Genomic DNA, 57317 nt, shown 5'->3' with positions numbered 1-57317 from the left:
TCAATGCTGAAGTCGGTGAAGCCGCTTCCGCCTCAGCCCAAGGAAGACTCTAAGGGCGCTGATCCTCATAGTGGCGATCGCTATTGCTAAATGGCAAAACTTTCAGCGCTAGGGCTAGATGTTGGTCGCAAACGAATTGGTGTCTCCGGCTGTGATGGAACCGGGCTGATTGCGACCGGATTGTTTACCATCGAGCGCAAATCGTTTGGGCAGGTAGTAGAGATTCTCCAGCAAACGATTCTCGAACGAGACGTTCAGCTTCTCGTTGTGGGTCTGCCCTATTCCATGAATGGCACGATCGGATCTCAGGCCAAAGAAGTCCAGAAGTTTGCCAAATCGCTGTCTAAGGCGCTGAATCTGCCCGTCGAGTACATGGATGAGCGCCTCACGAGCTATCAGGCAGAACAAATGATGCACGCCCAGCGAATCGCTCCATCGCGCAACAAAGGACTCATCGATCGCAAAGCCGCCGCCATCATTTTGCAACAATGGCTCGACCAGCGCCGCCAAGACTTGAAAAAGCACGAAACCGAGATATTAGAGAACTCAGGAAACAGCGGGATTCAAGTCTAATGCCTTATTTCTTCAATTAGAGATTACGAACTACAAATTCCAAAGTCATTCCGTGTCCATTTCACGAGATACTACTTTTTGGAAGACGAACCGCAACTTCGTTAGGAAACTCCAGAACTGCCAATGAATCGAGATAGAGAAAGTCCAATGGAAGACGACAGCTTAGATATGGATACCCCCACCGTCACCCTAACTGATGAAGCCGGACTCCAGTTGACCTGCTACATCGAGCATTCCTTGGACGTGGATGAACAGGAGTACGTCTTGCTACTGCCCGTTGACTCCCCCATCGAAATCTTTGCATGGGAAGAAAACGGTGACGAAGACGAAGCCGTCTTAGTCGAAGACCAGGAAACGCTGGATCAAGTCTTTGCGATCGCAAAAGCGGTTTTAGAAGAACAAAATCTAGCGCTCAAACGAACGGCTGTGGTTCTCACCGTAGAAGGCGACTTGCCCGATCTAGATGAAGACGAAGAGTGGGCAGGAGTCGAATCTGACTCAGATGACGAACAAGAAGAATTACAGTTGCTCGCCAGCTTTTGGCACGAAGAGCAAGAATTCGCCATTTATACTCCCCTTGACCCCTATTTCATCTTGGCAAGATTGGATGGTGACGGACAGCCCCAGCTCCTGTCTCAAGAAGAGTTAAAGAAAATTGAGCCGATGCTGCCAATGCTCGAAGATCAACTGTTTGACGAGATGGAATAGGCAATACAGCCCAAATTCAATGGGAGAAAAATCGCCAATCTGGGTCTTTTCTCCCTTTTTTGCTTATTAAAAGCTCTAATAAATGTTGACTAATAGGCAAAGACGATTAATATTTGTTTCTTGGCAAAGGCAATAGCTGATCCCCGAATTACAACATCGCTATGAAACTAGCCCAGCGCTTTGCATCGTTCTCTATTTTTCTCGTCTTGGTGTGCTCTGCCCTTGGTTTCTCGGCATGGCGAGCACAGGCATGGTGGAATCAGGCAAGTGCGCCGATTACGCCTGCGTCAGCGCCCGCTCAAAGCAAGCGGGTCATTATTCAAATTCCTCAAGGCACGACGGCTCAAGGCATTGGTCAAGAACTGGAAGCAGCAGGCTTAATCCGGTCGGCTAAGGCATGGGAACTGTGGTCGCGCTGGCTGGCGTGGAAGTATCCCGATGGGGGCTTTCAAGCTGGAAATTATGAGCTTTCGACCACCGAACCACTGCAATCGATCGCCGAAAAAATTTGGTCAGGTCAGGTTGCGCAACGCAGCTTCACCATTCCTGAAGGCTGGTCGGTCAAGCAGATGGCAAGTTATTTTGAGCAACAAGGATTCTTTCGAGGAGACGATTTTCGGGCCGCGGCGCGGCAAATTCCGGTAGACCGCTTTCCGTGGTTGCCCAAAGATGCGCCTCACTTAGAAGGATTCTTGTACCCCGATACTTATCAAATCGCCGCAGGAGATGTCATTACGCCTCAGCAGGTGATTGACCAAATGCTCAGCCGGTTTGAGCAGATTGCTCTGCCGATCTATAACCAAAATCGGGGTAACATGGCGTTATCTCTGGCTCAATGGGTGACGCTCTCTAGCATTGTAGAAAAGGAAGCCGTGATTCCGGGCGAGCGCCCTTTGATTGCTGGAGTGTTCTCCAATCGCCTGAAGCAAAACATGCCGTTAGGCTCTGATCCAACGGTGGAATACGCGCTAGGCGTCACACAAACACCTGAAAATCCGCTGACGTTGAGTCAAGTCGAGACCCAATCGCCGTACAACACATACATCAATGCAGGATTACCGCCGACCGCGATCGCGAGTCCTGGACTTGCCAGCCTCAAAGCAACTCTCAACCCAGAAGCAACCGATTATCTCTACTTTGTCGCTCGCTATGACGGCACTCACGTGTTTAGCAAAACCTTAGCAGAACACGAATCGGCTCAAGGCTCGATTCGAGATTCGGTCGATGCAAAGGTAAACCAAGCTCAAGAGAAGAGTCAAGAGCAGCCGTCTAGCCGCAAAAACTGAGGTGTCTGTGATCGTTAAGGTTTGGATTTGAGACAAATCCCTTTAAACTGGTAAGGAAGTAACCTGAAGTTGGATTGTTCGTAGCGTTCTTTATTGCGGACGATACTCTAGTTGCTTGTATTACTGAGTAGGATCTTTTGGACTGCCACTGGTTTTTGAGGTCTTGATCCAGTGCTTCCTTTTGTCCGAATCATCTTATCCTTTTGGCTGCATACCGACTATGTCTTGGGGCAAACTTCTTCAACCCGACTTATTCCTAGAAACCACAATTCTAGGACTGACTCCTGAACTGATTCAACGGAACCACTTGAAGGGTCTAGTTCTAGACGTTGATGAAACGCTTGTCCCAATTACTAGCGCAAAAGCTTCGGAAGAGTTGTTGCCTTGGGCAGAGCAAGTCAGACAAGTCACCCAACTTTGGTTGGTGAGCAACAACATTAAGGAGAACCGCATCAGCCGGATTGCTAAGGCATTAAATGTGCCCTACATTACCGGGGCCCGAAAACCCTCACGCCGCAAGCTCAGACGGGCTGTGGACGGAATGGGGCTGCGACCAGAGCAAGTCGGGATGGTAGGCGATCGCTTGTTTACCGATGTGTTAGCGGGGAACCGTTTAGGCATGTATACCATTCTGGTGAAACCGATGGTCGATCCCACGATCGAGACAGCGAGACGCTATCCAGTTCATACGTTTGAGTTTTGGCTATCTCAAGCCCTAGGAGCTACGCTAACGCCGCACAAGCCCTAAATCTTAAAAAATTATTAGAACTAATGAGTTCTTCACAAATTTCTGGCATCCTTGGTAAAGATAAATTTGAGCCAGCAAAAATAAAGGCTCGACTGATAAATCACTATGAATACTAGGCAAAGCGTCAACCTTGAAAAAGATTGGCGCTTTGTCCGTTGAGGAGCACATAGGAATTACCTCTCATCGAATCTGTTGCAGTTTGTCAGACAGAACTTGAGCATAGTTTTGACTTCCAAACTGACGGGCAAGTTCGACTGCTTTCTTGAGATCAGATCGAGCCGCTTCACGATCGCCGACCTCCTCGTAAGCGCGGGCACGGTATTCGTAGGACTTAACCGACTGAGGATTGAACCGAATCGAGGTCGAGAAGTCTTGAATTGCAGAGCGGTAGTTGCGTAGCCAGAAATAAGCGACACCGCGATCGAGATAAGGACGACCTTCGCCCTCAGGAGCTACTTTAGTCGCTTGAGTAAACGTTTCCACGGCCCCGAAATAGTCTTTGGCAGCAATCTTCTGATATCCTTTCTCGATCAGTTGCCAAACGGTTTCCCGCGTTCCCTGTAGTCCTTGGATTTGATTCAGCTCCAACAAATTCAATTCGCCTTGATAGATTTGCCGAGCCGTTTGGAGAACTTGCAGGGATGTACTTTTCTGAGCATCGGTCAGCGACTGCTGAAAATCGCCCAATCGCTGACGCACTAGCGCTAGCCCTGAATAAGCACTGGCAGAATTTGGATCAACGCGAAGAATTTGGTTATAGGTGGCGATCGCATTTTGCAAATCTCCTAACTGAATGTAAGCAAATCCTTTGCCACTATAGGCTTCCTTAAATTTTGGATCGATGCTAATGGCACGATTAAATTCGTCGATCGCACCCTTATAGAATTTAGCTCTAAGCTTTTGTAATCCCCGCTCAAAAAATACATGGCTGCTCTGAGTTTGCTCTTGAATTAAAACTGGTAAACTGGCTTGAGCCGCAGAGGGAAGCGATAGACCAAGCAGCAGCATGGCAACACTATGGCAAGCGACATGCCAAGCCAAACGAGATGCAGGAATTCCTTTCCTGCACAATAAAGAGGTTTTCATAAGTTCAATCTGAGTTTAGACGGCGACTATCGATTGAAAGCGCACCCCCTTCTCGCTATTTGCAACTCAATTAATGCGTTTAGACGCTCGCTAGAAATTACAAATAGAGAAGTTATGTAGTAGTGCCCAGTCAGCCGTCAAACGATCGCAGTAAAATCCACAGTATTTGTTGAGCAGTTATGTCCGTATGGACTTAGGCTTCGTCAAACTAGGGAAACCTTCGACCTGCTTCGCAAGGAGGGATGAAGAATGAGCGATGAAAAAACAATCAAGATTAGTTTTTGCATCATTGTCAAAAATGAAGAGGAACGGTTGCCACGCTGCTTGGAGAGCGTACGCAGCGCAGTAGACGAAATGATCGTGGTCGATACAGGATCGGGCGATCGCACCATCGATATTGCCAAAACATATGGTGCATCAGTCTATTCCTTCGAATGGTGCGACGACGTTTCGGCAGCTCGAAATGAGTCACTTCGACACGCTCAAGGGGATTGGATTCTAGTATTGGATGCAGATGAAGTCTTAGTTCCTGATATCATTCCTGCTCTAAAACAAGGAGTTCAGAGCGAGCACCATTTGGTGATTAATCTGTTGCGCCATGAGATAGGGACTGTCCAATCTCCTTACTCACTGCTGTCTCGGTTGTTTCGACGGCATCCTGACATCGAGTTCACCCGTCCCTACCACGCCATAATCGACGATCGCGTCAGCGAACTCCTACTCCGCGAACCTCATTGGCAAATTGGACATTTACCAAAAGTGGCAGTTTTACATGAAGGATATTGGTCTGATGGAATTGCAAGGCGAGATAAATTTAATCGAGCGCGTCACACGGTGGAGGGATTTCTAGCAACGCATCCGAATGATCCATATGCATGTAGTAAGCTAGGCGCGCTCTACGTCCAGATAGGAGAACGAGAAACAGGATTGGAGTTGCTGAGAAGAGGACTGCGATCGATTCATAGCGATGCCAAGGAAAATGCTCTCCACAACGCTTCAACGCTTTATGAGCTTCACTATCATTTAGGAAGCGCTTACGCTGAAGCACAGCACTTCAATCAAGCAGAGCAACACTACCAAGCCGCAATTCAGCAACCCATTCCTGCCAAACTGAAGCTAGGAGCAATCAACAATCTAGGAAATCTTCTCAAAGATAAAGGAGACTTGCATAACGCGGCAGCACTCTATCAGCAAGCGTTACGGGTCGATCCAACTTTTTCAGTCGGTTATCACAATTTAGGCGTGGCGCTCAAATCAATGGGGCAATTGGCTCCTGCGATCGCGCAATATCAACACGCGATCGCCCTGAATCAGGATTACGCAGAAGCTCATCAAAACCTCGGTGTCGCTCTGATGAAAGTAGGACAAGTGACAGAGAGCCTAGAGGCATTCCGACAGGCGATCACGCTCTATCAGCAGCAAGAGTCGTCGGAGGCTGAGCGGCTGAGGCAAGGTCTACATGCTATGGGCTTCCAGGTTTAACTCTTATCAAGAAACTATGCCGTCAGTTGAGCGTTCTGCTCTTCGGCTGAGTCGCTCTCGCTTTGGGCTTGAGCCGCCGCGATCGCGAGCTTTTCTTCCTGAACTTCCTTTTCCTGGAACAGCAGACCGATGAGATGCACGATCGCAAGCCCAGTGGCACCAACCGAAATTAGGTAGCTATGCAGGGTATAAAGATGTTCAACCGTAATGGTACTAACGGCCCCTCCAGTCAGGGCATCTCGCAATTGCGGACCAATCAAAGGCAAAGCTTCGATTGTGCCAAGCTCGATCCTAAAGCGCCAGAACCCAAGCTGATCCCAACTTAAAATCATCGCTGTCCAGCTTAGACCGATGGCTGACAAGGTCAGAAAAATTCCACTAATCCACGCAACAAGCCAACTGCGACGGAATCGCTCTCCAAGAAACATGACGACAATTTGAACCAAGGCAAGCACAATTAGAAGGTTGCCCGAAATGTTGTGCATCGTGTGAACAAGCCAACCGTAGGGAATGGTTTGGTCGATATCTTTCAAGGAGCTATAAGCCCCGCCTGCACTGGGCTGATAGTAGAATGCCAGTAAAATTCCAGATGTCACGCCGATTAGGGTCAGCGTCAAAATCGTAACCGCAAGAATTGTCGATAGCCGTCTGAGAAAAAATGCAGTGTTGCTCATAAGTCGTACACGATTTGTAAGGACTATGTGTACCTTCGTTAAGTTTTATCTTAACGTAATGTAAAGGTTTGTGAACTTCCTTGATTATTTCTTTACCTATCAGAGCGTGTCGTTCGGCAAGTAACCTCAGTAAGCCTGAATGATTACGAACCCTTCTTGACTCGCTGACCTCAATGTTATGTAACCTCAATGTTATGTAACAATGTATGAACTTTTAGGCTGGCTCAACTCCTCCTAAACGTAGACTTCGCTCCTTAATCCGCCTCAGAATTGCGAAGAAGGCTGGCCCATTGATGAACTACTTTAGGCGTTCCGTACCAGTCTCCAGGAGAGCGCGGTGAGTGCCAAACGTTTTCCAAGGTAATATTTTCTGCCCCGTCCAAATGAGCCGCCGCGATCGGGGTAATGCCATCACCCCAACAGTCGCCTCTGCCACCTGTCATTTGATAGCTGCTATACGCTAACCAACTTCCTGGGCGGCGCGCTCCAAACACCGCTTTCCCTGCCACACACAGGTAATGCACAGTTGGGTAGAATGCGCCTGGATAAGTGAGATTCACAAAGTTCAAATTTTTCAGCGTCCAGCGTTCGTAGCTCGTTTGGGGCGTGCCTAGTGTGACGAGATTCGCAACGTAGCGATGTGCGCTCCAGGCATAGATGCGCTCGTCCACCATGCCATGCACGTCATAGAGCTTTTCTCCCAAATAGATCCGGGCAATCCAACCGCCCGCTGAATGTCCAATTAAATTAATGCGTTCGACGCCGTACTGCTGCCTCACTTGCTGCACCGTTTGGTCTAATCGCTCCAGAATCGGCAGAATGGAGCGTCCTCCTAGCGTGGGGAACCAATCCCGCTTTCTGAGCGGCACGGTCACAGTGGGAAGCCCCATTTCAACCAGGGTTTGCTGCATTTGTTGGTAATCGATCGCGCCTGCAAGATAGCCCGGAAGAATAACACTCGGCAATGGCATAAAACTAAACGATGAAGATGCTTATAGAATCTTAAAGCACTGTTTCTGGATTTCTGATGGCGAATCAAGTAGGGACGTTATACGGCGTTGGTATTGGCACAGGCGATCCAGAATTAATTACGCTGAAAGGATTGCGAATTCTGCAGAGATCGCCGGTGGTGACGTTTCCAGCAGGCGTTGGGAATCAGCAAGGCACAGCAGAAGCGATCGTCGCGTCTTATCTCCGGGCAGAACAGATTCGAGTGTCGATCACGTTTCCCTACACTCAAGATGAAGCCGTTCTCTCGGAAGCATGGCAGGCGGGAGCCGCGCAGGTCTGGCACTACCTCAGTCAAGGACAAGACGTTGTGTTTGTCTCAGAAGGTGATGTGAGTTTCTACAGCACCTTCACCTATTTAGCTCAAACGCTGCAACGTCAGCATTCAGAGGTTAAGGTAGAAACAATTCCAGGGATCTGCTCTCCACTAGCGGCGGCGGCGGCGCTTGGCATTCCGCTGACCATTCGCCATCAAAAACTCGCCATTCTGCCTGCCCTCTACACCGTATCAGAATTAGAAACAGCGCTTCGGTGGGCGGAGGTTGTTGTTCTAATGAAAGTAAGCTCTGTTTATCCACAAGTGTGGAAAATTCTGGAGCAGCATCAGTTATTAGGGCGGAGTTATGTTGTTGAACGCGCGACGTCCCAACACCAAAAAATTCATTCGGACTTGATCAACTGTCCTACGTTAGAATTGCCTTACTTTTCCATCCTGATTATCCACGTCGAAGCATAACGTTGTCCTCCGACTCCGAATTACGCCTTACTCATTGCTATGTCTTCTGCTCTCTCTGCCTTCTTCCGTAATCTGCCAGAGAATATTCAGCAACCCTCGTCGATCGCACTTTTAGGATCGATCTCGGCTCATGCGTTCTTTTTCGCTTCCCTGCCTGCCTTCACCTCTTCTCAGGAAAATCAGACCGACCCCTTGCGGCGTGTAGATGTGGTTGAATTATCGCCAGAGCAACAAAGCCGCCTGCCAAAAATGGGCTCTTCGCTGGGTCTATCTCCTCTACAGCAACCGCCAAGTACCAAGCTGCAACCGCCTCAAAGTCAGACAACTCCTGTACCCAATAATCCGCTACTCTACGACATTCCTGGACTCAGCACGCCCGTCTTGCCCGATCCGCAAGCTCAATCCTCGGACTCAAACGCACTGCTGAGAAAATATATCGCTGAACAAAATGCAGCGATCGCGCGCCGACGCGAACAGTTAAAAGATCTCACGCCTAGCCAGACGCAACCAAAATCGGATACGCCTCAAACCCCCGATCCGCAATCGGAAGCGATCGCAAATGCGATTAACAATGCGCCAAATGCTCAAATTCCCTTTGTGAATCCTGACGATCCAAATGCAAACTTCAGGGTTAACGGACAGCCGCAACCTGAACAATCGTCTAGCCCAGCCCCATCCGGCCCGACTCCCGTCTCTCCGAGTGAAACCACGCCCCCATCTCCAACCGCCTCGACGCCTGCAACTCCTGCTCCTTCACCGACAGCAACGCCTTATGCCGCGAGACTTTTAGAAGAACAGCGCCAGCTATACGCCTACAACCAATCGGATACAGATGCTGATCCACGGTTTGCAAAATCTGGAGTCAAAGCACCCGATCAAAACTGGGTCACTTGGAAAACCGAGAATATTCAAGAAAAGCTCGATCGCAAGGAACTGGCCTTAGTCGAGCATCCGACTAAAGAGGAAGAGTTAGAAAAAGGCATTCCAGTGCTGCCTTACCCAATTTTTTTCGCAATTCCTCGGTTTCAGCAAAATACGATTGTGATTGCTGCCACCGTTGGAACCGATAAAAATTTAATAGGAGAGCCAGTCTTGCTTGGCAAGTCAGGATACGGCGCGTTAGATCGAGAAGCGATTCGCTACGTGAAAGAGCAAGTCAAAACCTATCCCGCTCCTGAGAAACCGACGGTTCACCGATTTGTGTTCAAATATGCGCCGCCAAAGAGTCAAGCAGTCAGCTAAGCAGGGGTTTGGCAAATCAGGAACTGCGCGTAGGGAACCCTCTGAGAGCCTAGCAGAGCGATCGCTCATTCGCGTTACACTAAAACCTAATGGTAGAGCGTAGAGTAATTATGCAGGTTCGAGCCTTGGTTGTGGTAGTAGTTTCGGCGCTGATGTGGATGCTGACGGGGCTGTTTCCCCCAGATGCGCTGGCGCTAACGCAGATTAAACTATCCGACTTGTCTTATCACGAGTGTTCGGCAGAGGTTGGAGCCGGAACTGTAACCAGCGGCACATCACAGGCGGCAAGCTGCTACATTGTGACCGGAACGGCAACCAACCCGACCGATAAACTGATTGTGAATGCAGATATCTTTGGGCGCATCTTCGATGCCAACAACGACTCTGTGATGCAAAACCGCACCCGTCTCGGATCGATTGAAGAAGTTCCGCCTGGTAAAAGTACGTTTGAGTTGAGAATCAGCGTCCCAGCAAATCAGCCTACTCCGCTTCAGCTCAAGCAATTTAAAGCGGCAGGATTTACGGGAACCGTAAGACGATAATCTGTTGCCCTCACCCTAGCTCTCTTCTATGGGAGAGAGCTAGGGTGAGGGCAAATTCTGATCGCAAGCTGCAAATTCATTCTTCTAAACCGAATCACGAACGGCATAATAGGTACGGTTCTGTCGCCCCGGAAATTATGAGTTTAGAAAAGCGTCGTTGGTTTCAAGTGGCAGTGCAACTTGAAGGATCGATTGTGCCTGACGTGTTGCCGCGATCGCTGTTCTGTGGGTTTTTCGGTTTGCTCATTACCGTGTTGTATTTTTATGGGCTTCCCGTTTCGCTTCCCTTTCTCGCGAGTTTAATTCCGAACATTGTCTTAGGTTTGCTTCTCGTGTTTCGCACCAACACTGCCTATGAGCGCTATTGGGAAGGGCGGAAATGTTGGGGAATGGTGGTGGTCAGCGTTAGAAATTTGGCGCGGCAGGTTTGGGTTGCGATCGCAGAACAAGGGGAGCAAGATCGAGCGGATAAATTAACAGCCCTGAATCTCCTCGTTGCGTTTGCAATTGCGACCAAATTTCATCTCAGACAAGAACCAATTGGTGCAGAATTAAAGAATTTTTTATCGGCTGAGCAATACACCAAACTGCAAAGTATGAACCATCCGCCGCTTGAAGTGGCGTTTTGGATCGGAGACTATTTGCAGTTGCAATATCAACGCGATCGCCTCAGCATTCATCAACTCACGGCGATGCACAAACTTGTAGATAGTTTGGTTGAAGCGTTGAGCGGCTGTGAGCGAATTCTCAAAACACCGATGCCATTAGCGTATGCGATTCATCTCAAGCAGTTACTGTTGCTGTATTGCCTCTCGCTGCCGTTTCAAATGGTGAAAGATCTAGTGTGGTGGACGGCTCCAGTTGTGGTTTTGATTAGTTTTACGCTGTTTGGTATTGAAGCGATCGGGATTGAAATTGAAAACCCGTTTGGGCGAGATAAAAATGATTTGCCATTAGATACGATTTGCGAAACCATGAGCCGGAACATTCAAGATCTTGTAAGTTTGCGACCCAGTATTTCAACGACGCGATCGATGGAATCCTAATGCGATCGCGCTTCCAATTAGCAACGTAGGCGTGAGCCAATCTCCATATCGGACATAGAGCGTTTGGGTTTGGCGTGGGTAAATGACGCCTGCATGAAGTTGGTATTGATGGGGCTGCGATCGCCACACAATCCGCCCGTGAGGATCAACAATGCCAGAGTAGCCTGTATTGGTGGCGCGAACCGTCCAGCGATCGGTTTCAATCGATCGCATTACATCATGGGCTTGATGCTGCTCCATTAAAACAGTGCTGTACGGATCTAAATTTGAGGCTGTAATTAAAAATCTCGCTCCGGTTGCCACTTGCGATCGAAACAACTGAGGAAAGGCGGATTCATAGCAAATCCCAACCGCAGCACGACCGAAGGAGGTCTCGAAGTGTTGGTCAATTCGCCCCGGCAGCATCGAAGATTTTACCGGAGATAGCCGACCGATCAGTTTGCCGATCGTCGATTCAAACGGAATGTATTCTCCGAGTGGAACCAGCTTCACTTTGTTAAATCGCCCAATCGTTTCGCCATCTGGTGCGACGGCAATCAAGCTTTGAGTGTAGTGACTTCCCTCGCTTACAAACGTCCCAATCCAAGCTGGAACGCGCTCCTCTAAAATGGCTTGGTAGACTGCATTTTGTTGATTGATGCCTTGCCAGAGAAACGGCAGCGATCCTTCAGGGGTGAGAACAACATCAACATTTTGAGCAACCAGATTTCGATATCCCGTAGAATAGCCGTCTAACGCTTTCTTCAATCCATCTTTGAATAATTTAATGCGAGTGGGTACATTGCCTTGAATAATGCCAACTTTAATCGCAGATGATTCATTAAGAGCATGGCTATACATCACAAATCCGACGACATGCAATCCTAGAAACAACGCGATCGCACTCGCAAATAGCAACCTGGGTTTTCCCCCAGTTCTTCCAATCCAAGCTTCTGTCAGCAATCCATTCACCGCTACGATCGCGGCACTCACCGTCATTGCTCCTGAAATCTGCCCTAAATGAAGAATCGCCAAATTATGAGGACTTTGCGTAAACGAGAGCGCTGTCCAGTCAAGCGGCGTCCATTGCCGAATCGTTTCTAACGCGCACCAAAGGGCTGTACCAACTAAAACTCGCAGACCCGATGGAATGCCCAATCGCCCCATCCATCGCATCCCCCACGTCCACAGGCAAACACACGCCGTTCCCCACAGGGTAATAAAACTCCACGCAAAGGCAACGATTGCTACACTCGCAACCCAAGGAATGCCCAACCACATCAGCGGATGCAAGCCCGTCAGCCAAAACAAAGTCGAGCCATGGTAAGCAATCCCCCACACGAGCGGAAGAACAAACGGGTGCACAGCGGACGGCAGCGGACGCAGCTTAACTTCTGTACCGCGTACCGACATCACCCACAACGGAATGAGAGCAACCCACGCGAATCCCCAGAGACCAAACGGAGCGGCGGCAAAACTCATTAACACGCCACTAAGGAGCGCGACGATTAGAGGAAACGCAATGCGCCAACGATGATCTTTCAAGATTTCCAATTGACTCTCTTAAATCGGCATACTGACCACTCTACCGAAATTGCGATCGCACGTGCGATTTGAAATTCTGCCAAGTTCAGAGCGGGACGCAAACCATTCTAATAGTCCACAAACTGACTGTGTACTCAAACCTAACCGTGTACTATGGAAAAACGGCTGAATCTACAACTATGAACCGTTCTTACACTGATTCTGAAACACTTCGTACACGCCTAATCGAGACGTATCAGAATGCATCAACGCTAGAAAAGCAGATGCTTCACCTGTTCTCGGTGATCTACGAACCTGTCAACAGAACAGCATTTCTAGAATGCTTTAACCGCACAGGGACAGTCGATGAGCAGGGTAAGCTACTCGGAGCCAGCACGCTGAGAACTCGGATCGAACGGTTGTTGAAAGCCAATCTACTGATTCAAGAACCGGGGCAAGGTCCGCAATGCCATCCGCTTATTGTTGAAATCGTCACCCGCGACGCGATCGCAGCAGGCACGTTTGAAACGTTAGTCGAATTGGTACAGCGGAGTTTTCCGGTTCGCGCCAGTTGGAAAGGCGGACCCCGCTCGTTTAGTAGCGAAGGTCAGTTTGTGCGAGAAGTGCGAATCGGCATCTATCGCGGCGATGTTGCCTACATTGAAAAGCAGGTTGAGGACTATCAAAAGTACAGCTACCGCTCGGACAGAATTTCGATGGACGAAATTTTTCAAGAGGTGTGCAACAATCCGTTTGATGCTGAGTGGGTTCGGACACTGCCTCAGCAGTTGTATGAAAGCGGATTGGCTAGCATTTTGGCGGTATCAGCACTTTACTGTGTTGAAGCAGATGAGCCGTTTGCTTTACTTCAGAGAGAATGTACAACTGACGGTGGACAAGGTTCGGACTTCTTTCGGCTCCTGCTAACCGAGCAGTTTTTGTTGCGGAATCGCCTCTCAGATGCTCAGCAAATGCTGGAGCAGATCCCAGACGATTACAGCGAAACCGCCAGTGTATTTTTGGGATGGCTCAGCTTTTTGCAGGGAGATAATGAGGGCGCGATCGCGCATTACACCTTTGCGCTCAAGTCGCTGAGAAAAGCCACTCGCAAGCGTCAGACGTTTTTCAACTCGATTGGGGGATTGTTCTTTGTCCTAGCGCTGCTAAAAGAAGGTTCCCCAGAACGGCTGCGCGAAGCGGAAGGCTATGCTCACCTGATCAGTCGCCATCAGCACTGGCTCGGAGCGACGTACGATCGCTTACATAGCGTGCTGAGACTTCAGCAGGGCGACCTGTCTCAAAAAGAATTTCTGAATCCGTCTGTGCCATTCCACACCGATGAGCATAGCCTAGAAACCTTGTTCAGCGCTCTATGCGTGTATTGGATGGATGCTGCGATCGCGAAGAAGCGCTTGCCAAACGTTTTAGAGCCACTCTATCAAGCTGCCAGAACTTCCGGCTACCACTGGATCGCTCTAGAAACGGCAGAACTGCTATCCCGGCTCAAACCTCGCAGCATTGATCAGACCGAGATAGCGGCATGGCGTCAAACCAACGAGACGCCGCTTGTGGATTTGGTGCGATCGCAAGAACCCTGGGAATTGTGCCTCAACGCGCTCACCAGTTTGCACAAAGAACCGTCAGCATCTAATCATGGTGCGGCGGGAAACCAGCGCTTGGTCTGGTTTATCACCTTCTATCCAAGCGGCTGTCTCATTCAACCCCGCGAACAAAAACAAAACGCCAATGGAACCTGGGGCAAAGGTCGCCCGATCGCGCTCAAACGGCTCAGCGTTAAACCGAGCGACTTTGAGTATCTTACTCCCCAAGATCTGCGCGTGTGCGCTCAAATCGAGTCCTACTACTCGGCAGGATACTACGGCAAAACCGACTATAAGTTTGGCGATCGCGCCATCGTCGAGTTAATTGGGCATCCCCTCGTGTTTTGGGAAGAGACGCCGACGATTCGGGTAGACATTGTCAAAGGCGAACCGGAACTGTTAGTCCGCAAAGGCAAGCAAGATCGGCTGATTCTGGAATTTTCTCCTCCAATTAAAGGCGATCGCGACATTTTGCTGATCAAAGAGACGCCGACCCGGATTAAAGTCATCGAAATTGAACCCGAACATCGCCGTATTGCCGATATTATTGGCAAGCAAAATCGGCTGGAAGTGCCCACGGCAGCAAAAGAGCGCGTCTTGGCGGCTATCAATGCCGTGTCTGGCATCGTCACCGTACAGTCTGACATCGGCGGCGGCGTAGCGAATGCCGAAGAAGTGCCAGCAGATTCTCAGCCGCACATTCATCTTTTACCTGCAGGTCAAGGGCTAAAAGTAGCGGTGCTGTCCCGTCCGTTTGCGGTGGGAGGCTCTTACTACCAACCGGGAGCAGGCGGCGCGATGGTGGTGGCCGAAATTGATGGCAAGCGCCTGCAAACGACTCGCAACTTAAAAGAAGAAAAAGAGCGAGCAGAAGCCGCGATCGCGGCGTGTCCGATTCTGCGCGATCAGCCCGAAGAAGATGGCGAATGGCTCATTGAAGAGCCGGAAGAGTGTTTAGAGTTGCTCGTTGACCTGCAAGAAATCGCCGACACGGTTGAGATCGAATGGCCTGAAGGCGAAAAGCTGCGGGTGGCTCATCAAGCCGGACTGGGTGATTTTCATTTAGCGATTCAGCGTCAAAACGATTGGTTTTCAGCCAGTGGTGAACTGAAACTGAACCATGATTTGGTGCTGAACATGCAGCAGTTAATGGAACTCCTCAACCAGAGCAATAGCCGCTTTGTGCCGCTTGGAGACGGTCAATTTCTAGCGCTGACGCAATCGTTTCGCAAACGCTTAGATGAATTGCGAACTTACGCCGAAAAACACGGTAAGGGAATGCGATTTCATCCACTTGCGTCAATGGCACTAGAAGAATTTGTCGATGAAGTGGGCGATCTAAAAGCAGATAAACATTGGAAAGAGCATGTTAAGCGCCTGAAGGAGATGGAAACCCTACAGCCGAAAGTGCCCTCCACGCTTCAGACTGAGCTACGCGACTATCAAGTTGATGGATTTAACTGGCTATCCCGGTTAGCTCATTGGGGCGTAGGGGCATGCCTGGCCGACGATATGGGATTGGGCAAAACCTTACAGGCGTTGGCTTTGATTCTGACGCGTGCGCCCAACGGAGCCACTCTGATTCTCGCGCCCACGTCGGTTTGTCTGAATTGGATCAGCGAAGCCCAACGCTTTGCCCCCACACTCAACATTCTGCAATTGGGGAGCGGCAACCGCCAAGCGCTGCTTGACCAGCTTCAGCCCTTCGATATGGTGATTTGTAGCTATGGCTTGCTTCAGCAGGACGACGTAGCAGAAATGCTAGCTAAGGTGCAGTGGCAGACGATTGTATTAGATGAAGCACAAGCAATTAAAAATAGTGCAACCAAGCGATCGCAAGCCGCGATGAACCTGCAAGGCAACTTTAAGCTGATCACGACTGGAACCCCGATCGAGAATCATTTGGGAGAACTATGGAATCTGTTTCGCTTCATTAATCCCGGTTTACTGGGTTCTATGGAGCGGTTTAACGAACGATTTGCGATTCCGATCGAGCGATATCAAGACAAGCAAGCTAGCGCTCAACTCAGAAAACTGATTCAACCCTTTCTCTTGCGCCGTACCAAAACTCAAGTGCTGGCAGAACTGCCCTCGCGCACCGAAATTCCGCTCTACGTGGATCTGAGCCAAGAAGAACGAGCGATGTACGAAGCCTTGAGGCGAGACGCGATCGCGAAACTCTCGAACAGTGACGCGACCGCAGGCGCTAAGCATCTGCAAGTCCTGGCTGAGATCATGAAACTGCGTCGCCTGTGCTGTAATCCCAGTTTGGTGATGCCCGGTGTCCCGCTCAATAGCTCAAAACTCGCGCTCTTTGGCGGAGTCCTAGACGAATTATTAGAAAATCATCACAAAACGCTGGTGTTTAGTCAGTTTGTCGATCACCTGCACATCATTCGAGACTACTTAGATGAGCGAGGAATTGCTTACCAATATCTCGACGGCAGCACCCCGGCTAAGGATCGCAAAAAACGAGTCGATGCCTTCCAAGCGGGAGACGGGGATGTGTTTCTGATTAGCCTTAAGGCAGGCGGAACCGGACTCAATCTCACCGCCGCAGATTATGTAATTCATATGGATCCGTGGTGGAATCCAGCTGTGGAAGATCAAGCCAGCGATCGCGCCCATCGCATCGGTCAACAGCGCCCCGTGACCATCTATCGCCTCATCACCAAAGATACGATCGAAGAAAAAATTGTGGAGTTGCATCAGCACAAGCGGGACTTAGCGGATAGTCTGCTGGAAGGGACAGAGGCAAGCGGCAAGATTTCCACTGATGAACTCCTAAAATTAATCCAGATGAGTTAGTCCCCTCAACTCCCCTAGCGAGCTAAGATAAAAATTGGTTTGTTGAGCTAAAAGGGATGCCGAGCGTGCTGAAAGCCCTGATTGCTGATTTCAAGATCATTTTTGAGCGTGACCCTGCCGCCCGCAACTGGCTAGAGGTCTTATTCTGCTATCCAGGACTGCAAGCATTGATGTTTCATCGGTTTGCCCATTGGCTACGAGCCTTGGGGCTGCCCTTTGTGCCTCGGTTTGTTTCCCATCTTGCCCGGTTCTTCACCGGAATTGAGATTCACCCAGGGGCAACGATCGGGGAAGGCGTGTTTATCGATCACGGCATGGGTGTTGTGATCGGAGAAACCGCGATCGTCGGGGATTACGCGCTGATCTATCAAGGCGTTACCCTCGGCGGAACGGGTAAAGAATGCGGCAAACGCCACCCGACCTTAGGCGAAAATGTTGTCGTCGGGGCAGGGGCAAAGGTGTTAGGAAACCTTCAAATCGGTAACAATGTCCGAATTGGTGCGGGTTCTGTAGTGCTACGCGATGTGCCATCCGATTGTACCGTAGTCGGCATTCCAGGACGAATTGTGTATCGCGCCGGAGAACGAGTTGATCCCCTAGAGCATGGACGGCTGCCAGATTCTGAAGCGCAAGTGATTCGGGCACTCGTCGATCGGATCGAATCGTTAGAGCAGCAGCTTGAGATGGTGCAATCTCGTCAATTGTTAGCGGCAAGTTATGCGATGGCGGCGGTCGATCCAGAAGCTTTTTCTGAGAAGTTGCGCTCTGCGCTAATCGCACAAGCCATCACCGAATCTTGCAATGCGAAAAAAGCAGAGCTAGATTCGTTGTCTAACCGTCACTCGTCCGACAGTTGCCGAATCAGCGACCATATTATTGACGAATTCCTAGATGGTGCAGGCATCTAATGGGATTTCTGCATTGTGATGGGCTGCGTTAATTCTGCCCTCACTTGCAATAGGGAGACGGTAGGTTTAGTGTCTCCCTATTGCAATTTTTATTTAGGCTATGGGTTAACTGCCTCGACGTTCCACTCTCCATCATCACTACGATGATAGATAGATCGATTCTGTGGATCGCCTCGCAATTCCAGATGATCAACCCGGATTGGTTCTAGTAGCAACAAACAGAAATTAGACAACGGCTCAACTTCATTGGGAGACGGAGGAGAAAATGCTGTTGCGTCTGCTCTTGGCTTGCCTGAATCGGCCCACGCAAACTGGATTCTTGACTGATCCGATAAATCTTGCCACATTCGTTGACGGACGTTCCGAAGGCTTTCATCGGGTTCTGTGTCTCGAATCAAGTCTAGCGTTCCGGTGAGCCGAAATTGCTCGCGAGTTGTAGGAAAATACCAGCACAATTCTGCCCACTGAAACTGCACAATTTGCTCCAATTTTTCGCTGCGAGCATCGGTGATGAATTTTAATTGGTCGGTATCCTCTAAAAATCCGCGAAACACGATCGTTCGATTGGCAGGTTTCCCATCAAGGCGAACAGTTGCGAGTTGAGCATAGCGAGCGTAGGGCAAAGAGTGATTGCGATGTAATGCGTGAGCAAGGTGCGATCGCCAAGGAGCTAAAGACATAGTGAAAGCAGAAGACGGGTGAAGGCAAGTAAACAGAGCGAAGCTGATTTGATTAGCTAATTTGATTAGAAGTCTATCGGTCTACAGTGTCGCACGTCTCATTCTATTCACCACTTGAATCGCGGGCGTTGACCTTTGGATTGCGGATAGCTATGCGATCGCTCTCACCTTCTTCAGGGCTACCATGCGATTCTGCTGAGCGACCGGATCATCGGGCTTGAGCGCCAGCCCTCGATCATAGCTTTCTACTGCTTCCGCAAATCGTCCTAGACTCACCAAAGCTCCGCCCCGATTGTTCCAGGCACGAAAATCGCTCGGTCGCAGTTCTAGCGCTCGGTCATAACTCGCGATCGCGCCTTCTAGCTGTCCCGCCAGTTTGAGTGCTACGCCCCGGTTATACCAGGCTTCGTAGTAATTGGGCTGAAGCTGAACGGCTCGGTCAAAACTCGCGATCGCTCGGTCTAACTCACCCGATTTTAAGTAAGACGCGCCCTGGTGATACCATCCACCCGGATGAGTTGGGCTGAATTCGAGCGTTTTTTGAAAGGAGAGAAGCGCCGCTTCATGACGGTTCAGTTGCTTTAAGGCAAGCCCGCGATAGAGCCAAATCTCAGCCGCCTGCGGATCGAGTTCCAACACGTTGTCATAACTCGCGATCGCGGCTTCATAGTCACCGACGCACAGCAGCGCATGTCCGCGACCAATCAGCGCCTCTGAATAATCCGTCCGGAGTGCGATCGCTTGATTGAAATGGGTGATTGCGCCCTCAAACCGTCGAGTCACGTAGAGCGATATGCCCTGCATATACCAGGCATCCGCAAATTCAGGCGTCTCTTCTAGCGCTTTACCAAAGTAGGGAATCGCATCTTCGTAACAGTGAACCTTATAGAGCGTGAGTCCTTGGCTGTACTGAGCGTTTGGATAACTCGGCTGAAGCTCAATGACTTTGTTAAATCCTCGCAGCGCCAAGTCGTGATGTCCGGCGACAAAGGCCACCCATGCCCAACTGTAGTGAAAATAAGTCGATGCCGGAAACTGCGCGATCGCGCTCTCAAAACAAGCGATCGCAGCTTCATGCTGTCTTAGGCTCACCAGCGCATTTCCCTTTTCGCTGAGGGCATCAAAATGATTGGGCTGGAGTGCCAGCGCTTGATCAAAATACGCGATCGCGGTGGCATAGTCCCCAACTTTACTAAACTCCAACCCTTTTTGAAACAAGCTGTTAGCCGTGCCACTTTCAGTCTGAGCCATAGGTGTGATGTGATTGTAGTTAAGGGAAGGGACGCCTTTGGCAACGCTTTGCACGGGAAAACCATATCCCCCACTGGAGTTGATGGGGCGAACTACTAGGTAAAGTGCCCAAATTCTGGCGACTGACTACTATCTCTGCATTGCTGACTAATTAATGGTGTACTGAATCGAATTCAGCCTCTCTGGCGCTACGAATGGCAGAGTTTAGCCGACGCAGATAACCGATAAGCTCCTCTCTCGTTCAGCTCTAATGCTGTGTTGGGCTGCTTGACTACCCTTCCGATTCTGCTGTTACAAAATCTTTTCCATGAATATAGTGCATGGACTATCGTTGTATCGTTCAATAAAGTAAAAACCAAGTTTTCTATAGAGTTTGAGTGCTTCTGATTGCCGCTCATTGTTAACCAAATCAAGTCTGATTTTCCTATACTTTTCTTGCCGTGCAAAATTGAAGAGCATTTGAGCCATCTTCCAGCCAAGTCCCAGTCCTCGATACTCTTTTAGAAACCACATTCGCTTGAGTTCAGAGACTTCATCATTGAGTCGTCGAATTGCCCCAGTACCTACAACTTGTTCATTATCGACCAAGACCAAAAACGTACCATAATTGTCGAAATAGTGCGATCGCACATTCTCAATATCAGACATCGAATCATAGCGCCTCAAATCCTCCTCAGTCAGTACGCCTTGCCAGATCTCTAGGCAAACTGCCGTAACAATTTGCTTGGCTTGTTCGATCTGATGCTGCTGAATTGGTCTAATCTCAACCACTGGCTTTGCTGTACATCAAAGTTTTGAAGAAGTTATTCCAGTACGGAATTATCCTCTTGATTTGACAGAAACCTGAAGAACTTGGTTTAATTTGCCGCTCTGATATCCTTCTAAATCCAGCGTTACATATAGAAATCCGTAAGCTTTGAAGGTATCTATCAGCGTTGGTAAGTCAGTTTGCAGCACAAACTCTTTCACCTGGTCAGGCAGTACTTCAATTCGAGCGGTGTCTCCTTCCGATCGCACGCGAATATTCTTCCAACCCAGCCTTCTTAAATACACCTCGGCTCGACCAACGCGCTGAAGCTTGGGGATCGTAATCTCCTCGCCATACGGAAACCGGGAGCTAAGACACGGCTGAGCAGGCTTGTCCCAGTAGGGTAGTCCCAAATATTTAGCCATCTCCCGGACTTCAGCTTTCGTCACGCCCACTTCGGCCAAGGGCGATCGTGCGCCTCGCTCTTTTGCGGCTTGAATGCCCGGTCGATAATCATGCAAATCATCCGCATTGACCCCATCGACGACATAAGGATAGCCCCACTCCAACGCTAGAGGTTTTAGCGTGTCATGCAATTCGCTTTTACAGAAATAGCAGCGATTGACCGGATTTGAGGCGTAATTCGGATTTTCTAATTCATAAGTTTGAACAATCTTATGAGTGATGCCGATCTGAGCCGCCTGAGTGATAGCCTCTTCAAGATCTTCAGGCAGAAGCGAGGGAGATTCGGCCGTGAGCGCGATCGCGCCGTCTCCCAACACGTCATGGGCGATCTTCGCAACTAACGCACTGTCAATGCCGCCAGAATAGGCAATTAGCGCTTTGTCCAGATCAGCAAATAACGCTTTCAGTTGGTCGAGTTTTTGCAGCATGAGGGTCAGCATAGACAGCAACGATATCTAAGGTAGCGCAGAAAAAAGCCGCGATCGCTCTGTAAGGTTCAGAGCCTCGCGGCGGAAGAAATTCCAAATTTAGTAATTTGGCAGTTGAGCCTTATTCGTCGTAAATGCGGCACTCAGCCGCATCGGGATTGTCATCGCAGTATTGCTCCAAAGAGTTTTTGGGCTTAACTTGGCGCTTGTGAGATGCTTCAGCCTGGAGTTCTTCCACAGCATCCCAAGCCGCCGCACACTCACCTGATGATGCGCCGCTTAGGTCGCATACCGAACGCGCATTATCACGCTCTTCTTCAATTTTCTTTTCGATATCGTTAATCGTCATAGGTCCTCATCCTTTGTTGAAGGGAAGCTAGCTTGAATCCTAAAAGAATTCGAGAGAGTAGGTCATCGTGACCTCAACGGCTACCCACCTAAAATCACTATTTCTGTGATACACGAGGTTGACTATACTTCTCCAAAACCAACCCTAAACTCTTAAGATTCGAGGATCTGTAAGTCAGGCAACCGTCTTGCTGATTAAGATTTGAATCACGATTGTTACTCTATATTAACCTGATTCACCATCAACCTGATTTACCTACCTTCATTGACAGTAGATTGACAGTAGCCTTCAATCCCTTCATCAATAAGAGACGTAAATTAGTAAATTAAGAGACCTACCAATTAGTCTGTACTCCTGCCCTTCTTGCCCATTCATAACTAACGTGGTTTAGTACACTAGATCATGACGAGCGCAACCTCCTCACAGCCTCTCGTCCACCGTTAGCGGAAATAAAGATCATGTCATCAAGCTCCGACTCCATGAAGTGGGCAAGCGCCTTGTCAACTCGTCCTTTTCTAGAGGCAGCCGTTGAAGAGGTTACAGTGCAAGCCCAAGCAACCTTACAGGCAGAGGCGAATTTAGGATTTATTTTTATTTCCTCCGCGTTTGCCAGTGAGTATTCCCGGCTGCTGCCGTTGCTGCAAGAGAAGCTTCCGGGGGTGCCTCTAGTGGGATGTAGTGGTGGCGGCGTAATTGGGGTGACCTCGCGAGATAAAGTGCTAGAAGTTGAGGGGGAGCCTGCGTTGGGGCTGACATTGGCGTACTTGCCGGATGTGCAGGTGAAGCCCTTTCACATTATTGGCGATGAACTGCCTGATCTCGATGGTTCGCCTCAGGCATGGGCAGAGTTAATTGGGGTGGCGATTGCAGATCAGCCGCAGCTTGTTTTATTTGCTGATCCGTTTTCGGCTCGAATCAATGACCTGCTTCAAGGGTTAGATTACGCTTACCCCGCAGCGGCCAAGATTGGGGGCTTGGCGAGTTCTGGGATGATGGGTGGGTCGTCTGGCCTATTTTGTGACAATCGGTTTTACCGGGAAGGTACAGTCGGCGTTGCCTTGAGCGGAAATATTGCGATCGATACGATCGTGGCGCAGGGATGTCGCCCTATTGGTCAGCCCTACTGGGTGACCGAAGGAGAACGGCATATCATTTTGGCGCTCAAGGAAGATGATGGGTCAGGGGATGTCACCGTGTCTTGCCCTGTGAGCCGATCCCCATTAGAACTCTTGCAGGGCTTGATTCAGAGCTTAGACGAAGACGATCGCCAGTTAGCTACACAAGAAAATCGGATTTTTGTCGGGATCGCTCAGAATGAGTTTAAGCAAACGCTCGATCAGGGAGATTTTCTAATTCGGACGCTCATGGGCGTTGATCCTCGGCTAGGCGCGATCGCGATTGGCGATCGCATTCGTCCGGGACAACGGATTCAGTTTCACCTGCGCGATTCGGAAACGTCGGCAGACGATTTAGAAATGCTGCTAGAGCGCTATCAGCAAACGGTGCCATCCAATCCATCCCCTGCGGCAGCGCTGATGTTTGCCTGTTTAGGACGGGGGGAAGCTCTCTACGGAGAACCGAATTTCGACTCGCAACTGTTTCATGAGTATGTGAACAGCGTGCCAGTCAGTGGATTTTTCTGCAATGGCGAAATTGGGCCTGTTGGAAGCAGCACCTTTCTGCACGGCTACACCTCGGTGTTTGGCATTTGTCGAGCAAAAGAGTGAACCGACAGATAGAATTTAGATCTTTCACTGACATTATCTATGGCGCTTGTCCGAGTTCGTGAGCATGTTAATCCCCTCAGCCGAAAGTACCAAAATCCAGTCGCTATGCCCGACTGGGGTCAAGTGTATGGAAATGCAAGCCAGCCGTTGCACTTAGATATTGGATGTGCGCGAGGAAAATTTGTGCTAGAAATGGCGCAACGTGAACCAAACTGGAATTTTTTAGGGTTAGAAATTCGAGAGCCGTTGGTACATCAAGCGCTTGCAAGTCGCGATGCACTAGGGTTACAAAATCTACATTATTTGTTCTGCAACATTAATACGTCGATTTGTCCGCTCTTGGCATCGCTGGAGCCTAGAACCTTAAGCCGTATCAGCATCCAGTTTCCTGATCCGTGGTTTAAGCGCAAGCATCAGAAACGCCGAGTCGTGCAGCCAGAAATCGTCGATCAACTCTCGAAGTATTTAATTTCAGGTGGCACAGTCTTCGTACAATCTGATGTGCTAGATGTGGCACAAGAAATGGTTGATCGGTTTTCTGAGCATCCTGCCTTTTCACGTCAACACTCAGATTGGTTGCCAAACAATCCGTTTGAAGTTCCAACCGAGCGGGAGGTAGGAGTTTTGTCTCTTAACAATCCGGTTTATCGGGCTGTCTTTCAGAAGCACGGGGGTAACGTCTAGCTGTAATGCCCAATCTTTAAATCCACGATCGCAGCCACATTCGCATCTGATATTCCTGTGCAGATAGTGGCAATCCCAAAAAAATCGGCATCCAGAAGATAAACGCGGCTACTACAAGGATGACAATCCACATTGCTGCAAATCTAAGGTGATAGATTCTAAGCCAGCGATCGACAAACCAAGCTAACGCCATCGTCGCGAACACGGATGACCCCATGTAATGGTACAAAAACACACACCGCGATACGGGCATCCACGGCAACAGATTCGCCATGTAATTGACAAATAAAAATACGCCTACCCACAGGTCGCGCGCGGGAAGCAGACCAACTCTTGGGACATTGGGAGTCGCTAGACTCGGAAGCGCTTTCCAATTTTCGATTAGCACCCAGATCAGAAGTACGATCGCGCCCGACGAAAACCACCACAAAAATGGGTTGCCCATGGCGTGAACGTCGTAAACAACTCGTCCTGGAGCCAGTGCCAACGTCGAACCACTGGTAGGCAGCGGAGCACCGCTATCGGTAACTTGGTAGAAATACGCAAGCGGACGCAGCATGAGAATCCAGCTATACCAAGTTGAGCAGTAAGGATGAATGTTAGAACCGCTACCTACGCGCTGATGATAGGCAAAAATTTGTCGTTGAACTTCTACAAAATTGAACTCAGGATTGAGATGAATGTGAGGAATCCAGATGAGGTAATAAAACAGGGCTGGAATAGCGCCAAAACACAGCAATAGGTAGAGCGGATTAATTTGAGTCAGACGATAAAGCGGAGAAAATGGAGGGGATAATTCCGTTAAGATTGCGCCCTGCGCTGATCGAGCATCCTCCAAAGGTGCGCTTTGCACGGATGAAAAGGGTCTTGATACTGAAGAATTAGTGTGTTGAATAGAACTCAAAAATCGCAGAATCCATGCGAGGATCCACAGCAAAAAAACGACGAATAGAAACCAAAGTCCGTTCCATTTGATCGATGCTGAAGCTGCAAAAAATACACCCGATCCACAGAGCCAAAGCAGTTGTTTTTGGCGTGATAAAGCGTGCAGTGCCAACAAGAAAAGTAGCAGTCCCAACAGACCAAAGATAACTAGATAAACATTATTTAAGGCGTAGCGAGACTCAACCAAAAACAAGCCATCCAGTGCCGCAAACAATCCAGCAATCAAGGCAAATCGGCGGCGGAAGCTAAGCTGATAGGCAATTCCAGCTACAACAAGTGGAATGAATGAACCCGTCAAGGCATTGAGCCAGCGGTAGCTCCAAGTGCTTAAAGGTGAGCCAGTCAGCGAGTTTATCGTGTCTTTACCAAAGGGGAGAGCCTGAGCAACCCAAATGCCGATCGCAATCAAATATTTGCTTAACGGTGGATGCCCGTCAAAAAACCTTTTTTGCGTGAGATAGTTATTAGCAAAGTTTGCATAGTAAACTTCATCAAATACCAGCGTATTAAAGCGCCCTAGTCCCCAAAATCTCAAACTCAGAGAAACCAAAAAAATTCCAATGAGTCCACCCCAAAACCACCAATTTCGCTTTGCTACCTTTTGAGACACCCGCATAAGAGTTCAACCAATCGAGTTCAACCTTAAAGCATACTGACCTTCTTCTCGAATCGGAAGAAAATTCTGTCTTTTGAGACTTGATTAATCTACGGTTATAGTTAAAAAATGAGCTACCAAATCTACCAAGTTAGTGAATGTGTCGCAGAACAACGTAATTTCTTGAGTAACTTTTTGTAGCTCCGCCCCATTTCCAATTAACTCAGATTGCTCCTCACTCATAAAACCTAGCTCTTCTCGTTTAACTCCCGTTCTATCGGCTCACATTTGGAGGTATCTAACCCATGATTCGCGTACTCCTAGCGGATGATCAAAATCTCATTCGAGAAGGACTGAAAGCATTGCTAGAGCAGGAGCCTGATTTGGAAGTGGTTGCCGATGTGAACAACGGCTGCGATGCGATCGCAAAAGTAGAAGCGTTGCAGCCAGATGTGGTGTTGATGGATCTGACCATGCCCAAAATGGACGGAATCACCGCCACCCAGACGATCTGTGAACGATTCCCTGATATTCGGGTGTTAGTGCTGACGGCTTCTGATGATGCGGACTCGATTAAGCAAGCGCTACAAGTGGGGGCACAAGGATATCTGCTTAAAGATATGTCTCCAGATGAGCTGGCGAATGCAGTCCGGACTGCTCATAAAGGCTTTACTCAACTCAGTCCAGGTATCTTGCAGAAGGTCATGAGTCCTGTTGAAGTCGCAAACGAAGCGCCAAGATACTTTGCGGATACACCACCAGGGCAGTCGTTAAACAACGTTCTGCCGTTTAACTTGGCTCAACGACGGGCGGCAGAGGCTGACCTTCCCATCGGATTTCTGAAGCTAACGGCGCGTGAACGTCAAGTGCTGAAGCTGATTGCAGAAGGCTCTAGCAATCGCGAAATTGCTCAAACGCTAGATATTTCTGAAGGAACGGTGAAAAATCACGTGGCGAGTATCTTAGGTCGTCTCAACTTGCGCGATCGCACACAAGCGGCGATCGTCGCTAACTCGGTCATGTCCTTGCTTTAGATTGCTCTTAACTTTAGATTGCTAAAGTTGGATCGCTAATGCCGCTGCTAGGGAAACCTGAAGATCAATTGCGTTGCCGAAAATCAGTCACTCTTTGATTTCTGTGTTACAAGATTCTGGCGACATAAAGCAATTGTTCTCAGGTGTTAGCGGAGATTGACGATGACTCACGTATTAATAGATTTACCGACTTGGGCAGCGAACGTATCCCATGCCAGCAGCGCTTTGCACTCGTTTCATTGGCATGTATCAGACGATTGGATTGTCTTAGCTCAGCAATTCAAAGAAACCGATATTACGGGAGAAGTGGGAAAGAGTTGGGGTCAATTTGTCAAGACCGGGCAAGTATGGGCGCTGTTAGTCGGTTTAGTGGTTGGCTACTTGGCAAGAGCGCTCACGTCCTATGGTTAAAGCGAATTTGGTTAGAGCAGATTTGGTTAGAGCAAATTTGCCGTTTGTAGTTCACGATGGGCCATTTTAGATTTCTAGATTGCTGTAGGCTTAGGAGTTGTGATTTATCCCTTCCTCGGAGTAGGTTCTCTTGAGTCAACAGCAAGCTTCTGATGGACTGTCAAAAACCTGGAGTCAGCGCTTTGAAACCGCGTTGCATCCTGCGATCGCTCAGTTTAACGCCAGCATCGGATTTGATATCGAATTAATCGAATACGATATCACTGGCTCTCAGGCACACGCAAAAATGCTCGCTAAAACCGGAATTATTTCTCCCGAAGAGGGTGAACAACTGGTACAGGGGCTAGAGCAGATTCGGCAGGAATACCAGGCGGGTCAGTTTAATCCGGGCATTGATGCTGAAGATGTACATTTTGCGGTCGAGCGGCGGTTGACCGAGCTTGTGGGCGATGTGGGGAAAAAACTACACACCGCGCGATCGCGCAACGACCAAGTTGGAACCGATACGCGCCTTTACCTGCGCGATCAAATTCAGCAGATCCGTCAAGGCGTCCGGGGCTTTCAAACTGTGTTGCTAGATCTAGCCACGCAGAACGTCAAAACGTTGATTCCAGGCTACACGCATCTCCAACGGGCACAGCCAGTTAGTTTGGCGCATCATCTCCTCGCCTATTTTGAGATGATGGATCGAGATTGGCAGCGCTTAGGTGAAATCTATGAGCGGGTGAATCGATCGCCCCTTGGGTCTGGAGCGTTGGCAGGGACGACGTTTCCGATCGATCGTCATTACACCGCGCAATTGCTGGAGTTTAGCAGCGTTTATGAAAATAGCTTAGATGGCGTCAGCGATCGCGACTTTGCGATCGAGTTTCTCTGCGCGGCAAGCCTGATCATGGTTCACTTGAGCCGCTTGTCTGAGGAAGTCATTTTATGGGCCTCTCAAGAATTTAGCTTTGTGACGCTCAAAGATAGCTGCGCGACAGGCTCTAGCATCATGCCGCAGAAAAAGAATCCCGATGTGCCCGAATTGGTGCGTGGCAAAACAGGTCGCGTGTTTGGACATCTGCAAGCCCTGCTTGTGCTGATGAAAGGCTTACCGTTGGCGTACAACAAAGACTTACAGGAAGACAAAGAAGCCTTGTTTGACGCCGTGAAAACCACAAAGGTCTGTCTAGAAGCGATGACCATTTTGTTGCGCGAAGGATTGGAGTTTAAAACAGCGCGGCTTCAAGAAGCGGTGGCAGAAGATTTTTCAAACGCGACTGATGTTGCCGATTACTTAGCTGCCAAAGGCGTTCCCTTCCGTGAGGCGTACAATTTAGTCGGTAAAGTCGTCAAAACGTCTCTAGCGGCAAATAAACTCCTAAAAGATCTGACGCTTGATCAGTGGAAGGAACTCCATCCCGCCTTTGAAGAAGATATTTATGCCGCGATCGCACCAGAACAAGTGGTGTCCGCTCGCAATAGCTTCGGCGGCACAGGCTTTGACCAAATCCACCGCGCTCTAGAATCTGCAAAACAACGTCTAGCCTCTTCTTAATTTTCTGATGCCTCTTCAAATTGGCGACCCTGCTCCCAGTTTCATCCTGCCCGATACCTACGCAGCCTGTCAATCTTGCTGACTTCAAAGGTAAGCGAGTCGTTCTGTATTTCTATCCGCGCGACAGCACGCCGGGATGCATCAAGGAAGCGTGTGCCTTTCGCGATGCTTACGCCGACTTTCAAGCTCAGAATGTCGTTGTCTTAGGCATCAGCACCGATGATGCTAAGTCTCACGAAAAGTTTGTCAATAAGCTCAATCTGCCTTTTCCACTCTTGTCGGATGAAGGTGGAAAAGTTGCGGAGACTTACGATAGCTATAGACTAAAGAAATTTATGGGTAAAGAATATGTGGGCACTAGCCGAAATACGGTTGTGGTTAGCCCAGATGGTACGATTGAAAAAATCTACAAGAAAGTTAAGCCTGAACTTCATGCAGCGCAACTTCTGCAAGATCTAACTTAAGGGCTTAAATGTTTAGCGGCTCGTGTGGTGTTCTATCAAAGTTGCGGTTGAATAGATGTTCCTCGCATTCTGACTGATCGGTTGCACGCTCTGAAGCATCAGTCTCGACTGCGGTGTTATTTCCTGAATCTATGCGTTGGTTGTGGCATTTTTTCCAAAACGTTCTGGGTGTCATCCTTCGACATCCTGTGACCGGAACTAGTATTATTGCGATTTTGCCGGATGAGAAACTTGTTTTAATCCAGCGACGGGATAATCGGTTGTGGGGTCTTCCGGGTGGCATTGTGGACTGGGGCGAAGATTTGCCTACTGCGATCGCGCGCGAGCTTGCAGAAGAAACCGGGCTAGAGTTAGCGAAAATTCGACGGTTGGTTGGGGTGTATTCTGCGCCCGATCGCGATCCTCGAATGCATTCGATCTGCATTGTGGTTGAGGTTGAAGCAAGGGGCATGATGCAAGTCACAGATCCGCTAGAAGTGATTGATGTGCAAGCATTTTCGCCGGGACAGTTACCAGAAGGTCGGCTGTCACACGACCATCAGCGACAGTTGGAAGACTACTTTGCGGGGTTGACAACAGTTGCTTAAATTCTAGCTGGGCGATTTGATATAAATGGTGAGGATTATGTTTCAAAGCTATTTGTGAGGGGACAAGCAAATGCTTAAGAACCAAGCAATTCTTACAGTATGAGAATATTTAACTGTCCAATTTGTGGTTTGCCCTGGCTAGAAGGCGTCGATGAAGAAAAGGTTCGCTACTCTTATGAAATTTGCATCTGTTGTGGGTGTGAATATGGTTGCGATGACACTCCAACATATCGTGAGCAGTGGCTAAAAAAAGGAACACCTTGGTTCGATGAACAGCAGCGCCCGAAAGGATGGAATCTGGAAGACCAGTTGCATCACATTTTCCCAGGTTGGAATGCAGGATGAGATGCGAGATAATTATGGTAGTTCAATCGGCAGCGTTAGGTCTCCATGCAGTTTGAGTGGGACGAAGCGAAAAATCTAGAAAATGTTCGTAAACACGAAATTGATTTTGCGGATGTTCCCGAAATGTTTGAGGGTTCAATGCTGATTGAGTTGGATAACCGTTTTGATTACAGTGAAGACCAATGGATTGGAATCGGCTTTTTAGGCAACGGTATAGCGATCGTTGTTTGGACAGAGCGGCAAGGTGACGTAATCCGAGTAATTTCAGCACGGCGGGCAAATCGACATGAACGAAAACGATTTGAGCAGTACCTCTCGTACTAATTGGGCAGCATTGGAATCGATGTCAGACGAAGGAATTGATTATTCTGATATTCCACCTTTGACGGACGAGTTTTTTGAGAAGGCAGTGCTAAGAGTTCCAGCGGATCAAGCTAGGAACTTAGTTCAGCTTGATCCGGACGTGATGACATGGTTTCAATCGCAAAGCGAAGAGTACAAGGCGCTAATTAATTCAGTGTTGCGTCGTCATATTGAGCAGGATAGTAACCAGAAAACTGCCTAACCGATGGAAATAGAATACGACTTTAACCATGGAAAAGTGAAGTGCTATTGATCCTGCAAGTGCTGGCAAGATTCGCCTCGCACCTCGGATTGAGGGTGAGATATTAGCGTGGGTTAAAGGGCAAGTTCGTTGGAAAGTAGGAATATATCTTGAGTTAGCCATTCGAACGGCGTCTAATCTCTCGAATTCCCCAAAAAGCTAAATTTAAGTCTAAGTGGATCAATCTTGATACTTCGGGTAATTCTTGGTTCAGAATTCTACACAGTAGCGTTGCATCACCTCCGGTCATGACGATCGCACTATCTGGAAATCTTTGTTGCCAATCTAGAACAAAGTCTCGAATACTCGCAATTGCACCCTGCAAAATTCCACTCGCGATCGCAGCTTGCGTGTTTCGCGCCCAGCGCGGCGGCAAGTCTGAAATCGTTTCAGTATCTAAATTAGGTAACGCGGCGGTGTTCTGTCCCAACGCCTGAAACTGCAACCTCAATCCTGGCGAAATTGCGCCGCCGATCAGATTGTTGTGCGAATCGGCTCCCGTAAAAGTCATAGCAGTCCCGCAGTCAATCACCAACGTGGGACTGCCATAGGTTGCGATCGCGCCCCACAACGCCAGCGCCCGATCAACTCCAAAACTTGAATAAACCTGATACAACGGAATCTGAGACAGTGTGATGACCTTGACTTGGGAATAGGCTGTCCAAGGTTTACTCTGTTTGGGTACGACGGAAGCCAGCCAAAGTTCGGGTAGAGCCATCTGATTTGAAAGCGGCACAAACCCTTTAGGATTAGCAATGAAGGCTTTTACAACGTCTACATCCATTGGTGGAGCATCCCAAACCTGCCGCAGTGTTTCATCCTCAAACAGTGCCCAGTGGAAGCGAGAATTACCAATCGTGAGCGCAAGCCACTCGTTCATATAAAAAACTTATGAGTCCCTTTGTGTATTAAAACTTTACAAAACCGGGCCAAACGCGAAAAACTAAGAAAATACGAGCAATATTCCTTAACATGTAAGTAAGGTACACCCCTTCTAGGAGGCAGACATGGTAGCACTCAGCGATCGTCCCACTGCTCGATCAAAGCGCAGACTCACCCTTCAAACTGCTGATATTGCCTCAGACACAACCGTTATTCGCTCCCTCGATTGGGATCGCGATCGTTTTGATATTGAGTTTTCCTTAGAAAACGGCACCACCTACAACTCCTTCTTGATTCGAGGTGAGAAAGTTGCCCTCGTTGATACTTCTCATGAGAAGTTTCGGGATCTGTACCTGGATACATTAACTGAGCTAATCGATCCGCAGCAAATCGACTATCTGATCATTAGCCATACCGAACCGGATCACAGTGGCTTGGTGCGAGACGTGCTTCAACTGAATCCAAACATTACGGTAGTGGGCGCAAAAGTCGCCATTCAGTTTCTTGACAGTATGGTTCATCAACCTTTCAAGAGCCAGTTGGTCAAAAGCGGAGAGCGCTTAGATTTGGGCAATGGTCATTTATTGGAATTTGTGTCTGCGCCAAATTTGCATTGGCCCGACACCATTTTTACCTACGACTCGAAAACGCAAACGCTCTTCACCTGCGATGCCTTTGGAATGCATTTTTGCGACGATCGCACCTTTGACGAAGATTTAGACCTGATCGAGCAGGAATATCGCATCTACTACGATTGTCTCATGGCTCCTAACGCCCGATCGGTGCTGTCTGCCATCAAACGCATTGGGGAGCTTCCCGAAGTGAAAATGGTAGCAACCGGTCATGGCCCGCTCTTGTACTACAACGTGAAAGAATTGGTTGGGCGCTACCAAGAATGGAGCCAAACCAAAGCCAAATCTGTCAAAACGGTAGGATTGTTTTACGTGAGTGGCTACGGAGACGGCGATCGCTTAGCCCACGCGATCGCAGATGGCATTCTCAAAACAGGGGTTGGGGTTGAAGTTTTAGATCTGCGAGAAGCCCAACCCCACGAGGTGCGCGAACTGGTCGAACTTTCAAGCGGATTAGTGATTGGAATGCCGCCTCAATCAGGTGAACTCGCCGATCAAGCTGAAGCTGCGATCGGCACAATTCTGGCAGCGGCAAATGCAAAGCAAGCGATCGGGCTGTTTGAGGTGGCAGGCGAGGATGAAGAATCGGTGGATGTGATTCGCAGCCAATTTCGGGAAGCGGGATTAACCGAAGGCTTTGCTCCCATCAAAATCGAGGCAGATCCGACCGAGGCAACCTATCAGCTTTGCGAAGAAGCAGGCACAGACTTGGGGCAATGGCTGACCCGCGATCGCGCTGTAAAACAAATGAAATCTCTGGACGGCGATCTCGATAAAGCAATGGGACGCTTAAGTGGAGGGCTTTACATCATCACCGCCAAGAAGAACGAAGTAACCAGCGCGATGTTAGCATCCTGGGTGTCTCAAGCCAGTTTCCAGCCGTTGGGGTTTACGATCGCCGTGGCCAAAGACCGCGCGATCGAGTCACTCATGAGAGTCGGCGATCGCTTCGTTCTCAATATTTTGGAAGAAGGTAACTATCAGCCCTTGATGAAGCACTTCTTAAAGCGCTTTGCCCCCGGCGCAGACCGATTTGCGAACGTCAAAACCTATCCTGCTAATAACGGTTCTCCAATTCTTGCGGATTCCCTCGCCTATCTAGAATGCGAAGTCGCAAGCCGGATGGAATGCAGTGACCACTGGATTGTCTACAGTACAGTGGATGCCGGACGAGTTGCTAAATCGGATGCTCTCACTGCCGTTCACCATCGGAAAGTGGGAAATCACTACTAAATCCCTACTAAGGTAAGGACGAAGGATAAGGGACGCCTGCGGCAACGCTTCGCAAATGGGGATGAAATGCGGACGTGTAATTTGACAAGTGTAATTTGAGTTGTATCCCTTATCCCTCATCTACTTCTTCTCGCATCGCGTTGCTGTAGACCATCCCTCCTCGCGGTTCCTGCGGAGTTGCGCTCTGCTCTAATAGCGGGGCATTGCCCTTCCTCTCATCCCTCATTCCTTATGTCAGACTCCAGACCCAGAGACGTGCAAATTGCCGAAATCGGTGCCGATACACAAGTGCTGCGATCGCGCACTTGGGATCGGCTCAAGTTTGAGATCGAATACGCGCGGCAAAAAGGCACGACCGCTAACGCGTATTTGATTCAAGCGGAACAAAATGCCTTGATCGATCCGCCGGGTTCGTCTTTCACAGATATTTTTGTACACGAACTACATCAACATCAGTACTTTCAAAAGCTCGACTATGTGATTTTGAGCCACGTGAATCAAAATCGCCTTGAAACGCTCAAAAAGCTGCTCGAATTAGCACCGCAGGTCACGATCGTTTGCTCTAAGCCGGCTGCCAATGCCTTAAAAACGGCTTTTCCAAACCATCATCTCCAACTTCAAATTGTTCGAGATGACGACACTCTCGATCTGGGCAAAGGACATGTTTTGCAATTCGCCTTCGTGCCTACTCCGCGTTGGGTGGATGAATTGTGCGTTTTTGATCCAGCCACCCAAATTCTCTATACGGACAAATTCTTTGGCTCGCATGTCTGCGACGATTCTATTTTCGATGAACACTGGAAGCAGCTAGACGAAGATCGTCGCTACTACTTCGACTGTCTGCACGCGGCGCAGTCTAAACAGGTTGAAGACGCGATCGCAGAACTTTCAACTTTTCCTGCCACGATGTACGCCGTTGCTCATGGCTCCATTGTGCGCTATAGCCGCAGCCGCTTGTTGTTAGACTATCGCAACTGGTGCGATGAGCAGAAAAACCAAGAACGTTCTGTCGCCTTGCTTTACGCTTCTGCCTATGGAAATACCGCCAGTGTGGCACAAGCGATCGCCAAAGGACTCACGGACTCTGACATTACTGTTGAATCGGTTAACTGCGAATTTGCTGAGCCATCTGATGTGACAGCGGTTGTAGAACGATGCGACGGCTTCATTATTGGCACTCCAACGCTGGCAGGACACGCCCCGACACAAATTCAAACAGCGCTGGGTTTAGTCCTCTCTAATGCCTCAAAAACGAAAGTAGCAGGCGTTTTTGGCTCCTATGGCTGGAGCGGCGAAGCGATCGATCTCGTTGAAAACCGCCTTCAAGATGCAGGCTATACGTTTGGATTTGACACGATTCGCGTGAAATTCAAGCCGACAGACGAGGTGTTGCAGCAGTCAGAGCAAGCGGGGGCAGAGTTTGCTCAGGTGTTGCGTAAAACGAAGAAAGTTCGAGAACCGCGATCGTTTGTGACTGAAACAAAGAGCGACCGTACTGAACAAGCCTTAGGTCGCGTGGTTGGGTCGTTGTGTGTGGTAACGGTTAAGCAAGGCGAACGAACCAATGGATTCCTCACGTCTTGGATTTCCCAAGCGACCTTTAATCCGCCTGGAGTTACCGTTGCGATCGCAAAATCGCGTGTGGAAGGCTGGCTCGATCACATTGGTGATCAGTTTGTGCTAAATATTCTCCGAGAAGATCGGCCGCTTCATCGCGCTTTTATGAAAGCAGCTGAGCCTAGCCGCGATCGCTTTGCCGACCTCAACACGGAACCTGCCGCCAATGGTTGCCCAATTCTGCTAGACGCTTTGGCCTACCTCGAATGCACCATTCAAAACCGAATGGAATGCGGTGATCATTGGCTGCTTTATGCCGAGGTGAACAATGGCAAAGTCATGGAAGCGAAAGGCGTAACTGCCGTCTTGCACCGCAAGTCAGGAACATCTTATTAACCGCAGCCAAACTTCAACCGCAGCCAAACTCCATCAAAACATTAGGCTCTTGCTTGGCGAACTGAAACAGCTTGCATTTGCGAGATAGAGAAGAGATAGATGTTAATTTTGTTGAATATCCTCTATTTCCTCCTTTAGGAAGATGACAATAAGAGGGATTGCCAAATCTCGCTGGCAGGATCAACACCAAATCTCGTTGAACTTCTTGCCAGTAGACTTGCGGAAATCTTGTGTAGTCGTAGTCGCATCGACGCAGTATCCGCTCGATTCGCTTATAGCGGTTCAGCGACCAATCCCGCAGCATTTGCCAAGAAGGATGTAGATCGGGCGACAAAATAAAGGGATACGCTTTACGATACAACTGTGGCAAATAGTCATAAATCCAAAATTGCATCATGGAGCGGTAGCCCGGATTATTGTAGGCTCGCAATTCGAGAATTTCGGTACGACTGACACCAAAGCGATCGAGTACTTCCGTCGGCAGATAACAAATGCCTTGCTTGGCGTCTTCCCGAAGATCACGCAGAATGTTGTAAAACTGATCCACCATGCCAAACGCGCCGACTATTCGTCGCTGGTGAGCTGGCAGAAAGGGTAATACTTGAAAGAAAGAGGCTGCCAGTTCCTCTAGCATCGATTCAAACTGATCGAGGGTGTCGAAGACAAGATTGTTGTTGTGGTGATAGCGCTCCAGCGCGTTTAAGTAACGATTCCACGAGCTAATGGATAGCTGATCTACAGGTTCAGTATTACAAAACCAGCGATCGCGAATGGCCTCAAAGACTTTCCGATGCCCGCTAACAGGCTGTGCCTGACCCGTTGCCATCAGCCACTTCCAACCGTCTTGAAAGCGCTGAAACTCAGAACCATGAGGGTCTAGGAGATCACTCTCAGCTAACCGATCCGCCAGCCGAATCCAACTAATGCGCTCAATCCATTCTTGCCGAACCTCTAACTCTAGCTCCATCACCCAAGCGGCATTATCCTCGTCCTTGAGGGCATCATCTGCGATCGCAAGATAGTGCGAGGAACCAACTAATTGGGATAGTGACAAAGTACTCATACGAAAAGTCAAAATCTCATCGAACTGCTAAAGTGCGCTCCAGGTTCAGAATTCCCAGATTTTTTTGAGAACAACAGAGTGTGTTTTGTATCACATGCAAGCATTCTGAAATTAGGCTAACCGCGCCTTGGTTCTTGCACGTCAAAGCGGCTCACGAGAAATAGGAAAACCTAAGCGGAATTATGAAATACCAGGAGGAATACTCATAATTTTGGTGACGTTGAGGCTGTTATAGACCCGTAGTTGGACAGTCGCGTCTGACACGGACTCGAAGCTGATTAATGGGTTTACACCACGACCCTCTAACTTCTTTAAGGGATGTTTCTGAGGTTCTAACGGTCTGCAAATACCTAAGCAGTAGACACACAGAACGCCAGAACACAGATTGCTCACAAATCTTACAACCTGCCCCTAAACGTTCCAAAATGGAGGGACTTTTTGTGTTCGCTCAAGCTTAAAGTCTAGAAGGCAACACTCCGCTTGATGATGTAAATCCTGACTCCTCCGTTAAATGATCGCTCCCTTGGGTCAATTGAGCGAAAGAACAAAAATGTTTTTACAAATAAAGACTTCAAGTGTTTACACGTCTTGTCTTAAAAAGTTTTAATCTGAGATTGCAGTTTCGGCACGCTGTTTTAGAAATTTTTTTGCAAACTTCACCAAATTCCTTCTAGAATTCGGTGCAAGGCTCTAATTTACGAACTCTAATTTGGTGAAGCAGTAATCGATGAAATCATAACGACGCGGTTGGTCATAGAAGATAAAAGACCTAATCGAAAAAGCACCGAGAAAACGCCTGAGATGGGCACTCTTGTCTGATCAGACCGTCTTTACCTCTTATGTCGTTAGTCCCCTGCACTACTACTAAGGAACACAGTTACTATGTCACTTTTTGATTGGTTTGCAAATCGACAAAAATCAGGGTCTTCTGTCCCCGACGGGCAAGAACGGGAGATTGCAGATGGGTTGTGGACAAAATGCGAAGCTTGTAGCGTCCTCACCTACACCAAAGATTTGCGACTGAATCAAATGGTGTGCCTAGAGTGCAATCACCACATGCGAGTTGCGAGCGATCAGCGCATTAGTCAATTAATCGATGCGGATACGTGGGTTGCCATTGACGAAGGATTGATGCCAACTGATCCCCTTAAGTTTCGCGATCGCAAAGCCTATAGCGATCGCTTGCGCGAAACTCAGGAAAAAACTCGTCTCACCGATGCGGTGCAAACCGGAATTGGACAGATTGAAGGGTCTTCTGTGGCCTTGGGCGTCATGGACTTCCGCTTTATGGGTGGCAGCATGGGCTCAGTTGTGGGTGAGAAGCTGACTCGGCTGATCGAGCGTGGAACTCAGCAACGGCTTCCAGTGGTAATTTTATGTGCCTCTGGGGGAGCACGGATGCAGGAAGGCATGTTGAGCCTGATGCAAATGGCGAAAGTGTCTGGGGCACTAGAACGGCATCGCGCTAACCGTTTGCTCTATATTCCAGTGTTAACCCATCCGACGGCGGGGGGTGTCACCGCTAGTTTTGCCATGTTAGGAGACATCATTTTGGCAGAACCGAAAGCGACGATCGCCTTTGCGGGACGTCGGGTTGTCGAGCAAACCTTACGAGAAAAGCTCCCCGACGACTTTCAAACGTCTGAATATTTGTTAGCGCATGGCTTTGTGGATGCGATCGTGCCTCGCACTCAGTTGAAGAAGACACTGGCTCAGTTAATTCGGCTTCATCAACCCACCGTTCTCCCGGTTCATACCGGAGGAAGTCAGATCCCAGGCATCAAAACGCTGACTGCGGTTGCCCCCAACTCGATTCTTTAATCAATTCGCGATCGCATAGGAAGGGAAGAGAGCCTCTTTCCATGCCGCCCTTTCTGAGAATCTCTTCATTCTTCTACAAATTGGGCTAAGGATTGTCACAACGACGTGATATTGGTATTAAAGAAGTCTATTTTCGCTATCAGCCGTTCTCATGGTGAAGGTTTTACCGAGCGATGAATCTACGGCTAGTGCCTCTTCCTCAAAGCGCAGTGTCTTAAGGGGCAATGTCTTGAGGGTCACAGTGCCTTGAGAATTGGGGTTGCCATTATCGACTGTTGTGTTGTGAAATTCGTAACTGAGCCACATTTAAGGAGAACCATGCTTAAAAGATGCCTTTGGCTTGCTGTAGCCACTGTCTTTTTTGCCTTTCAAGTTTTTGTACAAGGCGTAAATGCTGCCGAATTAGACGTTAAGCTTCGCACCGTTCCAGTCAATGATGCAGGCGATACTACGGTGTTGAGCCTGAAGCAGGTCAAAGAAGGTAAGCGCCTATTTCAGTATGCGTGCGCCCAGTGTCACGCGGGTGGTGTCACCAAAACCGATCCTAACGTAGGGCTTGACCCCGAAGCGCTTGACTTGGCAACACCGCCTCGCAATAACATCGAAGCGTTGGTGGATTATATGAAAGATCCCACCAGCTACGATGGGTCTACCTCGATTGCGGAAGTGCATCCGAGCATCAAGAGCAAAGATACCTTCCCTGAAATGCGAAACCTCACCGACAAGGACCTTGTTGCGATCGCAGGACACATTCTGCTCCAGCCCAAAGTTGTCGGCGACCAGTGGGGCGGCGGCAAAATCCATTACTAGTTCGTTCTCTTGCTGACCATTGCTCCATGCTGATTCACAAAACTCTGCGCTGGCTTCCTGCTCTTTTGCTCCGTGGTTTCGCGGTGTTTTGTTGTGTTTGTTTGGGACTGGCACTGGTCAGCCGTCCGGTCTATGCGGCTGATTCCTACGTTACTTATTACTTAAAAGTGACCGAGCCGATTCCGCTGGCGCTTGACGATCAAGGGCAGACGCGCCTGTTTTCGGCAGAGGACATCACCGAAGGGAAAAAACTTTTTGGCGCAAGTTGCACCAATTGTCATGTTGGCGGATCAACGTTACCCAATCCACCTGTTTCGTTGTCGCTAGAGGCGCTAAAAGGGGCAACGCCGCCGCGAGATACGATTGAACGGCTCGTTGCTTATATGCGGCGTCCAATGAGCTATGACGGCACAGAAGACGAGATTTACTGCCGGGAAGTCCCGGAGAGTTGGCTCTCGCGATCGCAAGCCGAACACTTGGCTGGGTTTATTCTGCGGGCAGCCCAAGTTGCGCCCGGCTGGGGAACTGATCAGTTTTAGAGGCAGGCTCAGTAGATTTAAGCTATTTAAGCTTTAGTTGCAGAAACTCTCTGCATTGATAAAGTACGACAAGCTGTAAAATATCGAAAGAAGTTAGAGAACCACTCGTTCTAGAGACCATTATGAAATCGATTTCTTCTGTTCTTCGAGGAATTTCACTGGCATTCTGTGCCGTTATGCTGATCGCCAGCAGCTTTTTCTGGGCTGCTTCTCCTGCGGCAGCAGAAACCTACAATGTCAAGATGGGAACCCCAAAAGGTTTAGTGTTTGATCCCGCTGTTGTGACCATCAAGCCTGGTGATACCGTGCAGTGGCAGGTGGGTAGCTTGCCGCCTCACAACGTTGTGTTTGACAGTGCTAAAGTTCCTGATGGGAATAAAGATTTGGCCGCTAAGCTGTCTCACAAAGGTTTAGAAGGCGCGGGTAAGAGTTTTGAAGTAAACTTCCCGGCGGACACGCCTCCGGGTGAGTACTCCTACTACTGCTTGCCTCACCGGGGTGCTGGCATGGTTGGTAAAGTGATCGTTCAATAGTTCTTGAAGTCTCCATTTGACTCAATCATCTCCTCTTTCATCAATAGCCAGAACCTCCTTTTCCCGTCATAGAATAGGGATCTAACAAGGTATTACGCTTCTGGTTGGCGGTTGAGAGAGGAGAATTATTTTGCAAAGGATTTTATCGATGCGAGTCGTGGTGCTGCCATTAGCCATTTGCCTTGCGATCGCGCTCTTTCTCTTCCCTCTAACGAGTTCTGCCGAGGTGGATGCGCCCGACGGACAGCGCATCTTTAGCGCCAATTGCTCAGCTTGTCATATTGGTGGCAACAACGTGATTATTTCTCACAAAACGCTGAGAAAAGAAGCCCTTGAAAAGTATGCGATGAACTCGATAGACGCGATAAGACAACAGGTGACTCATGGCAAAAATGCAATGCCTGCTTTTGACGGACGATTGACCGATTCTGAAGTTAAGGCAGTTGCTCAGTACGTGCTTCAGCAAGCCGAAGCAGGATGGTAAGTACCGTCTGACAACAAACCCTGACAATAAACCCTCCAAGGTCGCTTGGAGGGTTTCAGTTTAGCGTCGCTTTTTAACTCGTTTTGGCAGGGGGAGACAATGAGATGCATGGAAATCTTCTTGCACCTTGTGAGTTAAGCGGCGGGAGACCTGCCGAACGACCTGATTAAGAACGCGATCGCCGGTGCGCTGGATCAGCGTCTCTGGCAGAGCATGGATGAATTTTGGAAACTGAATGACAACCGCAAGATCTAATTGCCACTGAATTCGGGTTGTTGCCCACTCAGAAGTATCGTTACCTAGATCAACTAGCTCCATCGCGGCGCGAAAATCCACCTCATAGCCAATCTCCGTGTAGTTTGGAACCGGAACCGTCTCAATCCGATACACGCCTTCCTGATGAGGCAGTAGGTCTAGTCCAATCCTCGGTTCAATATCGTAGCCGAATGCGCCAAACCGCCCAACGGTCATCGCATAGCTGTTCGCGCCGATCGACTCTACCACCATTGGGTGGGCGCAGCGACGAAACCACTCAGAATGCCCATCAAGGTACTTTGCCACAGTTTGCACATCGGCACCCATTTCCATTGAATCCACGAAGTGGCTCCGAAATTCAGTTGGCCCGATTGGTGCAACTGAACTTGCGCCTTCAGCGGATGGACAATTGGTGGAGATCGAGTGCAAACCGTGATCGGCAGTGTGAGTCAGTTGACGATTCTGCGAAGCTTCGTAAAACGAGTTGGTTGGTGAGGACTGCATGCTCTCTCTTGCTTGGTTTACGCCGTTGGTCTTGATCCAAGATTCCCTGAAGGTATCTAGTGCTTCACGTTTGAGCGATCGCGTTCCTTGAAAGTTTATACAAACTAAACCGAGTGGCACAGTGGTGCGGTGATTTCTGAGACGGTTTTTTCGGAGGGTTTAGCCTTATCCGTAGAAATCGGCACGAAACTCGATTCTAATCGATCAAGCCTGTCGAATCATTACGAAATGCATTTTACCGAATGATTACGAAATGTATTTTAAGAAAGTACGAACTTTTGTGCAAACCCTATAAAGACAAAGGCAGAAGCCGGATGTTGTTCAAATCTGCTCTACCTCTACCCTTCATCAGATGTTAAGAGAATCGATTCGGGCGAAAACAAGAGTCGAACAAGTTTAGCGAGAAGTCGTATGAAAGCATTTGTAGCAGGGGCAACCGGAGAAACAGGGCGTCGGATTGTCCAGCAGTTGGTGGCAAGGGATATTCCTGTCCGGGCACTGGTGCGAGATGCAGATTCAGCACGAGCCATTCTGCCCTCGCAAGTTGAACTGGTGAGAGGCGATGTGTTGAAGTCGGATTTGAAAGCGGCGATCGCAGACGCAACGGTTGTCTTCTGCGCAACAGGTGCGCGTCCGAGCTTTGACCCGACGGGACCTTATAAAGTGGATTATGAGGGGACAAAGCATCTCGTCGATGCTGCCAAGGCTAACGGAGTCCAGCAATTTGTCTTCGTCTCGTCGCTCTGTACGTCTCGGTTCTTTCATCCGTTGAATCTGTTTTGGCTGATTTTGGTGTGGAAGAAGCAAGCGGAGGAATATATTCAGCGCAGTGGATTGACCTATACGATCGTGCGTCCGGGTGGGTTGAAGAACGAAGACAACGACAATGCGATCGTCATGTCGTCGGCGGATACGTTATCGGAAGGCAGCATTCCTCGAACCAAGGTGGCTCAAGTTTGTGTGGAATCGGTGTTTGAGCCAAAATCCCAAAATAAGATTGTCGAAATTGTGGCAACCCCGGACGCGCCGCAACAGCCATTTGAAACCCTATTTGCAGGCGTAGCCTAAGAAGCGGGCGCAACCTTTAGCCAGAAAGGCACGTCTTAGCAGCAGCGTAGCAGTTCATTAGAGGCGACTGTTTGGAGCCGCCCTTTGCGATCGTCGCATTACAAAAACCGATCAAGCGCCGCTTTGAGTTCTTCAATTTCTCCTTCAATGTTGCCTTCTTGGGCAGCGCGAGCGATGCACTGAGTTAAATGCTCATCTAAAATCATGCGTGCCACTCGATCTAACGCACCTCGAACAGCGGCAATTTGCACCAGGACATCAGGACATGGCTGATCGTTTTGAACCATCGTTTTGATGCCCCGCACGTGTCCTTCAATTCGAGAGAGACGATTGACTAGCCGCCGCACTGATTCTTCGCTGTGGGTGTGAGAATGAGCCGCATCGTGAGCGTCATGAGTGTGTTCTGGAATCTGATTGAGTTCTTCTTGCTTGCCGGGAAGTTCAGAGGTTGTCATGAATCGTCTGTGCGGATTACTTAAGATAGTTATGATCTTAATGCATGGTAGAAAACGGTGCGGTTCCGGGTGAGGGAATCTCTACCAGCACAAGAATTATTGTTCTGCTTACGATAAAAGAGATGGGGTTTGCTGGGGCTTACGTTTTTGCGAGCGTGAGTCAACTAGCATTGTCAAAGGCTTATGAAGAAGGCTATGCAACGCTCAAACTTTTTTAATTGGGATTGGCTGGAGGCGATGGGATTTGCTCATCTCCAACGAAACTGGCGACGTGAAGTTCGTTGGGTTGCCGCACTCTGTCTTACGATCCTTTGGAACTTGGCTTTGCCAATCGCGCTGGCATTTGGGTTCACTCCGTCTGTGGCTGCTGAACCTCTAACTGAAATGGCTCAAGCTACTCCGCGTGCCGTGACTCGGGGAAGTTTTGTGGCTGATGCGGTGAAGCGCGTGGGAACGGCAGTCGTTCGGATTGATACGGAGCGAACAGTGACCCGTCGGGCAATGCCAAATCCGATGTTTGATGACCCCTTTCGTCAGTTCTTTGGACAGGATGTGTTTCCTCAAGCACCGAGCGAGCAAATTCTGCGCGGACAAGGATCGGGGTTTGTGATTGATCAAAGCGGCATCATTCTGACCAACTCGCACGTCGTCAATGGAGCTGATAAAGTCACGGTGACGCTAAAGGATGGACGGGTATTTGAAGGAAAGGTGCGCGGCTCGGATGATGTCAGTGATTTAGCCGTTGTGAAGATTAACGGAACCGATTTGCCGTTTGCCGCATTGGCTGATTCCGATGAGGTTAGCGTTGGGGATTGGGCGATCGCAGTGGGGAATCCGCTCGGTTTGGATAATACGGTGACGCTGGGCATTGTGAGTACCCTGCACCGCTCTAGCGCTCAGGTTGGATTGGTGGATAAGCGATTAGACTTTATTCAAACGGATGCTGCCATTAATCCCGGTAATTCGGGAGGGCCATTACTCAACGATCGCGGAGAAGTGATTGGCATCAATACCGCAATTCGGGCGGATGCGATGGGAATTGGCTTTGCGATTCCGATCAACAAGGCGAAATCAGTTAAAGATGCCTTAGCGCGAGGCGAAAAGATTCCTCATCCGTATCTGGGTGTGCAGATGACAACCCTGACTCCAGAGATTGCTAGACAGAACAACAGCGATCCAAACTCAGCGTTTACCGTACCCGAAATCGATGGGGTAATTGTCGTGCGAGTGTTGCCCAATACTCCGGCAGCGAAGGCTGGAATTCGTCGAGGCGATGTGATTACTGAGATTGATCAGCAAGCGATTAAGACAGCCGATCAGTTGCAAACGATCGTAGAGAATAGCCGTCTAGGGCAAACGCTGAAGGTGCAAGTTCGTCGGGGCGACCAAACACAAGAGTTAGGCGTCAAAACGGCGGAACTGCAAAACAATAATGCGTAGGACGGGAAAGCATTAAGAGCGTTCATTGTGTTATCTAAGTGAGATCGAAATTTAGATGACGCATGAACGCTTTTAACATTCTCAGTTGTAGGCTCGTCACACGATTAGTCCGTCACTTTGAAGTGTTAACTAGAGAGAGAAGAATTGAGTTCCCCTTGTGCAGAAATCTTCAAGACACTTGGTTCAGATTTAGGCTCTGCTTGCTTAAGATTTAAGCACAGGCTTGATTGATTTTATTTCTGATCGACAGGTCCAAAAACCATTTGAACCACAAACGGTTTACCGCCCGCTTGATGATAACGGTCTGCCCATTGACGCAGAATCTCATCTAGTTCTTCTACCGCTTGGTCAATACGATCGCTAGGAATATCTAATTCTTCTAACACGCGGATCACTCGCCCTTGCCGACTGACCCAATCCTGCATCAGGCGAAAAAATCGCGCGGTATCTTCAATCATCACGTAAGCCCGTTCTTCCGGGTCATCCGGCACGTAATAAGAAGCGCGAGCCAGGGCATAAAACGGCATTCCCCAGGGAGAATCAATCCGAGTCACCGTTTTAGAGTAAAGCAGGCGACGCTTGATATGTTCTGCCAAGGCTTCACTCAGCGGCATTCGCTGCTCTTCCGGCAAATCTTCTTGCGAGCGGCTGTGAAGAAATTCAATTAAATCTAAAAACTGAAAGGAGTTGAGCAGCAGAGCATCTGGTAGGTTGGGCGGTAGCCTTTGCTCGATAATCCGCTTTTCTTCAGCGGTGAGGCTTGTACCTGGAATCCGCGATCGCCCAGGCTGCCAAGAATATTGCTCCAGCCAAACGTAGGGAAGCTGGATCAAGTAGCGCGGTTCTTGAGACCCTAACATTTTTAGCAACTTGCCTTCGGCCAGCGCTTTTCGCATTTCTTCGACGATCGCTTTAACCCGCTTTGGCTCAAGGTGATGCAAGTGCCCCGTCATTCGGAGGTTGCCATCTTGCTCTAAGTAAGTCATGTATATCGCGCATTTAGCGGCAGTGGCGGCGGCATCTAAAAACGCCCCGTGCCGATGTCCGCCCGTTCGCATAGCGCTGAAAGCAAGATACAACATGATCTGATCGATGGCGCTAGGGCTTAAGAGTTTGATCAGATCAAGATTGGTGGTCATGTTAGGTAGAGCAGTTAGCAACAAGGATACACCAATGGGCCAGTAATGACCCCAAAAACTTTAGTCAATACAATAACAGTTCTACTCCTGTGGAAGCTAAGTTTAAAAGTCAAATTATACAAAAGCGATCGCTCAGGAATGAAGAACGAAGTAACTTCTATTTATTCTATTTATCAATGGTGTTTCTACATCTCATAGCGTTCCCGATGAAGCAAGGAGTGAACAGGAATGAACTTAATGTTCGCCCATTTTACTAGCGGATGTAATCTTTTTGAAGGTTACATCCGCTAGTAGAACTATTCATCTTTGTTAGCTAAACTGGAGGAATTTTAACGGGACGAGCAGCTTAAACAAAACTTACTCAAGTTAGCTTGAGAAACGCCAAGTTAACGCTAGAATTTAAGACTATTACGCTTCGACTCGTCCGCTTCCTCGGTGGTCAAGATAACTCTTTTGGGACAGATTGGCTACATTGGATTGATTGGACGGAGAGGAGGAAAACTGAATCGCAAAAAATTCTGCGATTGCCGCTGTGCGGAACTCCGAAGAAACCGCGGAAGCTATAAACCAACCTGCTAACACAAAGGAAGTTTGAACACGCATAGAATTCAATCTGAATCAAGGATATAGTTCCTGATTCAGACAATTCCATAATGCGTCAGGACAAATCGCCTGAATTCGCTTAAATTCAGTAGCTTTGCCCAGTTGGAGATGACGTGCTTTGAGACTAACGCTGCTTAACCAAGAGATTCTACGCAAAGCCAACGTCCAGCGCTATTTATTCTACCAGAAAGGGTCAGTGATTGCTCGGTCGGATACTGCTTAAGCTGTGCGTCAATCTTGGCGTTGAGCGTGACGAGCGACCAAGGGTGATCCGTGTTTTCCACAGTCAGGCAATACGATTGGTCAGACTGCCGTTGAAAGATGCCAGAGACAATAGACGTGGGATAAGCGGTGCGGGGTGCAGAGTGGGGAGAGAGGGGGCAGTAGCCATTCGTGGGGTAGCTTTCGGGGTTATTGAGATAATAGTGTTGCCAGAATCGCCAGTCAGGATGAGCAGGCGGTAGGTTGAGCAAGGGAATGACGGCAGCAGGCGCGATCGCATCATCAATCAAGGCGTTTTGTAGCGATCGCACAGGTAAGTCTCGTGGCTGGCAATTCTGTTCAATGCAGAGTGCCGCTGCCATCCCCGCCGCTTGTCCAATGCCTAACACAAGCGGCTGTAGCCGCGTTGCCCCATTGGCAATGTGAGACACTGAAATATTCTTCTCACATACCAAAAATCCATCTACGGTAGCCGAGACGAGACTGCCATAGGGAATGGTGAACGGGGTTCCGGTGTAGCGTCCGCCCCAGCGCATCGATTTCGGCTTGAGCGGAATGTCGCCGCTTGGGTAGTGATGGTCGTTGGCGTAGTTGCCTATCGCGATCGCTTCACACCAAGTTTCTACGGTTTCGCAGCCCTCAGCGGTGATGGCGATGGGTAGAGGCGCAACAGCACCTTGCGGCAAAATATTTTGTTCTCGAACAGTGACTCGCCCGATGAGCCGACGACTCTCGCGGTAGTAGGGATGCAGCGCAAATGCCCCGCCCCCTAGACTCCCAGATTCGTTAGGAAATGCTGTTTCTGCTAAACCGTAGCGCCGACCCAGGTGAGTTTGAATGAAATGAGCAAAGCCTTGAGTGTGCCAAAGCGCCTCTTGAAGGAATTGATTTTTTAGCGTATTCGATAAAATAAGCCGTTCTACGCCTTCTCCGTAATCATTGCCTCGACCCGGAAAATTGATCATAAAGTGATCATTAGGTAAGCGCCCATACGTTAAGAAGCGATCGCTTCCGTACTTCTCCCAAGCCCCCACAAACTTCTCCGGGTCATAATTTGGAGGAGCCGGAATGGGGGGTGCGTCTTGTTCAAACTTGTTGAGCACAACCACCCAAGTCGGCGCTTGTACCGGATAACGTTCTGTCAAAGCACTGGGAGAAGCGGGCGCACTCGGCTCGTTCCACTCTGACTGAAACTCCCAGCCCCAGCGATGGGGAATGTTGCCGAGCGCCAGCAAATCTCCTAACTCTGTACCATCGATCGTAATCTTGGCGTAGACCGTCACATCCTGAAACCGGGCTCCAATGAGGCGACTGGCTTTGCCAAGCTCCGAAGGATCACTCTCTTTCAGAACTTCTACAGGAGTCTGACCTGAAATCCACTTGAGGTTGGGAAGTTCACTCACCCAATCGGCAAAAATTTCTGCTCCAATGCGGGGTTCATACGTAAAGAAACTAACCCAAGCATTGTCTAGTCCGCCTGCCTGCCGCTGCTCGAGCGATCGCAGAAATGCACCCCAAATTCCGGTCTGAAAGGCTTCTAGCTCATTGCCATCTGGCGCAGCAACGCCTGCACTCGTGAGCATTCCGCCGAGCCAAGCAAACTCACTCACTAAAATGGTGCTGGCCCCTCGCCGAGCCGCTTGAATTGCGGCGGCTGTCCCTCCGGTACCACCACCCACCACCAAAACATCTGTCTGAAGAATTTGCATATGTCTTAAAGACCCAAACCAACCGCTACAGAACAACAGCTAATGGTACAGTCACTATCAAAGGAGTTTTCAAGAAATTCACATGAAAGCGCAGGTGTTTCGAGGCGTTAACCAACTCAGCTACGAAGACGTGCCGTTACCTGAGATTGGCAATGATGAAGTATTGGTGCAGATTCGCGTGGTTGGGTTATGCCAGTCTGACATCAAAAAAATCAAGTACCCGCTCTATCAGCCGCCCAGAATTTTTGGGCACGAAATGGCGGGTACGATCGCGGCAGTCGGTGACCAAGTGAAGCACTGGACAGTGGGCGATCGCGTGGTGGTGCTGCATCATATTCCGTGTATGCACTGCGCTTACTGCCTCAATGAGAATTTTTCGATGTGCGATGTCTACAAGAACGTCACGACAACGGCTGGCTTTACGCCCAGTGGCGGCGGATTTGCTGACTATGTGAACGTTCCCGGTCATATTGTGCGAAATGGCGGTTTGATCGCGATTCCAGATGATGTGACGTTTGAACAGGCAAGTTTTGTCGAGCCAACCAACTGCTGTCTCAAAGCGGTGAAGAAAGCTCAAATTGCTCCGGGGCAAACGGTGCTGGTGACTGGGGCAGGACCGATCGGACTGATGTTCATCATGTTGGTGAAGCATTTTGGGGCGCGGGCGATCGCGACCGATTTAATTCCATCTCGCATAGAAAAAGCGATCAGTGTCGGCGCAGAAGCCGCCTTCGATGCTCGTGATCCAGAGTTGTCCCATAAAATTCAGGCGATGACAGGCGGCATGGGCGCAGATGTCACGCTGCTCGCCGTTCCCAGTGATAAAGCCTTTTTCCAAGCGTTGGACTGTACCCGCAAAGGGGGAAAAATTCTCTTTTTTGCCGAGTTTCCCGATGAATTAGAAATTCCAATTAATCCAAATCTTTTGTATCGCCGCGAAATTGATTTGATGGGCAGTTACAGCTCGTCTTACCGCGTTCAGGCGTTGGCAGCAGATATTGTGTTTAATCATCGAATCGATGTGGATGCTTTGATCAGCGATCGCTATCCGCTTCAGGAATTAGCGGCGGCTGTTGATCAAGCGATCGCGCCGACTCCAGAGACCTACAAAATCCTGCTCTACCCAAGGAACTCTTAGTGTCGCTGTAAACTGATGAAATGTAGCGCATTGAAGGATAGTTTGTGTCTGTTCAAGAGTTTCTGTTATTTCTCCTGTCACTGATTGCGGGTGTGAGCGGACAGTTTTTTTTGAAAACGGGCGCTCTCAAACTCGGCAAACTAACGGCTGGCAATGCTTTCAATCATGTCGTGAGCATTGCAACCACACCCGAACTAGTGATAGGACTAGCATGCTACGGCATTGGAGCAGTGTTGTATATTTTGTTATTGACTCGTGTGAAGCTCAGCGTTTTAGCTCCAGCAGTTGCGTTGCAATACATTTTTTCGGTGCTAATTGGTCATTTTGTATTTCGCGAGTCGATTCCGCTTGTGCGAGTGTTTGGGATGGCGTTTATTATCTGTGGTGTTGTTCTCCTTCTGGCCAAGGATTAAAGATACTGCCTAAGAATGTCAGCCGTTGTTGCAGAGGTTTTTTGCCAGCTAAATTGCGTCGCGCGATCGCGTCCTTTCTGGTTTAACTGAGCGCGGAGTCCTGAATCGACCGTGACCTTGTGCATAGCGTCTGCGATCGCGCTTAAATCATACGGATCAATTAATATGGCGGCATCACCGGCAACTTCAGGAATCGACGAGAGATTTGAGGTGATCACGGGCGTTCCACACGCCATTGCTTCGAGGACGGGTAAGCCAAATCCTTCCCAGAGGCTAGGAAAGACGAGTGCGATCGCGCCATTGAGCAAGCTCGGCAACTCTGCGTAGGGAACATAGCTCAAAAATTTGACCCGATTTGCCACGCCTAATGCTTTTGCCTGGGCTAACAAGATTGGAGTGTAGCGATCGTCTGGCGATCCGGCAATCCAGAGTTCGTACTCTTGATCGGGCAACGTTGCGAAAGCCGCGATCAGACGCTCTAAATTCTTATAAGGATCGTGGCGACCAACATAGAGAAAATAATTTTGAGTCGGTAAGTCTAGAAATCGAAAATGAGCTTCATCATACGAGATTGGAACGACTGTCATTTTTCGGTGAGAAATTTGATAGAAATTGAAGGCGTCATTTGCTGTCGCTTCCGAATCACACAATACATGCTCTGCTTGCTTTAGAACCTGTGGAATATAGTAACGGAAGTAGGATGTTAGCGGCGAGGTTCGACGCGGAAATCGTAGCGGAATCAAATCATGAAGCGTCACCACAAAACGGCAATTTGAAGATAAAGGCGCTTCAGGGATCGGCGAGAAAAGCAAATTTGCCTTAAGTTCTTTATAAATTTTAGGCAAGCTAAACTGATTCCAAAGAAGGCGTGAAAAATGCCCTTTTGTACCCTGATCCGGAGTTAGCTGATCGGAAATTTGATAACACCGAAAGTTTGATAAGAGTTTTCCTGTTAACAGAATTGGATTAAGCGATTCTAAGGCGGTCAAAAGGTTCTTAGCATACACCGTATGTCCTGTTGGTTTGGATGCTAAAAAAGATAAATTAACCAAGAGTTGACCAGACAAAATAAATTGAGAAGAGTTACGACATTAGAAGTCTATAAGCTTTTAGCGTTTCTTTTGCAGTATGGTTCCAAGAAAATAGTTTTGCTCGTTCTTTTCCTTTGGCAATCAAGTGATCTCGCAACGAAGAACTGCTAACCACTTGCAAAATTGCATCCGCTAAATCAGTCATTGCATCTGGTTCGACCAGCAGCGCGGCATCTCCTACCACCTCCGGCAACGAGGACGTGTTTGTTGTGACAACTGGCGCACCCAGCGTCATCGCTTCTAGCGCGGGCAAGCCAAACCCTTCGTAGTAAGACGGGTAAACAAAAACATCCGCTTTTGAGTAGAACAACGCGACTCGTTCATCAGAGAGATAACTGAGGTGATGAATGTCGCTTTGGTAGCGCGATCGCGCGATCCGTTCAAAGATCGATTGGTACAACCAGCCTTTCTGCCCAATCAACACCAGTTGATGCTCAAGGTGATATTTTTCCTTCAAATAATCAAACGCTTCGATTAATGTCGCAATATTTTTGCGAGGCTCAATCGTACTCACAAATAGAATATAGGGTTTAGAAAAATCGTAATCTACAGAAGTATCGGTCAGCGATTCCTTCAAAGGTATGCCTTGCGCTAACCGATTTCCATCTTCAACCAAATAGCGACTTGCCAGCGGGGTAACAAAAACTTTTTCTTGTGGTACCCCTAATAATTCAACAATATCTTGCTTGGAACTCTGAGAGATTGTTAACACCAAGTCAGTCCATTGAAGGCATCGTTTGACTCGTTCTGTATAGGCTTTAACAGTGGAATTTGTGAACTGAGGGTACTTCACAAACGTTAAATCATAAATTGATAAAACCCTCTTACTATCTTTAAATGGAAAAACCGTGTAGTTCGTTCCATGAAAAATGTCTGAAAAGCCAAAATAGTCTTCAAAATAGGGCAAGAATAATTGAGGAAACTTGATGAAAAGATTAGATGCTTTTACAGGCAGTGGAAATAGCCGCAGCCCTTTAAATTCTTTAAGTGGTTCTGGGCACGAAAAGTTACCTTTGAGCCAACCTTTTAGACTAATTTGATAAATAATATCAAGCGCAAACTCCTCTTGCGTCTCCTGCGTTAATCGTATCTCTTCTAATGCTCGAATTAAATTCACCACATAAAACCCAATTCCGCTTGGTTTCGGCAGAACAGGCGTTGCATCAATGGTAATTTTGAGCATCAGCAACTTTGAAAAACAACGTTTCTAATTTTCTCATCAGTTGGTTCACTGCCTAAGAAAACGTCAAAATCATTACTTCTCACTCAATCGTTTCAGATCATGGTCAACCATTAACTCTACAAGCTCCTCAAAGGAGTATTGAGGCTGCCAGTTTAACTGCTTGCGAATTTTGTCAATCGATCCGACCAACTGCACGGTTTCATCCGGTCGATAGAAGGATGGGTCAACAGAAACATAGTCTTCCCAATTCAAGCCAACACAGCGAAAGGCGCATTCCACTAATTCCCGTACAGAGTGAGTTTCACCACTGGCAATAATAAAATCATCAGGTTTATCTTGCTGCAACATAAACCACATCGCATGAACGGCATCTTTGGCATAACACCAGTCTCGCCTAGCATCAAGATTTCCAAGTTTAAGGTCTTGGCTCATGCCTAGTTTGATCATGGCAGCGGCGTGAGTAATCTTGCGAAACACAAACTCTGTCCCTCGGCGAGGCGATTCGTGGGTGTAAGTGATGCCGCAACAGGAATACAACCCATATTTCTGACGGTAGTTAATGGTCATCCAGTGGGCGTAAGCTTTAGCGACACCGTAGGGATTACGAGGACGAAAGGCGGTTTGCTCGGTTTGAGGTGATTCGTCTGGTTGCCCGAAAACTTCACTACTAGAGGCTTGATAAAACCGAGCATCCGGTTTACAGCGTCGAATTGATTCGAGTAAACGAGATACCCCCAAGGCAGTATATTCTGCTGTCAAGGCAGGCTGAGTCCAGGATAGAGGCACATAGCTTTGAGACGCTAAGTTGTAAATCTCGTCTGGACTAGATTCGGTGATCACGTCCATCAGCGAGGACTGATCGAGGAGATCGCCAGAGAGAATCTCAACTTTATCAGCAAGGTGATTGATGCGATCGAGGTTGCCAGAACTCGATCGACGAACCAGCCCGAAGACTTGGTATCCTTTTTCGACAAGCAATTCGGCTAGATACGAACCGTCTTGTCCTGTTAATCCTGTAATGAGAGCTTTTTTTTGCACTTGTCTCTTTGCGATGTAAACTTTTTAGCAATGAAAACTATGGGAACACTGTAGCTAGAAAGCAGCCCCTAACTCGAAAAGAAATTGAACTGTATTGAATTATTAGTTTAAATTGAATTAGTTTAAGTGTCATCGCGGACGCAGCAAATGTAGAACAAATAAGAGTTTTGAGGGTTGTCATTTAGACCCGGATTTCTAGTTGCTTCGTCTACTATGAATGTGTTCCTATGAACAGATTCAGAAAAATCAATCACTCCTTTAGACTCAATTACTTTAAAGTGGTGCTTCTTGAGAAGTTCAATCATGTCTTCATAGCAGTACTCAATCTTGTGCTCTGGATGAATGTAGTTATTAGGGCACTGCAGCTGAGTCACTTGACGATTAGGAGTATCAAACGCGAACTTTCCGCCTGGCTTTAATAATCGGTAGACCTGATCGAGGACAACTTCAGCCTCCTCAGTAGTAATATGTTCGATCGATTCTCCTGACCAAATTAGATCGAAAGTTCCAGCTTCAAAGCAAGACAAATCTGCCATGCTCCGGTAGACATACTCAATTTCACAATCGCCATAGTTTAGCTTATGAGGGGCATGGTCAACTGGAAACATTCGCTCACTGGGCGGTAGATCGACAATGTACAATTTCTCCGGCAAATAGGGGTAGCCGAAATTCAACAGTGCGCCCCTTGAGTCATCATGATGAGCGCCTCCGATATCTAGAATTATTTTTGCTTCGGGCAACAGAGTTTGCACCATCTCTAATCTTGACTGATGAAAAATTTGGTGCAGCGAAGCGCTATCTGCTCGAATTTTAAACTCATCCGAACTAAACAATGCTTTCACAAGTTCTAACCGAGGAAGCCCATTCTGTAACTGAGGAAGCCAGCCCGATACCCCTATTGGATCAACTTCACGCTCAAACAAAACCTGATATGCCATTGTTAGAAAGGCTTCGTCTGAAACGCTAGAAGGCTCTTCCTTCAAACGTATAAACGTTTTTCTCAACGCTGTTGCCCAAGCTCGGAAACTGCTCTTTTTTTCAGTTAGACGCATTGTTTAGTGCCTCAATTAAACGTTGCTGTACACTCTCAGACGTAAAGTTTGAAAAAACATATTTCTGAGCCAATCGACTCATGTCTTCTGACTGAGGTTGATCAGAAAGTAGCTCTTGAATACTATTTGCAAAACTTTGATAGTCACTATAAATCTTTCCACCCCCACTGTGCGTAACGTGCTCAACCAAAACTTGACACACACCATTAGCTAATATAGGCGTTCCTTGAGCCATGGCTTCTAGCGCGACGATGCTGAAGCTTTCATAAGGTGAAGGCATGACAAACAGAGCGGCTCCTGCCATCAGTTTAAATTTTTCTTCAGATGAAACGAAACCTCGAAAGTCAATGTCTTGATGCTTGGGAATCCGCATATAGTCTTTCCCAGTTAAGACTAGCCGCACATTCGAGGGATGCTCTTTCTTAAATTGAATGAAAAAATCAATCAGTTCTTGGCACCCTTTACTGGGATCGATCCGACCACTGTAAAGCAGGTACGGGTACTGGGCTTGGTAGGGCGATCGCGGCTCAGTATCAATCGCCATGGATACGAGTTCTCCCGGTAATTCTCCCCACAATTGCCGACCGACTTCTCGCTCTGCATTCGTTAGCCAGAGGAGCGATCGTACTCGCTGAACCATATACTTATAGGCTGACAGATAAGCAACAGGTTCATCATGAAGTGTCGGTGCAATGAACACTTTAGAAGGTGGAACCTGAGGCACACCGAAGTAGGTAGTGGGATATAAATAAGTAAAGAAAATAATGGCTTGATAGTCTTGCCAATGTTGGTTCAGAAAAGCATAGAGATCTTTGCAAAAAGGTCCTTGATGACGAATGAATTCTTCTTGTAAGGCAACACTCCAAAGAATGCGCTCTCTAGACGGGTCCGCTGAGGGGGTGTCATTTCCCACCCAACGATGCTTTTCAAACTCGCGCAGCAAACGAGCATGAAGTTCATGCCAATAGGTACTACGAATCAGCGTTACCGGAAAGCGATGAATGCAAATGCCTTCACGAATCTCTCGTCCTACGGGCAAAACGTTTTTCCATTCAACGTAATCAAGTGCCGTCGTTGTTAGTAAATCAATTTGATAGTGGTCTTTCAGCAGCGTTGCCCACTGCCACGCTAATGCTTCTGAACCGCCAACGATACTCTCGTGGCAACGCTGAACAACGAGGGCAATTCGATTCATGCTAGATGCTGAATAAAGGCCAGAAAACGAGCTTCTAATTTTTGATAACTAAACATCTCTTGATACCGTCGCCAGCCCAACTCTCCTAAACCAATGCGAACGGTTTCGTCATTTGCAATATGGTCAAGTGAACCTGCTAGAAGATATGAATCAGGCTGATCCCAAACTAATCCAGCTTTTCCAACGGTCGAGGGAATGGCTGTTGAACCATAGGCCACTATTGGTAGCTTCAGGGACATGGCTTCGACTAGCGGTACACAGAATCCTTCATGATCACTCGTAATCATGAAAACATTAGCAATTAAATAATATGCCTTGAGCGCTTCAGCTGACACGCCTCCTGTAAAGATAACGGCTTTTTCTAATCCTAAATCTTCAACTCTTCGATGCAAAAATCGGTTATAGGTTTCCAGCCTCTCATCTTCTTTTCCAACAATTAGAAGCCGGCTATTCCGGTTGTAGATTTTGTAATAAACATTAAATGCGTCAAGCAGCGCTAAATGCCCCTTATTTGGAACAAGACGACCTACCATAAGAATATTAAACATGCCATCTAAGAACTGATCTAAAACAGTTAAATCAGCATTTCCATAATGGCTTTGCTCAATCCGGTGGAACGGTGGTAAAACAAAACTCTTTGCTTTGGGTACACCCAGCGCCTCTAACTCACGAGCATTGTATTCGGAGTCAGATAAATAAAGCACATCTGATTGACTAGCAACCAGTTTCAGTTGTTCTCTGCCTGCTTGACAAGCATTGACATAATCTACACTAATGCTTTCAAAATACTTAGCAGGTGTGACATTGTGATATTTGACAATCTTTTGACACTCCAGAGTTTGAAGCAACTGCAAGCCAGAATCCCAGCCCACCGAGAAGTGATAAATCAGAATACTAGAAGGATTGGTAAGAAAATTTTGAATTTCGCTAGCATGCTTTACATCAACTGTAGAAACGCTCCAAGTTTCTGCAAAAAGTTGAGCATTGTACCCTTGCTTAGTTAGGGCATCGCACATACCGATTGCATCGTGTCCGACCGCATCTCTTTCAAGAAGGCAGGGCGTTAGGATCGCAACATTAATCATAATTGTAAGAGCATACCCTTGCGGAATTTAAGAGTTGTAGAACTTTCTGTCTCACTATACCGAATGATGTAACAGTTGTAGTATTTAAAGCTGCTGTACTCAGGACTTTTTCCAACTATTAAAAATCTTTAAGAAGCTCAATGTTGGCTTAAATCCCCTCCTTAGTGACTGTCATATTCAGCAAGAATTGGATGCTTATGTGGTTCTTCAAGACGTTCTTCTAAAGCAGTGGCTTGGCGTTGTACATCGTTTAGCTGTTTCTGTAAATCTATAATCTGTTGAGCTAGTTGATGATTTAGAACCAATGATTCTCTCATTGCATAAATTATTGAGAGATTGACAGCTCTCTGCTCTTTGAATAGGAAATGATAAACTCGTAGACAAAATCGCTGTAATCGCCGACTGAGATTAAGTGGAAAGCGGTTCAGTTTGGTTGGAAGATCGCGGCGGGGTTGGGATTTTTCAGTGGCAGCATTAAGGAGCGTCTCAATGTGGCTTAGTCGTAGTGCAGTGCCGATCGTTAGGGAACTACTTTGGATCGGGTAAGAGACACTATGTTTTCGGTGGGCAACATCTTCTTTAATCTTTTGCATCAATTCATCTACGTCAATCTCGGAATATTTTTCTGTCGTCATGGTTGCCTCGCGAAACTAACTACCAAAATAATTTATGCACCCTGCGATCGTTAATCTGAAGAATTATCAGGTCGCGCTAGCGTCAAAAACTTGGGATCATCATCAAAAATTTTACATCCCCCATAATACTTGTTTTACTCGTAACCAAAAAGCTCTCAACTTCCAGAACTTAGTGCTCTCCATGGCTTGAACATGCTCATGCAAACGTTGAACTTGCTCATGTAAATCGGATACTTTTGCTTGCGTGTGGTGAAGCTGCTGTTGAGAGTGCTCAAATTCTGCTTGCGTGTGGTGAAGCTGCTGTTGAGAGTGCTCAAATTCTGCTTGCGTGTGG

Annotated in this window: 57 protein-coding genes and 1 pseudogene (1 of these 58 only partly in view); 33 read left to right on the top strand and 25 right to left on the bottom strand. The window is 48.3% G+C overall.

The features are described from left to right. The 5 genes from AC5I6P_RS21385 to AC5I6P_RS21365 all read left to right on the top strand — a co-directional run. Positions 1–90: the end of a GNAT family N-acetyltransferase gene (locus AC5I6P_RS21385; RefSeq protein WP_495695786.1), read on the top strand. The gene continues 1104 nt to the left of window position 1, outside the view; the window shows 90 of its 1194 coding nt (coding positions 1105–1194); its start codon lies off the left edge, out of view; the stop codon is at positions 88–90. Then, positions 91–573 carry a Holliday junction resolvase RuvX gene (gene ruvX, locus AC5I6P_RS21380; protein ID WP_495695785.1) on the top strand — a complete coding sequence of 161 codons (483 nt, stop codon included), beginning with the start codon at positions 91–93 and terminating at the stop codon, positions 571–573. It begins immediately after the preceding gene. A gap of 147 nt (positions 574–720) precedes the next feature. Then, positions 721–1281 carry a DUF3727 domain-containing protein gene (locus AC5I6P_RS21375; protein WP_495695784.1) on the top strand — a complete coding sequence of 187 codons (561 nt, stop codon included), beginning with the start codon at positions 721–723 and terminating at the stop codon, positions 1279–1281. 161 nt (positions 1282–1442) lie between these two features. Then, positions 1443–2567, top strand: a complete 1125-nt coding sequence (mltG, locus tag AC5I6P_RS21370; RefSeq protein ID WP_495695783.1) for an endolytic transglycosylase MltG — start codon at positions 1443–1445, stop codon at positions 2565–2567. A gap of 220 nt (positions 2568–2787) precedes the next feature. Continuing rightward, entirely contained in the window at positions 2788–3315 is a 528-nt protein-coding gene (locus AC5I6P_RS21365; protein WP_495695782.1) for a YqeG family HAD IIIA-type phosphatase, read from the top strand. Between the two features lie 180 nt (positions 3316–3495). Here AC5I6P_RS21365 and AC5I6P_RS21360 read toward each other — a convergent pair whose 3' ends face one another. Then, on the bottom strand, positions 3496–4401 hold the full coding sequence (locus tag AC5I6P_RS21360; protein ID WP_495695781.1) for a tetratricopeptide repeat protein: 906 nt from the start codon (positions 4399–4401) through the stop codon (positions 3496–3498). 249 nt (positions 4402–4650) lie between these two features. On the opposite strand from AC5I6P_RS21360, the gene AC5I6P_RS21355 reads away from it, so the two are divergent. After that, positions 4651–5883, top strand: a complete 1233-nt coding sequence (locus AC5I6P_RS21355; RefSeq protein ID WP_495695780.1) for a glycosyltransferase family 2 protein — start codon at positions 4651–4653, stop codon at positions 5881–5883. Between the two features lie 14 nt (positions 5884–5897). On the opposite strand, the gene AC5I6P_RS21350 is transcribed toward AC5I6P_RS21355, so the two are convergent. Both AC5I6P_RS21350 and AC5I6P_RS21345 read right to left on the bottom strand, forming a co-directional pair. Continuing rightward, a complete protein-coding gene (locus AC5I6P_RS21350; protein WP_495695779.1) occupies positions 5898–6557 on the bottom strand; it encodes a cytochrome b N-terminal domain-containing protein in 660 nt (219 codons plus the stop codon). 254 nt (positions 6558–6811) lie between these two features. Then, the gene (locus AC5I6P_RS21345; protein WP_495695778.1) at positions 6812–7528 is read right to left on the bottom strand and encodes an esterase/lipase family protein; all 717 of its coding nucleotides are present in this window, start codon (positions 7526–7528) and stop codon (positions 6812–6814) included. Between the two features lie 56 nt (positions 7529–7584). Between AC5I6P_RS21345 and AC5I6P_RS21340 the strand changes: the two genes are divergently transcribed. The 4 genes from AC5I6P_RS21340 (at position 7585) to AC5I6P_RS21325 (ending at position 11131) form a co-directional block, all read left to right on the top strand. Next, positions 7585–8301: a precorrin-2 C(20)-methyltransferase gene (locus tag AC5I6P_RS21340; protein ID WP_495695777.1), complete on the top strand. Its 717-nt coding sequence runs from the start codon at positions 7585–7587 to the stop codon at positions 8299–8301. Between the two features lie 39 nt (positions 8302–8340). Continuing rightward, on the top strand, positions 8341–9543 hold the full coding sequence (locus tag AC5I6P_RS21335) for a hypothetical protein (RefSeq protein ID WP_495695776.1): 1203 nt from the start codon (positions 8341–8343) through the stop codon (positions 9541–9543). Positions 9544–9632: 89 nt separating this feature from the next. Further along, the gene (locus tag AC5I6P_RS21330; protein WP_495695775.1) at positions 9633–10085 is read left to right on the top strand and encodes a hypothetical protein; all 453 of its coding nucleotides are present in this window, start codon (positions 9633–9635) and stop codon (positions 10083–10085) included. 44 nt (positions 10086–10129) lie between these two features. Continuing rightward, entirely contained in the window at positions 10130–11131 is a 1002-nt protein-coding gene (locus AC5I6P_RS21325; RefSeq protein WP_495695774.1) for a bestrophin family protein, read from the top strand. Here AC5I6P_RS21325 and lnt read toward each other — a convergent pair. Beyond that, complete coding sequence (lnt, locus tag AC5I6P_RS21320) at positions 11105–12655, bottom strand: apolipoprotein N-acyltransferase (RefSeq protein ID WP_495695773.1); 1551 nt, start codon at positions 12653–12655, stop codon at positions 11105–11107. The genes AC5I6P_RS21325 and lnt overlap by 27 nt on opposite strands. A 179-nt stretch (positions 12656–12834) precedes the next feature. Here lnt and AC5I6P_RS21315 point away from each other — a divergent pair, with 179 nt between their 5' ends. Together AC5I6P_RS21315 and cysE are read left to right on the top strand one after the other, a co-directional pair. Beyond that, positions 12835–17043 (top strand): DEAD/DEAH box helicase, encoded by a 4209-nt coding sequence (locus AC5I6P_RS21315; RefSeq protein WP_495695772.1) that lies wholly within the window; start codon positions 12835–12837, stop codon positions 17041–17043. Between the two features lie 65 nt (positions 17044–17108). Next, entirely contained in the window at positions 17109–17951 is an 843-nt protein-coding gene (cysE, locus tag AC5I6P_RS21310; protein WP_495695809.1) for a serine O-acetyltransferase, read from the top strand. A 98-nt stretch (positions 17952–18049) separates the two neighbouring features. Here the strand turns inward: cysE and AC5I6P_RS21305 are convergent, their stop codons facing one another. The 5 genes from AC5I6P_RS21305 to AC5I6P_RS21285 form a co-directional block, all read right to left on the bottom strand. Next, positions 18050–18631, bottom strand: a complete 582-nt coding sequence (locus AC5I6P_RS21305; protein WP_495695771.1) for an Npun_F5749 family FMN-dependent PPOX-type flavoprotein — start codon at positions 18629–18631, stop codon at positions 18050–18052. 150 nt (positions 18632–18781) lie between these two features. Beyond that, entirely contained in the window at positions 18782–19882 is a 1101-nt protein-coding gene (locus AC5I6P_RS21300; protein ID WP_495695770.1) for a tetratricopeptide repeat protein, read from the bottom strand. A 291-nt stretch (positions 19883–20173) separates the two neighbouring features. Next, positions 20174–20653 (bottom strand): GNAT family N-acetyltransferase, encoded by a 480-nt coding sequence (locus tag AC5I6P_RS21295; RefSeq protein WP_495695769.1) that lies wholly within the window; start codon positions 20651–20653, stop codon positions 20174–20176. A 48-nt stretch (positions 20654–20701) separates the two neighbouring features. Next, positions 20702–21535, bottom strand: a complete 834-nt coding sequence (gene larE, locus AC5I6P_RS21290; protein ID WP_495695768.1) for an ATP-dependent sacrificial sulfur transferase LarE — start codon at positions 21533–21535, stop codon at positions 20702–20704. 109 nt (positions 21536–21644) lie between these two features. Continuing rightward, positions 21645–21872 (bottom strand): Calvin cycle protein CP12, encoded by a 228-nt coding sequence (locus AC5I6P_RS21285; protein WP_495695767.1) that lies wholly within the window; start codon positions 21870–21872, stop codon positions 21645–21647. A gap of 458 nt (positions 21873–22330) precedes the next feature. On the opposite strand from AC5I6P_RS21285, the gene AC5I6P_RS21280 reads away from it, so the two are divergent. Both AC5I6P_RS21280 and trmB read left to right on the top strand, forming a co-directional pair. Next, positions 22331–23599 (top strand): FIST signal transduction protein, encoded by a 1269-nt coding sequence (locus AC5I6P_RS21280; protein WP_495695766.1) that lies wholly within the window; start codon positions 22331–22333, stop codon positions 23597–23599. Between the two features lie 39 nt (positions 23600–23638). Next, positions 23639–24283 carry a tRNA (guanosine(46)-N7)-methyltransferase TrmB gene (gene trmB / locus AC5I6P_RS21275; protein ID WP_495695765.1) on the top strand — a complete coding sequence of 215 codons (645 nt, stop codon included), beginning with the start codon at positions 23639–23641 and terminating at the stop codon, positions 24281–24283. 16 nt (positions 24284–24299) lie between these two features. Here trmB and AC5I6P_RS21270 read toward each other — a convergent pair whose 3' ends face one another. Beyond that, positions 24300–25844 (bottom strand): dolichyl-phosphate-mannose--protein mannosyltransferase, encoded by a 1545-nt coding sequence (locus AC5I6P_RS21270; protein WP_495695764.1) that lies wholly within the window; start codon positions 25842–25844, stop codon positions 24300–24302. Positions 25845–26128: 284 nt separating this feature from the next. Here AC5I6P_RS21270 and AC5I6P_RS21265 point away from each other — a divergent pair, with 284 nt between their 5' ends. From AC5I6P_RS21265 to AC5I6P_RS21230, 8 genes are all read left to right on the top strand, one after another. Then, a complete protein-coding gene (locus tag AC5I6P_RS21265; protein WP_495695763.1) occupies positions 26129–26857 on the top strand; it encodes a response regulator in 729 nt (242 codons plus the stop codon). 162 nt (positions 26858–27019) lie between these two features. Then, complete coding sequence (locus AC5I6P_RS21260) at positions 27020–27268, top strand: hypothetical protein (RefSeq protein ID WP_495695762.1); 249 nt, start codon at positions 27020–27022, stop codon at positions 27266–27268. Between the two features lie 130 nt (positions 27269–27398). Next, complete coding sequence (gene argH / locus AC5I6P_RS21255) at positions 27399–28808, top strand: argininosuccinate lyase (protein WP_495695761.1); 1410 nt, start codon at positions 27399–27401, stop codon at positions 28806–28808. Positions 28809–28828: 20 nt separating this feature from the next. Further along, complete coding sequence (locus AC5I6P_RS21250; RefSeq protein WP_495695760.1) at positions 28829–29272, top strand: peroxiredoxin; 444 nt, start codon at positions 28829–28831, stop codon at positions 29270–29272. Positions 29273–29403: 131 nt separating this feature from the next. Then, the gene (locus AC5I6P_RS21245; RefSeq protein WP_495695759.1) at positions 29404–29859 is read left to right on the top strand and encodes an NUDIX hydrolase; all 456 of its coding nucleotides are present in this window, start codon (positions 29404–29406) and stop codon (positions 29857–29859) included. Positions 29860–29958: 99 nt separating this feature from the next. Next, on the top strand, positions 29959–30204 hold the full coding sequence (locus tag AC5I6P_RS21240; RefSeq protein ID WP_495695758.1) for a hypothetical protein: 246 nt from the start codon (positions 29959–29961) through the stop codon (positions 30202–30204). A 45-nt stretch (positions 30205–30249) separates the two neighbouring features. Beyond that, positions 30250–30528 carry a BrnT family toxin gene (locus AC5I6P_RS21235; protein ID WP_495695757.1) on the top strand — a complete coding sequence of 93 codons (279 nt, stop codon included), beginning with the start codon at positions 30250–30252 and terminating at the stop codon, positions 30526–30528. Then, positions 30491–30769, top strand: coding sequence for a BrnA antitoxin family protein (locus tag AC5I6P_RS21230; RefSeq protein WP_495695756.1), 279 nt, complete (start codon positions 30491–30493; stop codon positions 30767–30769). Before AC5I6P_RS21235 ends, AC5I6P_RS21230 begins: the two co-directional genes overlap by 38 nt. Before the next feature lie 154 nt (positions 30770–30923). On the opposite strand, the gene AC5I6P_RS21225 is transcribed toward AC5I6P_RS21230, so the two are convergent. Further along, positions 30924–31688: a pantothenate kinase gene (locus AC5I6P_RS21225; protein ID WP_495695755.1), complete on the bottom strand. Its 765-nt coding sequence runs from the start codon at positions 31686–31688 to the stop codon at positions 30924–30926. Between the two features lie 127 nt (positions 31689–31815). On the opposite strand from AC5I6P_RS21225, the gene AC5I6P_RS21220 reads away from it, so the two are divergent. Then, positions 31816–33555, top strand: coding sequence for a diflavin flavoprotein (locus tag AC5I6P_RS21220; RefSeq protein ID WP_495695754.1), 1740 nt, complete (start codon positions 31816–31818; stop codon positions 33553–33555). Between the two features lie 231 nt (positions 33556–33786). Then, positions 33787–35508 (top strand): flavin reductase, encoded by a 1722-nt coding sequence (locus AC5I6P_RS21215; protein WP_495695753.1) that lies wholly within the window; start codon positions 33787–33789, stop codon positions 35506–35508. Between the two features lie 13 nt (positions 35509–35521). Here AC5I6P_RS21215 and AC5I6P_RS21210 read toward each other — a convergent pair whose 3' ends face one another. After that, positions 35522–36571, bottom strand: coding sequence for a squalene/phytoene synthase family protein (locus AC5I6P_RS21210; protein WP_495695752.1), 1050 nt, complete (start codon positions 36569–36571; stop codon positions 35522–35524). Positions 36572–37453: 882 nt separating this feature from the next. Here AC5I6P_RS21210 and accD point away from each other — a divergent pair. From accD to petJ, 5 genes are all read left to right on the top strand, one after another. Further along, on the top strand, positions 37454–38392 hold the full coding sequence (gene accD, locus AC5I6P_RS21205) for an acetyl-CoA carboxylase, carboxyltransferase subunit beta (protein ID WP_495695751.1): 939 nt from the start codon (positions 37454–37456) through the stop codon (positions 38390–38392). Between the two features lie 318 nt (positions 38393–38710). Then, positions 38711–39202, top strand: a complete 492-nt coding sequence (psbV, locus tag AC5I6P_RS21200) for a photosystem II cytochrome c-550 (RefSeq protein ID WP_495695750.1) — start codon at positions 38711–38713, stop codon at positions 39200–39202. Positions 39203–39228: 26 nt separating this feature from the next. Further along, entirely contained in the window at positions 39229–39741 is a 513-nt protein-coding gene (gene psbV2 / locus AC5I6P_RS21195; protein WP_495695749.1) for a photosystem II cytochrome PsbV2, read from the top strand. A 122-nt stretch (positions 39742–39863) separates the two neighbouring features. Beyond that, on the top strand, positions 39864–40274 hold the full coding sequence (gene petE / locus AC5I6P_RS21190; RefSeq protein WP_495695748.1) for a plastocyanin: 411 nt from the start codon (positions 39864–39866) through the stop codon (positions 40272–40274). Positions 40275–40404: 130 nt separating this feature from the next. Further along, positions 40405–40758, top strand: coding sequence for a cytochrome c6 PetJ (gene petJ, locus AC5I6P_RS21185; protein ID WP_495695747.1), 354 nt, complete (start codon positions 40405–40407; stop codon positions 40756–40758). A gap of 60 nt (positions 40759–40818) precedes the next feature. Here the strand turns inward: petJ and AC5I6P_RS21180 are convergent, their stop codons facing one another. Then, on the bottom strand, positions 40819–41517 hold the full coding sequence (locus AC5I6P_RS21180) for a DUF1997 domain-containing protein (RefSeq protein ID WP_495695746.1): 699 nt from the start codon (positions 41515–41517) through the stop codon (positions 40819–40821). Positions 41518–41928: 411 nt separating this feature from the next. Here AC5I6P_RS21180 and AC5I6P_RS21175 point away from each other — a divergent pair, with 411 nt between their 5' ends. Then, the gene (locus AC5I6P_RS21175; RefSeq protein ID WP_495695745.1) at positions 41929–42585 is read left to right on the top strand and encodes an NAD(P)H-binding protein; all 657 of its coding nucleotides are present in this window, start codon (positions 41929–41931) and stop codon (positions 42583–42585) included. Between the two features lie 98 nt (positions 42586–42683). On the opposite strand, the gene AC5I6P_RS21170 is transcribed toward AC5I6P_RS21175, so the two are convergent. Beyond that, entirely contained in the window at positions 42684–43040 is a 357-nt protein-coding gene (locus tag AC5I6P_RS21170) for a metal-sensing transcriptional repressor (protein ID WP_495695744.1), read from the bottom strand. Positions 43041–43235: 195 nt separating this feature from the next. On the opposite strand from AC5I6P_RS21170, the gene AC5I6P_RS21165 reads away from it, so the two are divergent. Then, entirely contained in the window at positions 43236–44480 is a 1245-nt protein-coding gene (locus tag AC5I6P_RS21165; RefSeq protein ID WP_495695743.1) for an HhoA/HhoB/HtrA family serine endopeptidase, read from the top strand. Positions 44481–44713: 233 nt separating this feature from the next. On the opposite strand, the gene hetR is transcribed toward AC5I6P_RS21165, so the two are convergent. The 3 genes from hetR to AC5I6P_RS21150 all read right to left on the bottom strand — a co-directional run bounded on the left by hetR (position 44714) and on the right by AC5I6P_RS21150 (position 48153). Continuing rightward, positions 44714–45619: a heterocyst differentiation master regulator HetR gene (gene hetR, locus AC5I6P_RS21160; RefSeq protein ID WP_495695742.1), complete on the bottom strand. Its 906-nt coding sequence runs from the start codon at positions 45617–45619 to the stop codon at positions 44714–44716. Positions 45620–46027: 408 nt separating this feature from the next. Continuing rightward, positions 46028–46222, bottom strand: coding sequence for a hypothetical protein (locus AC5I6P_RS21155; protein WP_495695741.1), 195 nt, complete (start codon positions 46220–46222; stop codon positions 46028–46030). Positions 46223–46356: 134 nt separating this feature from the next. After that, on the bottom strand, positions 46357–48153 hold the full coding sequence (locus AC5I6P_RS21150) for an FAD-dependent oxidoreductase (protein WP_495695740.1): 1797 nt from the start codon (positions 48151–48153) through the stop codon (positions 46357–46359). Positions 48154–48235: 82 nt separating this feature from the next. On the opposite strand from AC5I6P_RS21150, the gene AC5I6P_RS21145 reads away from it, so the two are divergent. Both AC5I6P_RS21145 and AC5I6P_RS21140 read left to right on the top strand, forming a co-directional pair. Next, the gene (locus tag AC5I6P_RS21145; protein ID WP_495695739.1) at positions 48236–49291 is read left to right on the top strand and encodes a zinc-dependent dehydrogenase; all 1056 of its coding nucleotides are present in this window, start codon (positions 48236–48238) and stop codon (positions 49289–49291) included. A 44-nt stretch (positions 49292–49335) separates the two neighbouring features. Then, positions 49336–49704 (top strand): DMT family transporter, encoded by a 369-nt coding sequence (locus AC5I6P_RS21140; protein ID WP_495695738.1) that lies wholly within the window; start codon positions 49336–49338, stop codon positions 49702–49704. Here AC5I6P_RS21140 and AC5I6P_RS21135 read toward each other — a convergent pair. From AC5I6P_RS21135 to AC5I6P_RS21100, 8 genes and pseudogenes are all read right to left on the bottom strand, one after another. Then, positions 49701–50756: a glycosyltransferase family 4 protein gene (locus AC5I6P_RS21135; RefSeq protein WP_495695737.1), complete on the bottom strand. Its 1056-nt coding sequence runs from the start codon at positions 50754–50756 to the stop codon at positions 49701–49703. The genes AC5I6P_RS21140 and AC5I6P_RS21135 overlap by 4 nt on opposite strands. A 31-nt stretch (positions 50757–50787) precedes the next feature. Further along, positions 50788–51978 carry a glycosyltransferase family 4 protein gene (locus AC5I6P_RS21130; protein WP_495695736.1) on the bottom strand — a complete coding sequence of 397 codons (1191 nt, stop codon included), beginning with the start codon at positions 51976–51978 and terminating at the stop codon, positions 50788–50790. 72 nt (positions 51979–52050) lie between these two features. Next, complete coding sequence (locus AC5I6P_RS21125) at positions 52051–53016, bottom strand: GDP-mannose 4,6-dehydratase (protein WP_495695735.1); 966 nt, start codon at positions 53014–53016, stop codon at positions 52051–52053. Between the two features lie 122 nt (positions 53017–53138). Then, entirely contained in the window at positions 53139–54068 is a 930-nt protein-coding gene (locus AC5I6P_RS21120; RefSeq protein ID WP_495695734.1) for a class I SAM-dependent methyltransferase, read from the bottom strand. Next, entirely contained in the window at positions 54055–55263 is a 1209-nt protein-coding gene (locus AC5I6P_RS21115) for a glycosyltransferase family 4 protein (RefSeq protein WP_495695733.1), read from the bottom strand. Before AC5I6P_RS21115 ends, AC5I6P_RS21120 begins: the two co-directional genes overlap by 14 nt. Beyond that, the gene (locus AC5I6P_RS21110) at positions 55260–56348 is read right to left on the bottom strand and encodes a glycosyltransferase family 4 protein (RefSeq protein ID WP_495695732.1); all 1089 of its coding nucleotides are present in this window, start codon (positions 56346–56348) and stop codon (positions 55260–55262) included. Before AC5I6P_RS21110 ends, AC5I6P_RS21115 begins: the two co-directional genes overlap by 4 nt. A gap of 161 nt (positions 56349–56509) precedes the next feature. Continuing rightward, positions 56510–56983, bottom strand: coding sequence for a hypothetical protein (locus AC5I6P_RS21105; RefSeq protein WP_495695731.1), 474 nt, complete (start codon positions 56981–56983; stop codon positions 56510–56512). Between the two features lie 111 nt (positions 56984–57094). Beyond that, positions 57095–57317 (bottom strand): annotated as a pseudogene (locus AC5I6P_RS21100) (hypothetical protein); the annotation flags it as partial.

This window comes from Myxacorys sp. (assembly GCF_059501405.1).
This window is presented reverse-complemented; position numbering and strand designations above follow the sequence as displayed.

Bases quoted from the DNA above. Each gene is read 5' to 3' on its own strand.
- ruvX (WP_495695785.1), top strand. From the start codon at position 91: ATGGCAAAACTTTCAGCGCTAGGGCTAGATGTTGGTCGCAAACGAATT.
- AC5I6P_RS21375 (WP_495695784.1), top strand. From the start codon at position 721: ATGGAAGACGACAGCTTAGATATGGATACCCCCACCGTCACCCTAACT.
- mltG (WP_495695783.1), top strand. From the start codon at position 1,443: ATGAAACTAGCCCAGCGCTTTGCATCGTTCTCTATTTTTCTCGTCTTG.
- AC5I6P_RS21365 (WP_495695782.1), top strand. From the start codon at position 2,788: ATGTCTTGGGGCAAACTTCTTCAACCCGACTTATTCCTAGAAACCACA.
- AC5I6P_RS21360 (WP_495695781.1), bottom strand. From the start codon at position 4,401: ATGAAAACCTCTTTATTGTGCAGGAAAGGAATTCCTGCATCTCGTTTG.
- AC5I6P_RS21355 (WP_495695780.1), top strand. From the start codon at position 4,651: ATGAGCGATGAAAAAACAATCAAGATTAGTTTTTGCATCATTGTCAAA.
- AC5I6P_RS21350 (WP_495695779.1), bottom strand. From the start codon at position 6,557: ATGAGCAACACTGCATTTTTTCTCAGACGGCTATCGACAATTCTTGCG.
- AC5I6P_RS21345 (WP_495695778.1), bottom strand. From the start codon at position 7,528: ATGCCATTGCCGAGTGTTATTCTTCCGGGCTATCTTGCAGGCGCGATC.
- AC5I6P_RS21340 (WP_495695777.1), top strand. From the start codon at position 7,585: ATGGCGAATCAAGTAGGGACGTTATACGGCGTTGGTATTGGCACAGGC.
- AC5I6P_RS21335 (WP_495695776.1), top strand. From the start codon at position 8,341: ATGTCTTCTGCTCTCTCTGCCTTCTTCCGTAATCTGCCAGAGAATATT.
- AC5I6P_RS21330 (WP_495695775.1), top strand. From the start codon at position 9,633: ATGGTAGAGCGTAGAGTAATTATGCAGGTTCGAGCCTTGGTTGTGGTA.
- AC5I6P_RS21315 (WP_495695772.1), top strand. From the start codon at position 12,835: ATGAACCGTTCTTACACTGATTCTGAAACACTTCGTACACGCCTAATC.
- AC5I6P_RS21305 (WP_495695771.1), bottom strand. From the start codon at position 18,631: ATGTCTTTAGCTCCTTGGCGATCGCACCTTGCTCACGCATTACATCGC.
- AC5I6P_RS21300 (WP_495695770.1), bottom strand. From the start codon at position 19,882: ATGGCTCAGACTGAAAGTGGCACGGCTAACAGCTTGTTTCAAAAAGGG.
- larE (WP_495695768.1), bottom strand. From the start codon at position 21,535: ATGCTGACCCTCATGCTGCAAAAACTCGACCAACTGAAAGCGTTATTT.
- AC5I6P_RS21285 (WP_495695767.1), bottom strand. From the start codon at position 21,872: ATGACGATTAACGATATCGAAAAGAAAATTGAAGAAGAGCGTGATAAT.
- AC5I6P_RS21280 (WP_495695766.1), top strand. From the start codon at position 22,331: ATGTCATCAAGCTCCGACTCCATGAAGTGGGCAAGCGCCTTGTCAACT.
- trmB (WP_495695765.1), top strand. From the start codon at position 23,639: ATGGCGCTTGTCCGAGTTCGTGAGCATGTTAATCCCCTCAGCCGAAAG.
- AC5I6P_RS21270 (WP_495695764.1), bottom strand. From the start codon at position 25,844: ATGCGGGTGTCTCAAAAGGTAGCAAAGCGAAATTGGTGGTTTTGGGGT.
- AC5I6P_RS21265 (WP_495695763.1), top strand. From the start codon at position 26,129: ATGATTCGCGTACTCCTAGCGGATGATCAAAATCTCATTCGAGAAGGA.
- AC5I6P_RS21260 (WP_495695762.1), top strand. From the start codon at position 27,020: ATGACTCACGTATTAATAGATTTACCGACTTGGGCAGCGAACGTATCC.
- AC5I6P_RS21245 (WP_495695759.1), top strand. From the start codon at position 29,404: ATGCGTTGGTTGTGGCATTTTTTCCAAAACGTTCTGGGTGTCATCCTT.
- AC5I6P_RS21240 (WP_495695758.1), top strand. From the start codon at position 29,959: ATGAGAATATTTAACTGTCCAATTTGTGGTTTGCCCTGGCTAGAAGGC.
- AC5I6P_RS21235 (WP_495695757.1), top strand. From the start codon at position 30,250: ATGCAGTTTGAGTGGGACGAAGCGAAAAATCTAGAAAATGTTCGTAAA.
- AC5I6P_RS21230 (WP_495695756.1), top strand. From the start codon at position 30,491: ATGAACGAAAACGATTTGAGCAGTACCTCTCGTACTAATTGGGCAGCA.
- AC5I6P_RS21225 (WP_495695755.1), bottom strand. From the start codon at position 31,688: ATGAACGAGTGGCTTGCGCTCACGATTGGTAATTCTCGCTTCCACTGG.
- AC5I6P_RS21220 (WP_495695754.1), top strand. From the start codon at position 31,816: ATGGTAGCACTCAGCGATCGTCCCACTGCTCGATCAAAGCGCAGACTC.
- AC5I6P_RS21215 (WP_495695753.1), top strand. From the start codon at position 33,787: ATGTCAGACTCCAGACCCAGAGACGTGCAAATTGCCGAAATCGGTGCC.
- AC5I6P_RS21210 (WP_495695752.1), bottom strand. From the start codon at position 36,571: ATGAGTACTTTGTCACTATCCCAATTAGTTGGTTCCTCGCACTATCTT.
- accD (WP_495695751.1), top strand. From the start codon at position 37,454: ATGTCACTTTTTGATTGGTTTGCAAATCGACAAAAATCAGGGTCTTCT.
- psbV (WP_495695750.1), top strand. From the start codon at position 38,711: ATGCTTAAAAGATGCCTTTGGCTTGCTGTAGCCACTGTCTTTTTTGCC.
- psbV2 (WP_495695749.1), top strand. From the start codon at position 39,229: ATGCTGATTCACAAAACTCTGCGCTGGCTTCCTGCTCTTTTGCTCCGT.
- petE (WP_495695748.1), top strand. From the start codon at position 39,864: ATGAAATCGATTTCTTCTGTTCTTCGAGGAATTTCACTGGCATTCTGT.
- AC5I6P_RS21180 (WP_495695746.1), bottom strand. From the start codon at position 41,517: ATGCAGTCCTCACCAACCAACTCGTTTTACGAAGCTTCGCAGAATCGT.
- AC5I6P_RS21175 (WP_495695745.1), top strand. From the start codon at position 41,929: ATGAAAGCATTTGTAGCAGGGGCAACCGGAGAAACAGGGCGTCGGATT.
- AC5I6P_RS21170 (WP_495695744.1), bottom strand. From the start codon at position 43,040: ATGACAACCTCTGAACTTCCCGGCAAGCAAGAAGAACTCAATCAGATT.
- AC5I6P_RS21165 (WP_495695743.1), top strand. From the start codon at position 43,236: ATGCAACGCTCAAACTTTTTTAATTGGGATTGGCTGGAGGCGATGGGA.
- hetR (WP_495695742.1), bottom strand. From the start codon at position 45,619: ATGACCACCAATCTTGATCTGATCAAACTCTTAAGCCCTAGCGCCATC.
- AC5I6P_RS21155 (WP_495695741.1), bottom strand. From the start codon at position 46,222: ATGCGTGTTCAAACTTCCTTTGTGTTAGCAGGTTGGTTTATAGCTTCC.
- AC5I6P_RS21150 (WP_495695740.1), bottom strand. From the start codon at position 48,153: ATGCAAATTCTTCAGACAGATGTTTTGGTGGTGGGTGGTGGTACCGGA.
- AC5I6P_RS21145 (WP_495695739.1), top strand. From the start codon at position 48,236: ATGAAAGCGCAGGTGTTTCGAGGCGTTAACCAACTCAGCTACGAAGAC.
- AC5I6P_RS21130 (WP_495695736.1), bottom strand. From the start codon at position 51,978: ATGCTCAAAATTACCATTGATGCAACGCCTGTTCTGCCGAAACCAAGC.
- AC5I6P_RS21120 (WP_495695734.1), bottom strand. From the start codon at position 54,068: ATGCGTCTAACTGAAAAAAAGAGCAGTTTCCGAGCTTGGGCAACAGCG.
- AC5I6P_RS21115 (WP_495695733.1), bottom strand. From the start codon at position 55,263: ATGAATCGAATTGCCCTCGTTGTTCAGCGTTGCCACGAGAGTATCGTT.
- AC5I6P_RS21110 (WP_495695732.1), bottom strand. From the start codon at position 56,348: ATGATTAATGTTGCGATCCTAACGCCCTGCCTTCTTGAAAGAGATGCG.
- AC5I6P_RS21105 (WP_495695731.1), bottom strand. From the start codon at position 56,983: ATGACGACAGAAAAATATTCCGAGATTGACGTAGATGAATTGATGCAA.